The following is a 57,671-nucleotide window of genomic DNA, read 5'->3' as shown; positions in this document are numbered from 1 at the left end:
TTTCCATTATCCGGAATATTATTTCTACCATTTACATCCCAGCGAAAAACAATTGTAAAAATCAACCAGAGAATTTTTCTAACAAACTGATAAGTAAAATTTTTCATAATATCCACCCAATTTATTCAATTATTTTCTTTATCTTATCTATTACTTCTTTGATTGTCAAATTGCTTGTGTCCAGTTCTACTGCATCTTCAGCTTTTCTTAATGGTGAATGTTTTCTGGTGCGGTCAATTTGATCTCGTTTTTTAATACTTCTTTTTACTTCATTATAATCTATATTTTTACCTTTTTCTCTTAATTCATTCCATCTTCTTCTAGCTCTTTCTTCTAAAGACGCAGTAAGAAATATTTTGTATTCAGCATTAGGCAGCACTCTTGTGCCTATATCTCTCCCATCCATTACTACCTGACCAACAGCAGCAATTTCCTGCTGCTTTTTTACCAGAATATCTCTAACTTCTTTAATACCGGCAACTTCAGAAACATGTTCATTTACTTTTTGGCTTCTAAGATAATTACTCAGGTCTTTATTGTCTACATACATTTTATCATTTTCATTAAAATCAAATTTTATATTTTTAGCTGTTTCAATTATTTTTTCAATATTATCTAATTCTACTTTATTTTTCAGTACTTTAAAAGTTACAGCTCTATACATAGCTCCTGTATCTAAATATTTATAATTCAATTCTTCAGCCAAAAGCTTTGAAATAGTACTTTTACCGGCACCTCCAGGTCCATCAATTGCAATGACATTTTTCATAATTTCAACTCCATTTTTATTTATCTGCTAAATCGGGACGAAGATTTCTGGCCTTTCCTAAATACTGATGTCTGACATTCTCCTTATCGATTTTCCCATCCACATGGATTAAAAATCTTATCATTTTCCTGCTGCTTTTTTCTACATTCATTTCCTGCAGACACAGTATTGGTGTATTGGTATATCCAAGATCTCTTACTGCTTTCCCCGGATAGGCCTTATTTAAATCATCAGTAGCTGAGCTTATAATGCTTACTAAATCCACTTCCGAAAGATTGTTTTTTTCTATAATTTTTCTAAAGAGCAGACCTGAAGCTTTTAATATATCATCTTCAGTATTACTATCAACATCCACAGCCCCTCTTATAGCATACAAAATAATTCCTCCTCGTTATAATATATATAATATAGTTAGCCCCTCCAAAAAGTCTTCATATTTGGAGGGACAAAAATTATTATATCTTATTTAATCTGTGTAAAGCAACTTTTGCTGCTTCCTGTTCAGCTTCTTTTTTGCTTGAACCCTGACCTGAACCCAAATTATCTTCATTTAGCATTACTTTAACTACAAATGTTTTATTATGGTCAGGTCCTTTCTCATCAATAACTTCATATTCAGGACGATCATTTCCATCTTTCTGCACAACTTCCTGCAGCATTGTTTTGTAATCCTGAATATGTTTTCCTTCAGCAGCATATTCTATATCTTCTGCAAAAAGTTTAATTATTAACTGGCTTGCAGCTGCAAAACCTTTATCCAGATATAAAGCACCAAAAATTGCTTCCATAGTATCTGCCAAAATTGAATCTCTTTCTCGCCCCCCTGTCATTTCCTCTCCTTTTCCTAAAAATAGATAATCACCAAGATTTAAATTTTGTGCCAGTTCTGCTAAAACTGGTGCACTTACAAGGACGGCTCTCATTTTTGCAAGTTCACCTTCAGGATATTCCGGAAATTCCTTAAAAATATGAGTGCTGATAGCCAGACTCAAAACAGAATCTCCCAAAAACTCCAATCTCTCATTATCCTTTAGAGATTGGCACCTATTTTCATTTGGAAAAGATTTATGGGTTAAAGCCCTCTGGATTAATTTTTTATTATTAAAATTAACATCAATTTTCTTTTCGAATTTCAAAAGTTTATCTTCATTAAATAATTCTGCCATCTCACTCTCACCTTTCCTAGATATAACCTAAAAAGGGATGAAAACTCCGCAAGCGGAGCTCCATCCATATCTATTAAAGAATATCTTCAAGATAATTTACAGCATCCTCTACTGTACGAATTTTCTCCGCATCCTCATCAGGTATTTCAACATCAAACTCTTCTTCAAATGCCATGACTAATTCAACCACATCTAAAGAATCTGCTCCGAGGTCATCTATAAATGAAGAGTTTTCAGTTACTTCATCCCTGTCAACTGCTAATTCTTCAACAACAATATCAATAACTTTATCTAAAACATTACTCATCAAGTTCACCTCCTTTCACTGAGTCTTCATTTTATAACGCAAGGTCGACTCAGCACTAGGGCATCGAGCCCGTCGCACTTGTCTTCATTTTATAACGCAAGGTCGACTCAGCACTAGGGCATCGAGCCCGTCGCACTTGTCTTCATTTTATTACATTAACATACCACCATCTACATTTATAACCTGACCATTTATATAATCAGCCATTGATGAAGCAAGAAATAAAACTACATTTGCTACTTCTTCAGCTTTACCAAAACGTCCAACCGGTATATTATTAAGCATCATATCTTTTATATCATCTTTTAGGTCTTCTGTCATTTCTGTCATTATGTAACCGGGAGCCACAGCATTCACTCTCACACCTTTACCTGCAAGTTCACGTGCATTAGAACGGGTAAAACCAATAATTCCAGCTTTTGCTGCACAGTAATTGGCCTGTCCCGCATTGCCCATTAAAGCTACTACAGAACTTATGTTTATAATTCTGCCAGAATCTGATTTTAATAAATACCTTACTGCATGTTTTGTGCAGTTAAAAACACCTTTTAGATTAATATCAACAACTTTATCCCAGTCTTCTTCTTTCATTCTCAACAAAAGTTTGTCAGTAGTTATTCCAGCATTATTAATAAGTATATCCAGACCATTCATCAATTTATAACTTTCTTCTACCAAAACTTTTGCTTCATCAAAATTAGAAACATCTGCCTGAATAACATGAGCTCTACCACCATTTTTTTTAATTATATTTTTAACATTATCGGCTTTATCTTTAGAATTGGCATAATTAATAACTACTTCTGCTCCAGCTTCTGCTAATTTTTTAACTATTTCTGCACCAATTCCACGGGAGCTTCCTGTGACAAGTGCTTTTTTTTCAGAAATATCTATCATATTTCCTCCTTTAAATTGGACCAACCTTAAAATTCTATTTATATAATCTTATTTATTATAACTTTATATAATTTAGTTAAAAATCAACTCATTTTATTAAATTCAATTTTTCTTCTAAAACTTCTATACAGTTTTCAGTTATTTCATCCAAAATCATTTTAACTGTTTTGATATCTTTTATCATGCCGGCTATCTGCCCTGCCATTACACTACCGTGATCTACATTCCCTTCAATAACTGCTTCCCTTAATTTTCCCGATCCAATTTCTTCTATTTTTTTTGGATCAACACACTTTTTTTCAAGTGCATCAAGTTCTCTAGTAAGACTGTTTTTTAGATTTCTAACAGGATGACCGGTGCTTCTCCCTGTTACAATAGCATCTCTATCTCCAGCCTGTAAAATAGCTTTTTTATACTGCTCTGAAGCAATACACTCTTCAGAGCAGACAAATCTTGTTCCTATTTGTGCCCCTACAGCTCCTAATGAAAATACTGCTGCAAGTCCTCGTCCGTCAGCAACTCCACCTGCCGCAATAACAGGAATATCAACTGCATCAGCAACCTGAGGTACCAGTGTCATTGTTGTAAGTTCTCCAATATGTCCTCCAGCTTCTGTTCCTTCAGCTATAACTGCATCAACATTTAATCTTTCCATTCTTTTTGCCAACGCTACTGAAGGGATAACAGGAATAACTTTACTTCCATTTTCCTGAAACATCTTAACATATTTTCCAGGATTCCCTGCTCCAGTTGTTATTACAGGTACATTTCTTCTTAAAGCAAGTTTTACTATATCTTCTGCAAATGGAGAAAGAAGCATTATATTTAAACCAAAGGGTTTATCTGTTAATTTTTCAACTTTATCAATTTCTTTTTCGATAACATCTGCCGGTGCATTCCCAGCTCCAATAACCCCAAGTCCACCAGCTGCAGATACCGCTGCTGCCAGCTCACCTGTAGCAACCCATGCCATTCCTCCCTGTATAATTGGTATCTCTATATCTAATAACTGGGTTAATTCTGTTTTTAACTGCATCTAAATACAACTCCCTATCTGTTCTCTACTTCTATTTTTATTAATGAAACAATATTTTTTTTTACTGCTTTCCTGGCAACTTTTACGGCATTATAAATAGCTGTGGCATCAGAACTACCGTGGCTTATAACAACTACTCCTTTCAGACCGAGCAGTGGTGCTCCACCATATTGTCTGTAATCTATCTTTTTTAATACAGTTTTTAGATATGGTTTTAACAAAAAAGCTGCACTTTTACTTATAATATTCGTTTTAAAACTTTCTTTCAGTAAATCAAAAAAAAATGAGGCCGCTCCTTCTGCTGTTTTTAAGATTATATTTCCCACAAAACCATCTGTTACAGCTATATCACATTTCTCTGTAAATATATCTCTTCCTTCTATATTACCTATAAAATTTTTTATTCTGTCATCCTGTTCAAATATCTGATAGCTCTCCTTAGTTAAATTATTACCTTTACTTTTTTCCTCACCTATATTTAACAGACCTATTTTGGGGTTTTTAATTCCCATAACATTTTCTGCATAAAGCTGACCCATAAATGCAAACTGCAGCATATACTCTGGCTTACAATCTGTATTTGCACCATTATCCAGTATAAGTGTACTTCCTTCTCTAGCTGGAAAGTTAACAGCAATGGGTGGACGCAAAATTCCTTTTATTCTGCCAATATTTAATAATCCAGCAGCCATAACTGCTCCTGTATTGCCAGGAGATATAAATGCGTCAGCTTCAGAATTTTTAACTAAATTTGTGCCAACATTTATTGTTGAATTTTTCTTTTTTCTTAAAGCTCTTATTGGTGATTCATCCATTTCAATAATTTCATCAGCAGAAACAATTTTTACCCGCTTATTGTCATATTCTAAGTTATCTAATCCTCGATTTATAATATCATATCTGCCGATAAGGGTCAAACTTATATCAGTGTCTTCAGTGCAGGCCCTTACCGCTCCTTTTATTAATTCAGAGGGAGAATTATCTCCGCTCATAACATCAACAACAATTCTGTACAATACTTACGCCTCCTAATCCAATGAAAGCTAAAATTTCAGTACTCCATTTGGAAATTATTATATCTCAACCGGCGGTCAAATGCAAGTTTGAGAAGAGAAAAAAGCAGAGCTCCTTTTTAGGGCTGCTCTGCTTTTTCTCATAAAATCTTAAATTATTTGCTGACCACCTTTTCACCTTTGTAATGTCCACAATCTGGACATACACGATGAGGTAAAACCATAGAATGGCAGTGTGAACATTCAATCAGGGTAGGGCCTGTTAATTTCTTGTGTGTACGTCTCTTACGCTTTCTTGTTTTAGAAGTCCGTTTCTTTGGTACAGCCATACTCTCCCACCTCCTTCAATTACTCAGTATCAAAAAAATCCTTCAATTTTGCAAGACGCGGATCAACCTGTTTAACTTCACAATCACAGTCACCTCTGTTTAGATTTTGCCCACAGTATGGACATATACCTTTACAGTCTGCAAAACAGAGAGTTTTTATTGGAAGTGACAGCAGGATATTATCTCTAATAATATCCGCAAGATGAAGTTCATCAGCATCTTCCATTTCTTCTTTAAGCACTTCTTCTTCAATTTTTAAATTAAGTTCAGAATTGTACTTTTCCAGACAGCGACTGCATTCCAGAATAAGTTCTCCTTTCAAATTGCCGCTTAATTGAAAAGAATCTTTAGTATTAAAAATGTCGACATCAAGATGGAGGGGTTTATTAATTCCAATTTCTCTATCCTGATATTTGAAGTCATTAAACTCGAAATCCAGTACTACATGTTTGCAAGCACCAATGTCTTTTAAATCACTGAGGTTTATATACAATTTAATCACCCCTGTAAATAGCCACAGTTAATTATATAAAATGAAGAGATGACTGTCAAGCAAAAACTTAAAATGATAGGGAATTTATTCTGCAACAATTTCTTTTGTATCTCTGGCAATAACAAGCTCTTCATTTGTTGGTATAACCATAACCTTTACTTTAGAACTTTCGCTGCTAATGATTACTTCTTTACCACGGCAGTTATTGGCATCTTTATCAAATTCTATTCCCAGATATTCAAGTCCGGATATTATTTTCTCTCTTGTTTCAACAGCATTTTCTCCAATACCAGCAGTAAACACTATGACATCAACACCACCCATGGCAGCTGTATAAGCTCCAATATATTTTTTAACACGATAATTAAATAACTTAAGTGCAATTTCAGCTCTGTGATTTCCAGATTTAGCTGCTTCTTCAATATCTCTACAATCACTGCTTACTCCAGAAACTCCATATAGACCACTTTCTTTATTCATTATAGTGTCTATTTCAGAAGCAGATAGATTTTCCTTTTTCATTATAAAGGGTACGATTGCTGGATCTATATCACCACAGCGGGTACCCATAACAAGTCCTTCTAAAGGAGTTAAACCCATACTTGTATCCACTGACTTACCATTTTTTACAGCTGCAATACTTGCTCCATTACCCAAATGACATGTAATAATTTTTAGTTCAGATAGGGGTTTTTCAAGCAATTCAGAAGCACGTTGGGATACATATCTGTGTGATGTGCCGTGAAATCCATATCTTCTTATACCATGTTTTTCATAAAACTCATATGGAAGAGCATAAATATATGCTTTTTCCGGCATTGTCTGATGAAAAGCAGTATCAAATACACCAATTTGAGGTTTGCCCGGGAATAATTCTTGACAGACTTTGATTCCAACAAGATTGGGCGGATTATGTAGAGGAGCTAAATCTGAACATTCTTCCAATTTTTTAATTACTTCATCTGTAATATAAACAGAATCTGCAAATTCTTCTGCACCATGAACTACTCTGTGTCCTACTGCCTCAATTTCATCTACATTTTCCACAACTCCATGTTCATCAGAAAGAAGTGTATCTATTACCATTTTTAATCCTGTTTTATGGTCAGGAATATCCTTTTCAATTTTAATTTCATCCCCAGAAAAGTTTTCATATTCCAGAAAGGAATCTTCAATACCAATTCTCTGAACAAGACCATCTGCAAGTACTTTTTCGTTTTTCATCTGAAAAAGCTTGTACTTAATTGAAGAACTACCACAATTAATAACTAAAATTTTCATTTAATAATTTCCTCCTGTGTTTTATCTTTTTATATTATTTTTGTGCTTGAACTGATGTAATAGCAGCAAGGTTAACTATATCTTCCACCGAACATCCTCTGGAAAGATCATTAATAGGTTTTGCAAGTCCCTGCATAACAGGACCAACTGCCTGTGCACCTGCAAGCCTCTGCACAAGTTTATATCCTATATTGCCTGACTGAAGATCAGGAAAAATTAATACATTGGCTTTTCCTGATACACTGCTGTCAGGGGCTTTTCTTTCTGCAACTGATGGAACAAGTGCTGCATCTGCCTGCATTTCTCCATCAATATCAATATCTGGAGCCTGTTTTTGAGCTAATTCAACAGCCTTCTTAACTTTATCAACGAATTCGTGTTTTGCACTTCCCCGAGTTGAAAAAGAAAGCATTGCAACTTTAGGTTCAAATCCTAATAATTTTTCTGCAGTTTCTGCAGTAGAAACTGCAATTTCAGACAGCTGTTCAGCATCAGGATTTGGATTAACGGCACAATCCGCAAATAAAATTACACCGTCTTCACCATAGCTTTTGTCATTTACCACCATAATAAATACACTGGAAACAACAGATATACCTTCTTTGGTCTTTACAATCTGAAATGCAGGTCTCAGAACATTTCCAGTGGCATTAGCAGCTCCAGCTACCATTCCATCTGCCGCTCCAGTATAAATCATCATGGTTCCAAAATAAAGCGGATCCAGAACTGCATTTTCTGCATCTTTTTTGCTTATACCTTTGTGTTTTCTAATCTCAAAAAATTCATCCGTAAATTTCTCTTTGAGATCTGAATATTTAGGATTAATCACTTCAATTCCGGATAAATCTGAACCTGATTTTTCTGCTGCTGCGGCAACTTCTTCTGCAGTTCCGAGCACAATTGGTACTGCAAAATTTTCTTTTTTAATCTGCTCTGCAGCACTTATTACCCTTTCATCTCCACCTTCAGGCAGTACAATGATTTGAGGATCATCTGCGGCTTTGGCTTTAAAATTTTTAATTAAATCCATATTTATTCCCTCCCCCTGTATTTGACCAGATTTTATAATTTGTGAAAATAATAATCTTCTGGTATTATATATATAATACTATATTAAACAAAAATTTCCTTTAAAAACTTTGAAAATAAAAATAATAAAACTTTTAAAAATTTATTTAAATTTATTTAAAATGATGTGTCCACAAAAAGGGTATTTGCGGAACATTAGGCATTTTTCGTTAATCAATCTTAATGAGTTAGAAAGAGAAATAAGACCTCAACACATGATGTGCTGAACTAATCCTGATGCAGGACGTCTCATTTGATTAGGAAGTCTTTATTTCGCTTGTAAACGAATTTTAGTTTGATCGAAAAATGATTTAGAGACGCAAATAACCTTTTTGTGGGAGAACCTTAAAATACTGGATGGTGATTTAATGTGAAACGATGTGCTTTAATTACTGAATATAATCCTTTCCATAATGGACATTATTATCATCTTCTCAAGGCTAAAGAGATAACCGACAGTGAATCTGCAGTTGCTGTAATGAACGGTAATTTTACGCAAAGAGGAATTCCAGCAATTATTGATAAATGGGCCAGAACTGAACAGGCCTTAAAGTCAGGTGTTGATCTTGTTATAGAACTGCCTCTCCTCTATGGTCTGCGCAGTGCAGAATTTTTTGCCTCTGCAGCTGTTAACCTGATCAAAGAAACCGGACTAATAGACACTATTGTTTTTGGCAGTGAAAACGAAAATATAGATATTCTTAAAGATATAGCCTATGTTTTTAATAATGAAAACAAAACTTACAAAAAAAAGATAAAAGAATATTTAAATCAGGGTTTAAACTATCCGACAGCTAGAAATAAAGCCTTAATTGAATGCCGTAAATTATATAATAATATTAGCAGATATTCAGAAAATGAAATAAAATATGCTGTCTCCAATCCAAACAATATTTTGGGAATAGAATATTTAAAGGCAGTACAGAAAAACAACATAAATATAAATATTAGAAATATAAAAAGAAAAGGACCTGACTACCACAGTTCTCTCATAGAAGGAAAATTCGCAAGTGCCAGCCTGATCCGGAAAATTATACGGGAAAATGACATAAAAAAATCCAGGGAAAAAATCAAAAATTTAGTACCCCCTTCTGCCTTAGATATTCTAAGCAGAGAACTTAATAAGGGTAGATTTATTCCAGATAACCAGCTGCTTATTAGACAGATCATTGAAAAAATAAGGAGATTATCTCCAGAAAAGCTGCTGAAATATCCAGAAATAGCAAATGGACTGGAAAACAGAATATTTACATCAGCTTTAAACACAGGTGAACTGACAGAGTTTTTAAAACAGATACATACTAAAAATTATACAAATACCCGAATCATGCGTTCATTATTATATATATGGCTGAATATTAAAAAGAAAGAACTTAAAACTATAGACAAATACAGTCCTCCATATATTCGCATTCTCGGTCTTAAAAAAGGAAACGAAAATCTTCTCACACAAATTAAACATAATTCTGCATTACCACTTATTATTAATCCTTCAGAAATATTAAGAAGTCCTGATTTTGATACAGATGATCCTGTAAAACTCACTTTAAGCTTCGAAATAATGGCTGATGACCTATACTCTCTACTTCGAAAGTCAGCTTCAGAAAGAAAAGCAAGAGAAGATTATCATAAAAAACTAATTAAAATCTAAATCATTTTCTTATCCTATCTTTAAAATCATATTATAAAAAGCTGCAGAAATCTACTCAAACAATTCAATTTTTTTAGGCTAATTTTATTCATTATTCTCCTTTAAATAATCTAAAACATCATCTATATTATTAACTGAAAGCAGCTGCAGATTTCCCGCATATTTTTCTGCTTCCGAAAAATTCTTTTTTGGAACAATAAATAAATCAACTTCAGCTTTTTGAGCGGCAATGATTTTTTGTTCAACACCATCAATTTGACCAACTGTTCCATCAAGATTTATTGTTCCTGTTCCAGCAATTTTAAGTCCTCCTGTAATATCTTTTTCTGTCAGCTGATTATAGATTTCCAGAGCAAATACACTGCCGGCAGATGGACCGATTATATTATCTGTTTTAAATTCAACTTTTCTCGGTATATCATAATTTAAATTTTTACTTGTAATTAAAACACCTATAGAAGGGTTGCCGGGATTTCCTTCCAATTCCAAAGTCTTCAATTTAAATTTTAATTTTTCATCACCTCGTAATACTGTTAATTTAACATTATCTCCAATTTTTCTATTTCTGATGATATTTACTGCATCAGCTGCCAGTTCCACGGATTTCCCATCTACTTCTATAATAATGTCCCCTTTTTGGAGATTTCCAGCTGCAGTTCCATCTTTCATAACTTCTACAACCTCTACTCCTTCACCACTTACTTCAACATTATATCCGGCTTTTTTGAAAGCAACAGCCTGTGCCTGCAGCTTGCTTTCTTCCATCATCTTTGCCATAAGTTCTATATATTCCTGCATTTCCATTCCTTCGGGGAGCTGTTCTGACATCAGCTCCAGCTCTTTTCCTTTCGGGCTAAATATATTAATATAAAGATAGTCCCATACAGTTGCTTTTTTAGAAGCTACTGCTGTTAATAAAAATTCCCCCTTGTGCTGGTAACCCCCCTCAACATTTATAACTGAAGAAAGTTTCTGGGCTATCCCTGGAGACATAACATAATATGGAGTTGGAATAAAATGAATTAATATGTAAAATATAAATATAATTCCAATTATTCTTGATAATACTTTATTTGTTCGTATTCTGCTGCTCATCTTTAATATCATTACCTTTCCCTATTATTTTTTTTATTTTTTCCAAATTATCTTCAGCTGCTCTTCTGCCTGCTTTGATACAAAAATCAGTTTTGTCCAGATTAAAAGCCGAAAGATTACCCAGCTCAGGCTGAATAAATAAATCTGCATTAAAATCATAATTGACAGTAAAGTTAAGCTGCATTATATCAAAAGTGTTTAACAAAACATCAAAAATATTATTTACAGGTGTATTAATATCTTTAATACTTACATCCACACCGATAACAATATCTGCTCCCATGTCATAACATGTTTTTACTGGAACTGGATCTATTATACCGCCATCAACAAGCTGTCTACCTTGATATTTATAAGGAATATAAACTCCAGGTATCGCAGTGCTGGCCCGAATAGCCTTAGCTGTAGAACCACTATTTAACACAATATGTTCACCCCGTTCAATATCACAGGCCACTGCAGAAAAAGGTATATTAAGTTCACTTATATCTTTCTTTTTGCTCAATATTTCCAAAAAAAACAGCAATTTCTCACCTTTAAGCAGACCTTTTTTGGGAAAAGTTAAATCAGAAAGATGTTCCCAGTCAATCTCTTCTGCAAGTCCTTTAATATATCTAAGCGAAACTCCAGCTGCATAAAGACCCCCAATTAAACTTCCCATACTGCATCCACTAATAAAATCGATTTTGATATTTTCCCTTTCCATAACCTCTAAAAAACCTATATGTGCCAGACCTCTTGCACCACCAGAGCCAAGAGCAAGACCAAGTTTGCAGTTTTTATCATTCATAACACCTTCACCTCTATTTAATCCATTAAATTTATTATATATGTTCAAAGAGTTTAGAGCAAGATTTAATAAAATTAGGAGTTTCCCCAAAATTTATTTTCAAGCTGCAAAAAGGGGGCTTTAGTCATCAACGAAATTTTTAGATTTATCTAAAACTCAATTCGGGTGTGAAATAGGGCACACTAATCAATGAGTCCTCCTGACTCATGATTAGCTCACTCCATCCTGCAGTTCAACCCTATTTCTTCCTTCATTTCGTTAAGATTCATTGACTAAAAATTTCAATATTCCTGTATCTCCCCTTTTTGCAGCAGTATATAAAAAATGGGGAAAGTCCAGTTAATAAAATAGAGTTTCTCCAAAATTATTTTTAAAGCTGAAAAATGGGGAAAGCATTTTTATTAAAAAATGTTTTCTAAAAAAAATTTTATTTTTCCTTGACAAAAATTATTATGTCAGTTATACTTTTATACAAATAAAATACTGTTAAACTTAATAGAAAAATGCCTCATCCAATTCTGGGTGAGGTAGAGGCGCAGAACTGATCAGTAACTCTAAAGATTTAAGAACCTAATTGCTTTAGAGTGAAAGGCTGTTTTGCCGAAGCACAGTTTTTTCGGTTCAAAAAACTGCTGCTGGGTCTGTATATAATATATGCAGGACTGTCATTATAAGTTCTAATCCGGGCTTATAATGTTGCGCTATCTCACATAAAACGGATATTGGAAGAGGTGATTTTTTCTGGTTAATATATTAACCCGGCTAAATCGCCGGGTATTTTTTATTTCTTGAATATTTTTGATAGTGCATTTACAACTAATTTTGGGGGGAGTAAAAATGAACAAGCTTAAACAGATTCGCTGAATATGAAGCCGAGAGTAGATAGTAATTAGAAATCAATTCACACTCACATTAAAAAACCATCAAAAATCTGAAAGGAGTTTTACAATGCACAGAATAAACAGAGCTAATAATTCGATTTTTATTATTTCAATAATAATAATGGTTATGTTCAGTTTCTCAATCTCAGTCCTGGCAGAAGAAAGTGGAAAATATGGAGGAACTTTAAATTATCCTCTTCCTTATCAGCAGAGTATAACGACTCTTGAACCAGGTCAATCAGGTGATGTAACACAGGCGATTATAACAAAAGCTATTTTCTCCAATCTTGTTCGCTATAACGAATCTTCGGGGAAAATAGAACCAGATCTAGCAAAATCATGGGAAATAAGTGAAAATGGATTAGTTTATACATTTTATTTAAGAGAAGGTGTAACTTTTCACAATGGTGAAGCTTTTACAGCCGAGGATGTTCAGTTTACATTTGAAAGAATTCTGGATCCAAAGCAGGCTTCAATCGCTGTGCCTACAGTGCAGGGTATTGCTGGAGCAAAAGAGTATGCAGAAGGGAAAACTGAACACCTATCTGGATTAAAAATTATTGATGATTATACACTCAAAATAACACTTTCTGAACTGGATGTTGGATTTTTAAATTCTATGGCAGATGAACTGGCAGCAATTATGCCAAAAGATTATACTGAAAAGGTTGGAAATGATTTCGGCATGAATCCAGTTGGAACAGGTCCTTTCCAGTTTGTAGAAATGAACCAGGACGAAAATGTAATAGTAGAAGCATTTGAAGATTATTATAATGGCCGTCCATATCTTGATCAGATAAAATTTTTAGTTATGCCTGAAGCATCTACACGCACTGCTTCTTTTAGATCTGGACAGCTGGATGTTGATCTTGTTTCTCCAGCTCAATATAAAGTTTTCAAAAATGATCCTCAGTATGAAGACCAGCTTATTGAAGTTGCTGAAGTATGGATAAGAAATGTGATGTTTAATATGGATAAAGAAAAATTTAAAGATAAAAGAGTTAGACAGGCATTTAACTATGCCATTGACAAACAGCTTATAGTGGATAGGTTATTAAATGGAAAAGCATTTGCTGCAACAGGATGGCTGCCGCCGAGTAGTATAGCTTACAATCCAGAATTAGAAGCATATGAATTCAATCCAGAAAAAGCAAGAAGTTTAATGGAAGAAGCAGGATATACACCGGAAAATCCACTGAAAATTCATATTATAGGCACCACAAATCCTTCCTGGGGTATACCAATTATTGAAGCTGCAAGACCTTATTTAGAGGATGTTGGTTTTAAAATCACTTCTGAAGTAGTAGATGGTGCTACCTGGGCTACCAGAGCAAGACAGGGAGATTTTGAGGCCTTTATTTTCTCGCTGGGAGGGCATTCTTCTCCAGTAAAACAGCTTGCAACAACATTTTGGTCAGAAATACCCAGAAATGCAGGGAATTATGGAAATTACCACAACAAAGAATTTGATAAATATATTGAAAAAGCAATGAATACTGTCGATTTAGAACAGCGTATAGAATATGTACAGATGGCAGAAAAAGTTCTGGTAGAAGATCCTGGAGTCTGGTTTTTTAACTACAACAAGGCTGTAATGATTCATAAGCCCTGGGTTCATGGCATTACAGGAAATGCTTTAGAAATGACGTATCAGCCATTTCATAAAATCTGGATTGATGATTCCAGTCCGCGCAAATAGCAGGAGGTGAATTTCGAGAGTGGGGAGATAATCTTTCTGCTCTCGAAAATAACAATGTTAATATATGTAATAAGACGAATTGCACAATCTGCAGCAGCAATTTTAATTTTACTAACACTATTATTTGTTGTTCTTAATGTTCTTCCAGGAGATGCTGCCTTACTGGCCGGAGATTTAAGAATGGCCAAAAATGAAGAGGTAATTGCAAATATCAGAGCAAAATGGGGACTGGACAAACCACTTCATATTAGATATTTGACTTATATGGGAAATCTCCTAAGATGTGATCTGGGTACCTCTTATAGAACGTCAAATAAAGTTATTGATTTAATTATTCCAAAATTATTCAGCACCATCAAAATTGTTATCACAGCATTTATTGCAGCAGTTATTGTCGGGATTTTTCTTGGATTTATGGCAGCATTATATAGAGGTACTTTGATCGATGTAATTTTAATGATAATTGCTATTTTAGGAATTTCAATGCCCCGATTCTGGCTTGGTTTAATGCTTATGTATTATTTTGCAGTTATACATAATTTTCTTCCAGCATCAGGAACTGGAGATGGTTCTTTTCTATTTATTATTCTGCCCGCTTTAACTTTAAGTATTCCCATGATAGCTCTTATTGCAAGAACTACCAGGTCTGCTGTTCTGGATGAAATTAATCATGACCATGTTAGAACTGCCCGCGCTAAAGGACTTTCAAATTCTGCTGTAAATATTAAACATATTTTTAGAAATTCATTACTATCTATTATAACTATAGTGGGTCTTCAGCTGGGGACAGTTTTTGCCAATACCGTTGTGGTGGAAAAAGTTTTTGCCTGGCCTGGAATTGGAGACCTTGTTGTTAATTCGATTTTCAAGAGAGATATTCCTGCTATACAGGGATGTATCTTGGTCTTTGCACTCTGCTTTATTTTAATTAATTTATTTGTTGATATTTTATATGCATTTTTAGATCCACGTATTTCTTATAGTTAGGGGGCCTATATATGATTAAAAAAATAAAGAAAAATCCACAGCTTACAATTGGTTTATTTATTACAGTTATTGTCATATTTGCTGCAGTTTTTGCCCCGCTTATTGCTCCTTATGATCCTATTGATGATGCCAATTTATTAAACAGCCTGGAATCTCCCGGCAGTGAATTTAAGCTGGGAACCGACCGACAGGGACGCGACATTTTCAGCAGAATAATTTTTGGAGCAAGAATTTCTTTGAGTATCGGCATAATTACTCAAATAATTAACACTTTTATAGGTGTTAGCCTGGGACTTATTGCTGGATATGCTGGTGGAAAAATAGATGATCTTATAATGAATATTACAAATATTATGCTCTCTATTCCTCCACTAATTTTGGCTCTGGCAATTATGGCAGTGCTGGGACCGGGTTTGATTAATATTTTTATTGCTTTAGGATTTACTCTCTGGACTTATACCTGCCGTGTCACAAGAGCACAGACACTTTCTATTAAAAAAAAGGAATATATTTCTGCAGCCAGAGCTATTGGAGCTTCAAACTTCAGAATCATTTTTAAGCATATTCTTCCCAATATTATTGGACCGGTATTAGTTATTGCAACTTTTGGAGTAGCCTCAGCAATTTTAATAGAATCCAGTTTGAGTTTTCTGGGTATAGGAGCTCAACCTCCAACTCCCAGTTGGGGAACTATGTTGAGTAATGGCAGGGATTATATATGGACTGCTCCCTGGATTATGATTTATCCAGGTATTGCTATAGTGATGACAATCTTAGGATTAAACTTAATGGGTGATGGTATTAGAGACTATCTGGATCCACATAAAAAAGGATGATTAAAATGACAAAAAAGCTCTTTTATAATGGTTATATATATACAATGGATGAAAAAAATCCTACTGTAAATAATGTGCTTATAGAAAATGATAAGATAATTGATTTCAATACTAAAATCAAAGATGAATACCAGTTAATTGATCTAAACGGACAAACTCTTCTGCCTGGATTTAATGACAGTCATATGCATGTATTAGCCTATGGTATGACACTGGATATGGTTGATTTAAACAGTGTAAATTCAATTGAAGAAATGATTTCAGCTGTACAAAAATTTATTGAAGAAAAAAAACCGAAAGAAAATGAATGGATTTTTGGCAGAGGCTGGAATCAGGAAAATTTTATTGAAAAAAGAATGCCTACAAGATGTGATCTTGATAAAATTTCAACATCAAGACCAATTGTTTTGACCCGAACCTGTGGACATTTATTAACTGCAAATTCGGCTGCTTTAAAAAAAATTGATATAGATTCTGATACATATATTGATGGTGGAAAAATCTATTTGGATGATAATGAAAATCCTAATGGAATTTTTGCAGAAAAAGCAATGGATTTAATTTATGAAAATATGCCACCTCTATCTGTTGAAGATATAAAAAATTATCTAGTTAAAGCCGGAAAAATGCTGAGAAAAAAAGGTATAACTGCTGTTCAAACAGATGATCTTGATAGTGCAAATGTCGATTTTCAGAAAGTACTGCAGGCCTATTATGAGCTGGCCGATGAAAATAAATTACCTATTAAATTTAATCTACAGCTTAGGCTGAAAACCCCTGAAGAAATTAATGAATTTTTAAAAAATAATCTGATAACTTATTATGATGACTACTTAACTCTTGGACCTCTAAAAGTGCTAGCTGATGGCTCTCTGGGAGCAAGAACTGCTGCTTTACGGGAAAGTTATGCTGATGAAGAAAATCAATTTGGAAAACTTGTCTATGGAAAACAGAAATTATATAATTTATCAGAAATAGCTCTAAAAAATGGAATGCAGATTGCCTGTCATGCAATTGGTGATAGAACTGTTGCTCTCTTTATTGATATTATGGAGAGACTTCAAAAAAGATATGGAAGTGGTTTGAGGAATAGAATAATCCACTGTCAGATTACTGATTATGATTTATTGAACAGAATGGCAGAACTTAATCTGCAGGCTGACATTCAGCCGCCTTTTACTGCCACTGACTGGACTATTGTTTCTAAAAGAATTGGTAAGGAAAGAGAAATTGGAACATACGCCTGGAAGACAATGTTTAATCTTGGTATTAATGCTGCAGGTGGTTCTGACTGTCCTGTAGAATCTCCGAATCCAATCTGGGGTATCTCCTGTGCTGTTACTAGACAGGACAGAGATTATAATCCAGCTGGAGGGTGGCAACCATGGGAAAAATTAACTGTCCAGGAAGCTCTTAAACTTTACACAAAAAATGCTGCATATAATTGTTTTATGGATAATCAAATTGGTCAGATTAAAAAGGATTATAAAGCTGATTTTGTTATATTAGATAATAATCCCTTTTTGACTGCAGAAGAAGAAATTAGAAATATAAAGGTTGCCGCTGTATCTATAAATGGAAAAGTTTACTGGAATTAAAATAACTAGTTTATAAAAGATAACAGGAAGGATGTTTAAATATGGATAATTATGGAATTTTGTCACTGATTCCACCAATGCTGGCAATTCTGCTTGCCTGGTGGAGTAAGGAAGTTATATTATCATTATTTCTTGGAGTTTTTGCTGGTGCAGTTATAATTAACATTAATCCAATTACTGCTTTTATGCATACACTTGATAATTATATACTGGCCTCTCTAGCCGACTCATGGAATGCCGGGATTATATTATTTTTACTGGCTATGGGAGGAATGATAGGAATTATTAATAAAGCTGGAGGGATACTGGCGATTGGTGAATATGTTGCCCGAAAAGCTCAGTCAATTAGAAAAACTCAATTTGCCGCCTGGCTTATGGGGGTACTGATATTCTTTGATGATTATGCCAATACATTAATTGTAGGTAACACAATGCGCCCGATTACAGATAGAATGAAAATTTCTCGAGAAAAGCTTGCCTTTCTGGTTGATTTAACGGCAGCAGCTGTTTCGAGTATTGTTCCTATTTCAACCTGGATAGCCTTTGAAGTAGGTTTGATTAAAGATGGATTTGATGCATTAAATATTGAACTAAATGCATATGCAACTTTTGTACAGACAATTCCCTTTAGATTTTACAGCATTTTAGCTCTTGTTTTTGCACTAATCATTATTTTCAGTGGAAAAGATTTTGGACCGATGCTGGCAGCAGAAAAAAGAGCAAGAAAAACTGGTGAAACATTAAGACCCGGTTCAACACCAATGGTATCACAGGAAATGGAAGAAATTGAACAGCCTGAAGGTCAGAGTTTTTCTTTCTCCAATTCATTTTTACCTATTTTGGGTGTTATAGTGATTACAATTATCGGCCTCTGGTACAATGGTGGAGGAATGACTGAAGGTACTTCTATTCAGGATGCTTTTGGGAATGCTGATGCAAGTATTGTTCTTCTCTGGGCAGCAATAAGCGGCAGCTTAATTGCAGGTATTCTGGCATTAAGTAGAAGAATTTTAAATATCTCGGAAATATTAAACGGCTGGATTGATGGGGCAAAATCTATGTTTATTGCCTGTATGATACTAATTCTTGCCTGGTCAATTGGAAGTATAACAGAAGATTTAGGTACAGCTAATTATATTGTAGGAATTCTGGAAGGAAATATAATGCCAGAAATAGTTCCGATGCTTTTATTTATTATTTCTTCATTTATAGCTTTTACTATTGGAAGTTCCTGGGGAACTGTTGCTATAGTAATGCCACTAGCAATTCCACTGGCAAATTCCATAGGTATCCCTATGCTGCCAACAATAGGTGCAGTTTTAACAGCAGGAGTAATGGGAGATCACTGTTCACCTATATCTGATACAACCATAATGTCCTCAACTGCATCTGCGGTAGACCATATGGATCATGTAAAAACACAAATGCCTTATGCGCTTACTGTAGGTTCAGTAGCAGCTTTATTCGGTTTTCTACCTGCTGGATTTGGCATATCAGCATTTTATTTACTTCCGATTGGAACATTGATACTTTATTTAATCGTAAACTTTGCAGGTTCTAAAGCAGAAAATGAAGATGTATCTTCTGAAGTTCAAAATACAAAAACAGCTTAAAAATATATTTTCTTTTAAAAAAAAGACATTTCTTTTTTAAGATGCTTTAAATCTTTTTCTACAAAGCTGCCTTTTTTTAGCAGCCAGCTCTTGCTGGCTGTTTCTTTTTTCTCAACCATTTCTATAATTCTTTTGTGACAGGTCAATAGAATAATCTGATTTTGTTTGGACAATTTTAAAATTTCATCAACAGCCCTTTCTAAATGTTTAATATCAAAATTGACCAGAGAATCATCAATAATAACAGGAAGTGGTGGTTTTATCTTTCTTATTCTACTCAGTCTTACAGACAAAAACAGCTGTTCTTCTGTACCTCTACTCAGCATATCATGACTGTGATATATTTTATCTTCATTATTTACAATATCCAATTTAGCAGACCAGAGATCATCTCCAGGAACTATCTTATTATAATCATTGTTGCTTAGATATTTAAATATTTCTGAAGCATCTTTTAAATATTCATTTTTGATTTTTTTATAAAAATTTTCCTGAAGTTTATCCAATATTAAGCAAACCAGTTTATTTACCGCATATTTTTCAGCAATTTTTTTTAGGTTTTTTCGAGCTTTATCTATTTTCCTCCTGCTTTCATTTAATTTTGCTTGGGAACTTAATTCTTCTAATTTAGTCTCAATATCCTGAACTTTTAATATAATATTTTCTCTTCTTTTTTTAAGATTATTTAATTCAACTTCTGTATCCTGTCTTTCAGTTTCTACCCTTTTTTTAGAATTATATTGAGAAAAACCCCGCAGAATTTTTTCAAATTCACCTTTAGAATCAAACCCATTTTCATCATTATTTTTTGAATATAGACTGTATGTTATCTTCTCATAGATACTGTTTTTTTCTTCTTTTAAAATCAAAAATTTATTATAATCATTAAAAAATTTTTCCAAATCTTCAATCATTGTTCTATCTTCATATTTACTTGCATTAAAAATTTCATTATATATTAATTTAATAGAATGTATAATTTCTTTATTTTCATTTTTTATTTTCTGTAGTTTTGTATTAGATACCAGTATTTTTTCAAGTAAATCAAACTGCTCTGTATGCTTCCTATAAGCTTTAAATTCACTTATTTTATCAAAGCAATATATATCATCACTAAATTTATTAAGATCTCTATATAGGTTATTTACAGCTCTATATTTAGAAATAATATCATCAGTGATGTCTTTAAATTTTCTTGCATTGCTGAGCCAATTTCTCCAGTCATTTTGCAGATCATATAATTCCTCTATAAAATCAGGTAATAAACTGTAATCTAATGTTTCAGGAAAACAGAAAGTTTTACGATAAATATCTAATCTATTTTTTAGAATTTCTAATTTTTTATTTTTAGCATAAATATTTTTTTCTAGACTATCCTTTTCTATTTTGACTAGTTTTATTTTTTCTTCTATTTCTTCGATATCTTTCTTTTTTTCCTTTTTAATCCTATATTCATTATATATAAAATAACTAAAAATAATTGTTCCAGAAAATATTGATAAAATTCCAGCCAAAAAATTTTTACTAAAAAAAGAAAGTAAGACTCCACTTAAAATTAATAGGAATACTATAGAATAAAAAAACCAATTTTTATCTGAAGTATAATTTTTCAATTCTTCAATTTTTTCTTTTAAATCATCTATTTCTCTTTTTCTGCTATATTTTTCCAGATTCAGCCTCTCCAACTCTATTTTTATACTGTCAATTTTTTCAGCATCCTGCCGTGATCTTTTAATTTCTGAATTCACAACCTTATCAATTTTTGTAGAAACAGTTAAATTCTTTTTCAGCAAACTTTCAAATCTAAATATAATTTCTGTTTTCTCATCTTTTAATTCTGATGCAGATTTGTACCAGTTCCTTATTTTTTCCAGATAAAATGATATATTTCTGGCATTATGTATAATTTTATTCTTATAATTTAAAATATTCTGCTGTTCTTCAATATTCAAAGAAGAAACTTTTCTTGATTCCAGTTTAAGCTCTGATATTTTTTTATTATTATTTTTATATTTTTCTTTTAGTTTTTCAAACTCCTTTATTTTATCTTCATCAATCTGTAAATTGTTAAGATGAGAAAATTTTTTGATTTTATTGTTTAATCTAATATATTTTTCAATTGAATCATAGTTTTTTTCCAGCAGATCCAAAAAATCAAGTTTTTTGTTTTTTTGATCAATTTTTAAAGCGGTTTCTTCTTTTTCCTGAAGCAAACTTTTTCTCTCTTTTTTTAACCTGTAATATTTATCAAAATCATTTCTTGCTTTTTCCTGCAGTTCCAATCCTTCATCTATTTGACTGTAATAGGGTTTAAATTCACCTACATTTGTTCTGCCATATTTCCCACCAATATTTTTAGCTTCTTTTAAATATTTTTCTTTAATTTCTGGAATTTTCTTTATCTGATTAAATCCGGCTCCAAGTAAAACAGATTGAAGTTTGGACAGTTCTTTATTTGTATATCCAACCGGAAATGTGCGGAGATAATCCAGAGAAATTCCAAAAATATTTTGATAGGAAAATTCATCCATATTTCCGTAAAGCTGTTTTGCAGTTTCTTTAACTGAAGCTTTACTCTCACAATTATTTTTGATCTGTACTACAGGATAAGAATATCCATTTAACTGTACACTGTAATCCTTGCTATTATCTATTATTTCAGCTTCTACAACATATTTATTAACTGGATTTGGTATATTCATACTTTTACTAAATCCATAACCCAAGTTCATCATAATTTTATAAAGTGTAGTTTTCCCAGATCTATTTTCTCCTGCTATGATATTTAATCCGTTAATAAGTCCTTTGAGCTCTGAAATGCGAAAAACTCCAAAATCTTTTATATATAAATTTTTTATGTACAAATCAATTACCTCCCCCCAAAGAGAGATTTAAGTATTTCAAATTCCGCCTTATTTAAAAGCCTTTCAATTAAATTTTTGTCTATTTCAAAATAATGGGGGTCTGATGAATCATTTAGCTGCCAGATTTCTCCCATTATTTCAGATATTAAAACCATATCTTCTTTATTTAATAAATCATTTTTTACTGCATCAATTTCTCTAAAAATTTCACTTTCTTTAATTTTATTTTCCATTTCATTATCTAAAAAAATATTTTCTGTCAAATTGACAATTTCTTCTGTCAAAAAAAAGCCATCTTTATCATTTAAATTTCTGTTTAATTTTTTTGTTAAATATTCATTAACCCCTTCTTCATCTTCTAATAAAATTTCTGCAGCATCTCCCCTGCCTTTAATAATCCACCTCAGCAGAACAATTTGAATATGCTGCTTTTTATAATTATTTTTAAAAGAATCAGGAATAAATTTCATTTCTGCAAAAGCTGACTTAAATTTACTGACCATTAAATCCATCATTTCGGTAAGATTTTTTATCTTTTTACCAGTAATATCTACATATAGATCCATATAAATAGTATCAGAAAGAGCAAGAAATTGTACATCTGTCAGCTTTTTATTCTCAAATTCAACCAGCAGGGCACCTCCCTGCAGCTGTTCTCCAAAATCTCTTCCCTGTATGTTGCCCGAGAAAAAAACGGCAGGATTTTTATGATTAATGATTTGAGCCTGATGAATATGTCCTAATGCCCAATAATCAACTTTTTTTACGGCAGTTAATTCATTTCTGGAAACAGGTACATATTTGCTGTTTTTACCCTCAAGCTGTGTATGAAGTAAAGCAATATTCAAAAGTTCATTTTGAGGAAAAATATAATTTTCAAAAATTGGATCCCGTTCCTGATGGCCAGAATATGACTGGCCGATTAAATTCACTCTTTCTCTGCCATTTTTTTTGAATTTTTTTAACTCAGGATTTTTGGCAGAAAAAATATTTAAATTTTTCGGCAGCTCTATTAAATCATCAAAATCTGCTCCACTATCGTGATTTCCTGTAATCATATAAATTTCAATATTTTGTTCACTTAATCTCTTACAGCCATCAATGAATATATCAAGAGCTTTTATAGATCTTTGATCACTGTCAAGAATATCGCCAGCCAGCAGCAAAAAATCTACCTCATTTTTACAGCAGCATTCTATTAAATTATTCCAGGCTCTCTGTAGTGCATTATCAGCCATATTACGAATATTTGTGGAATAATTTCCGGAATAATGAAGTGAACTACCAAGATGAATATCCGCAGCATGGATAAATTTTATATTATTTTTCATATTATCTATTTTTCTCCTTCAGCAGATATGAGATAAACTTATCTTCTTCTAATGGAGGACTAAAATAAAATCCCTGAATAAAATCATTATTATATGAATTCAATTTTTTTAATTCAAACTTATTTTCAACACCTTCAGCTATTGTTTTCATTCCCAAAAGATGGGCCATCTTAATTATAAATTCTACTATACTTTCTGCCTCTTTTCCTTTTCTCATATTTTGGATAAAGCTTAAATCAATTTTTAAAAAATCAACTGGAAATTTTTGAAGGTAACTTAAAGAGGAATATCCAGTTCCAAAATCATCTATAGATATAGAAAATTTATTTTCTTTCATTTTTTTCATAATTTCAAATGTATATTGCACATTTTCCATCACACTTGATTCTGTAATTTCAAAGGTGATTAAATCAGAACTAATATTACTATCAGAAACAATTTCAAATATTGATTCCAGATGTGCAGAATCATTGAGCTGTATAGGTGATAAATTAATAGATAAAGGTACAGAATTTATATTATTATTTTCAATTTTATAAAACATTTCTAATACTTTTTTAACAACAAGCAGCCCAACATCTATTATCATCCCTGACTCTTCCAGTACAGGTATAAATTCTGCTGGAGATATAATTCCTTTGTTAGGATCTCTCCACCTCAGCAGTGCTTCAGCAGCAAAAACTTCTTCAGTCTTCCCATTATAGTAAGGCTGATAATACAGCAAAAATTCATCTTTTTCCAGAGCTCTCTTCATCTCTGCTTCCATTTTGCTGTATTTTTTAATATAAATATTATTTTTTTCATCAAAAAAAGCATATCTGTTTTTAGAAATTGTTATAGTAGCAATTTCTGCCTTAGAGATCAGTTCTTCAGCTGTAGTGTCATCTTCAGGATATAATGATATACCAATTTTCACAGAAAGCATTAAATATTCGTTATTAAAAACAATCGGATTTTTAAAAATTTCTATTATTTTTTCAGCCAGTCCATAAATATCATTACTGCTGTCAAAATCATTTACCAGTAAAGCAAATTCATTTCCTTCCAAATATGAAATAAAATAATTTTCATCAATATTTACCAGCAAACTATCTTCTTCAAGATATTCCATAATCCAATCAGCTGCAGCTCTAATAAAGTTTTTCTCATCATCATTTTTTCGATAAATATCATTAAAATATTTTACATCACTTATACTTATAACAAATACAGCTTTGACTTTTTCCTCTTCAAATTCAATTAATTTTTCTAATTTTGTCTTAAAAGCTCTTTTGTTTGGCAGGCCGGATGAAATATCATAATTAGAGATATATATTAATTTTTTTCTTAATTTTTCATTTTTAGTTATATCTTTTCCCACTGATATAAAATTTAATAGTTCACCATCATCTGACTGAATGGGAGTAATTGTCTGTTCAGAATAGAAAAGTTCTCCGTTCCTTTTTTTATTTATTAAAATATCATTAAAAACATTACCTGATTTGATAGTTTCCCACATATTTTTATAAAAAGATTTTTTGTGTTTTCCTGATTTAAAAATAGATGGATTTTTACCTATAATTTCTTCTTTTTTATATCCTGTCACATCTTCTACTGTAGTGTTAGCATATTCAATATTTCCATCTGGATCTGTTATAACAACCCAATTATCAGTTTCATTTATAGCTTTGATTAGATTTGAAATCTTATTTTCTTTATCTATTTCCTGACTGATATTTTCGCCTATTGAGATTATTTCTTTTATATTTTCTTCTTCTTTGATTACAAAATTTTTCCACCTGCATATAATAAAATTTCCCTTTTTATCTACAGCTTCAGATTTTATTTCATTTGAAACTTTACTGTATAATTTATCCTGAATTTTTTTCCATTTATCACGGTCTTTGTCAACTATTAAAGTTGTTAGAAAATCTCTACCTATAATTTCTTCCTTTTTCCAGCCAAAAAGTTCTTCAGCAGCTCTATTCCAATCAATGATTTTCCCTTCTCTGTTCCAGGAAATAATGGCAGATTGTAAATGAAAACAAATCAAGTCCAATTTTTTTTTATTATACTCATTTTTATCAATTTTATTCTGATCTCTTCTTGATATCAATATTATCACCCTATAAATATAATTATTAAAACTGCCGCTGAAGCGGCAGTTTATCGTAACTTTATCTTAACTTTATTCTAATTTAATATAATATCCTCAAGTTTCCTCTTTGGAACATGATGAAGATCATTATTATCACGCCAGTATTTAATATCATCATCCTCGCATTTTTCCAGAACCACTTCTTCAGCTGGATAACCAAGAGCAACTACATATAAAATATCATACCTTTCATCAAGCTCAATTTTAGTTCGAATTCCTTTTTTATCAATTGCTCCCAAAATGCACCCATTGAATCCTTTTTCTACTGCTCTCAATAAAATTGTCTGCATTGCTATTCCAGGATCAGCCCAGTAATTTGTGGAAATTTCCCTGTCTCCCACAACTACAATATATGCAGCTGGTCTTTCACCTTCTTCAGGTCCATCCCAGTCTTTTAAATATCCTGCCCAGTTTGTATATGGAAAAATTTTATCATTACCTTCACTCTCAAAAATTAAATATTTTAAGGGCTGCAGATTGGATGCCGAGGGTGTTATTCGTGCAAAATCAATAAGTTCTTCAAGAGTTTTTCTGCCAATTTTCTTCTTTTCCTGAAATCGTCTTACACTTCTGTTTTTTAATACCAGATCTTTTAACACATTATCTCCCCTTTTTATAATAATAAAATTTGTATAAAGATCAGCCGAACAGCTTTAATTATTAATTTCTACAAATGCTGTCTAATTCCTTCAAATTACTGCTAAAAATAAATCTAATTACTCTTCAATTAAATTTACAATATTACAAGCTCCCAAAATTACAAGCTTCCAAAATTAATCTGCCTTTTTTATTTCCTCTGTCATAATTCATTTTTTATGTCCTCCAATTGTACTGTGAATTCGATTATAATTTTCTTTTAACACAGTATACAGGCTGTATTAAAAATGAGGTACTTCAAAAGAATCCCAATCTCTAAGGGATGCTTCAATACTGGCATAAAATGATTTTATATCTCATTTACCTTTCCAAAAATAATTCATCTTTTCACTTATCATTTTTTCATCTTTTTTTTCAGGCCAGAGTTCTATTCTTCTTCCAGCCCTCATTGCAGCGGCAGTATTATAAAAAAGCTGTTTATTCCTAAATAAATCAGCAAAACTTTCTTTTATTTCAGCTCTTTTGTTCATTTTATCATAAGGACAATTACTTTCTAAAATATTTATATCCAGTTTTTTGATCTCCCTAATTATTGTATCTTCACGCAGAAAAATCAGTGGACGAATTATATAAACATTATTCTGGCTTAAATAGCGAAAAGGCTGCAGTGAAGATATCTGCCCTGAATAAATAATACTCATCAAAAAAGTTTCCACAGCATCATCATAATGATGACCAAAAGCCAGTTTATTACAATTGTTTTCTTTCATATAGCTGACAAGTGCTCCTTTTCGAAAATGTGCACATTTTGAACATGGATTATCTACATCTTCATTTAAAATATATTGAGCAATTTCAGTTTCAATAATCTCATACTGTATATTTAATTCATCTGCAAAAAAAGATAAATCATCATAAATTTCTTTATCATTAAAGCCAGGGTTAACAGTTGCTGCTTTCAAATTAAATTGAACAGAAAAATATTTTTTTAATACTGCCAGAGCATAAAGCAAAAAACTGCTGTCTTTACCACCGGAAAGTCCAACCAAAACATTATCTCCTTCTTCAATCATTTCAAATTCAGCCATTGCTTTAACAATTCGATGATTTATCCACCTTTCCAACCTCAACTCCATATTAAAAACTCCCTTTTAAATTCATCAGTCAGCTTTTCAGCCAGTCTAATAGTTCTTTAGAACGATTTTCTGCAATTTTATAAGCCGAATTATAAAGTTCTTTTAATTTTTCTTTATCTTTACTAAATCTATCTATAGCCAAATTTTGCGGTCTAAAAACAAAAAAATCTCCTTTTTTTTCTTTCTTTCTGATATAATCTATAGTTCGGTTATAAACTTTATAGCGATTTTTAAGTTGATCAACCAGTTGTGGATAATCTTTAAGAAAAAAATTCAATAAAAAACCCGCTTTTAAAGGTTTTTTCCTGTAATTATTTTCTCGTGTTAAAACGATCAGATTTTTTTTATATCCATCAGCCTCAGCCCTATTAACCGGTATAGGTGCTGTAATTCCACCATCAAAATATACTCTCCCTCCCATTTTAACAGGAGTAGAAATTAAAGGCAGACTGCTTGTAGCTTTAAAAATCTTGTCTATTTTTTTCTGGCTGCCGCAATTTTTAGGTTGTAAAAAAACAGCTTTTCCTGCTGTACAGTCTGTAACACCAACAACCAGTTTGCTGTTTGATTTTAAAAAGTTTTCATAATCAAAAGGAAGTATTTTATGTGGAAGCTCATGAAACAAAAAATCCATACCAAAATAATTGCCTTCTTTAATAAGATTTTTTATACCCATATACCTCTCATCTTCCACTAAATCAACAAATATTTTTTTGTTTCTATCAACCTGTCTGGAAACATAATTAGCTCCATTATTTGCCCCAGCTGAAACTCCAACAACATATTCAAATATAAGATTCTTTTCCAGCAAAAATTTTATAATACCTGCTGTAAAAGCACCTCTCATTCCTCCACCTTCCAGCACAAGTGCACAGTCTTCAATATACAAAAAAACTCACCTCATAAATTTCTTTATTTTATATCTTTACCAAACGGCATTAAAGATAAATAAGCCAATTTTAAACTCTGTTTGGCAAAGGGAATGCCGATAATTGTAACAGCAAATATTAAAGCAGATATTAGATTTGCCACAGCAAGTTCCCAGCCAAAAAATATTATCCAGATTATATTGGCAATAAATCCAATAGTGGAACTTTCTTTTTCTACCACTTTTTTTCCAAAAGGAGCAAGCTGCATTTTAGCAAGTTTAAAACACTGTTTACCCACCGGAATTCCAATTATTGTTGCATACCATAATATCCCAAAAAACCACCAGCCTACAGCTTCTATAAATCCCCCAAAAATAAACCAGATAATATTTCCTAATAAACTCATATTATTTCCTCCTTCGTTAAATTCCGTTACGTCAAATAACATTGTATTTGTTTTATTTACGACAATAAACGCTGACAAATAATAAACTATTACAAAAAGTAGGTACAGTTTTATTTTAACTAAAATTTATATTTAATAATAAAAGCAATTAAGAAAGAAATAATATAGCTGTAATTTATTATAATAAAGTTTTTAATAGACAGTATAAAAGTTTCTTTTTTGTCCTGTTTTTGCAAAAAATAATTTATATTTTTTACTACTGCAGGAATAGTTACAAAAGTTAAAAGAGAATAAAAAGGAACTATCTTAAAAACAGCTGTAATCAGTATAAATAAATAACATAAATAATAAAAAATTTTAAATAATTTTAGAGATTTATCTCTGCCAATATATATTGGCAGAGTATATCTATTGTTTTCTAAATCATCTTCTATATCACAAATATTATTGGCAAGCATAATATTAGCAATACCTGCAGTAAGAGGGAATGTTGCTAAAAATATTTTTAATATCTCTATCCAATTGAATTGAACAGTAAAAAATACTCCTTCTGTAAAAATATTGATTAAACTCATATTATGTATATAAATAGTCAGCATTGGAATTAAAAAACCCATTAAAAACCCAGAAAAAATTTCACCAGCAGGTGTTCTCGAAATTGGAATCGGGCCACAAGTATATAAAATACCTATTAAAAAAGATATCACACCCAAAAGCAGAACAACAATATCAGTATTTAAAAACAGCAAAACGCCAAAAGCTGAAGCAGCAGTCAGTAGTGATCCAATAACAATTTTAACATTTTTTACCGATAAATTATATTTTACAACTGCATTATGTGATTCATAATTATATCCTTTTTTCTGCTGTGCTTTTTTGTAATCCTGATAATTATTAATCGCTGTTGTAGCCATATCTATAGAAAGAAGAGATAAAAACATAAGCAAAAAATTATGTAAATTAAAGCTCCTGTAAAAATAAAAAGCATATATGTTTCCCAGTATAAAGGGAGTAATACTGGCAATTTTGGTTCTTATCTCTACCAGTTTTAAAAAACTGGTTAATGTCATTTGTTAACTCCTCCTGTATGGTATAAAACATATTTTATCCTAAAATTTTGGAATGGCAAATCCTGCATTATGAATACTGCAGACCTGAAGTACTCACAGTTATAATTTTAATTTTTTCCATCTTGATCACTCCGAACAGCAGCCATTTTATTTTTTAATTTTTCTGCTACAAATTCAGGCACCAGATCACTTATATCTCCACCAAAATAAGCGGCTTCTCTGATTACTGTTGAACTTAAAAAAGCATATTTAGAATCTGTCATCAAAAAAATAGTTTCTATTTCTTTATTGAGATATTTATTCATTGATGACATCTGAAATTCACCTTCAAAATCTGAAACAGCTCTGAGCCCTCTCAATATTGCTTCACCACCAACTGATTTAACATATTCTGTTGTAAGACCCGAAAAGGAATCCACACTAACATTTTTAATATGTTTAGTAGATTCTTTAAGCAAATTAACTCTTTCCTCCATGGTAAACACCGGATCTTTATTGGGATTTAAAAAAACAGAAATTATAACCTCATCAAAAATATTCGCTGCCCTTTCAACTATATCTAAATGCCCATAAGTTACTGGATCAAAACTGCCTGGATATACTATTTTATTTATCATAACAACCTCCCTCTATAAACTCAACTTATAAATATATATTTGAGAACCACCGTATTTACGTTCGCGAATCATCTGAAATTTTTTGCCTAAATCTATTTTTTCATCAGAAGCAGTTTCTATAACTATTAATCCCCTGGAGTTTAAAATCCTATTTTCTAATATAATATTTATAGTTTTTTTAACATAACCTTTCTTATAAGGTGGATCCATAAAAATAATATCATACTGAGTTGAAGTTTTCTGCAGAAAATTATAAACATCTTCACAGTATATTTCTCCAAAATTTATGAGATTGGTTTTATTTAAATTTCTTTTTATAATAGAAGCGAATTTTCTATTTTTTTCTACAAAATCAACTTTTTTTGCTCCCCGGCTCAGTGCTTCAATTCCAATACCACCAAAACCGGCATAAAGATCCAAAAAAACAGAATCCAGGATAGACTGGCCCAGCATATTAAAAAGAGCCTCTTTTACTCTATCTAAAGTTGGTCTTACCTGCCTGCTTTTTATAGATTTCAATTTAATACCACCTGCTGAACCTGCTATGATTCTCATAGGTAATAACCCCCAGCTATATCTTTAATTTTATATTTTCTATTTTTTCTTTGAGAAGAGGATATTTTTCTTCCCATCTAATGTCTTTTACCATTTTCAAAGCTTCTTCTCTAGCTTTTTTTAGAATATGTTTATCTTCAATAAGGTTGGCAGCTTTCAAATCATCAATACCATGCTGCCTAGTGCCAAAAAATTCACCTGGTCCCCTCATTTTTAAATCTTCTTCTGCAATTAAAAAACCATCACTGCTGTGGGTCATTATCTCCAGCCTTCTTTCCGCATCTTCTCCAGGAGGATCAGATATCAAAATACAAAATGACTGTGTTTTCCCTCTTCCAACCCTTCCCCGCAGCTGATGCAGCTGTGCCAACCCAAATCGTTCAGCATTTTCTATAACCATTATTGTAGCATTAGAAACATCAACCCCTACTTCAATAACAGTTGTTGCAACAAGTATATCTATTTTCCCATCTCTAAAAGCATCCATAATATCTTTCTTTTCTTCAGCATTTATCTGGCTGTGAATTAAAGCAATTTCAAAATATTTAAAAATACTATCACCCAAAATTTCATAAAGTTCTTCAGCAGAAACAAGCTCCGGCATTTCTTCTGAAGGTTCAATGAGGGGACATACTATATATGCCTGTCTGCCTTCTTTTACTTTGTCTCGAACAAAACTATAAATTTTTGGTCTTCTATTTTTTCTCCTCCAGAAAGTAGCAATTGTTTTTCTACCTGGAGGCATCTCATCTATTATTGAAAGATCCAGATCACCATAAATCAGCATTGCCATAGACCGCGGAATCGGAGTAGCAGTCATTATTAAAAGGTCAGGTCTATCTCCTTTTTCTTTTAATTTATGCCTCTGTTCAACTCCAAAGCGGTGCTGTTCATCTATAACTATTAAACCGATTTTATGATAGTTTATGCTTTCCTGAAAAAGGGCATGGGTACCTATTATTAAATCGATTTCTCCATTTGCTACTGCTTTTTCTAGTGAATCTCTTTTTGAAGATTTTAAACTTCCCACAATAATTTCAATATTATAGTTAAAATCAGCAAATAGTTCTTTGAATTTTAAATAGTGCTGTTCAGCCAAAATTTCTGTTGGAGCCATAAATACACCCTGATAACCATTTGCAATTGTTTCTAATAATGCAAGTGCAGCAATAATTGTTTTACCGGAACCGACATCCCCCTGCAGCAGACGTAACATAGGCTGTTTTCTTTCTAAATCATTTCTTATCTCCTGCCAAACTCTTTTTTGTGCATCTGTAAGATCAAATTTCAGACTATTGATAAAACTATCCATTTTTTCTTTTTTGTAATCATGTTTTATTCCATCTTCAATATTATATTTCTTTTTTTCATTTAAAAAATAAAGCTGAAAAAGAAATAACTCTTCAAAAGCAAGCCTCATATGGGCAGAAATATAATCTTTTTTATTTTTTGGAAAATGTACTGCAGACAGTGATTTTTTTAAAGTAGGAAAATGGTATTTTTTTAAAATATAATCAGGCAGCAGTTCTTTAAGATTATCATTTAAATCAATTAAAGCATTGGATATTATTCTTCTTAGCTTTCGCTGACTAATTCCTTCAGTCAGTGAATATATAGGTACAATTCTGCCCGTATTTAAAATAGGATAATCTACATCCAGTTTTTCGTAAACAGGATTATTAATATCTTTACTTTTATATTTTCTCCAATTCTTTTCACTTATTTTACCTGTTAATAAATAAAATTCCCCCTTTTTAAAATTACTCTGAAGATAATTCTGATTAAACCATATACCATTTACAGCATCAGTATCATCAGAAAAAGTTACTTTTAAAATATCAAAACCTTTTCTGATTTTTTTTAACTCAACCTTAAGCACTCTACCTTTTAGATTTACTTGCTGACCTGGACTGGCATATCTCATTTCAGTAATCTGGCGGCGATCTTCATATTCTCGGGGGAAATAATACAGCAGATCTTTAACTGTTTTGATATTTAATTTTTCAAGAAATTCAGCCCATTTTGGACCAACACCTTTTACATACTGTACTTCTTTTTCTAACTGAATGTTCATTAGTCTAGTAATTCTCCTTTTAACACAACTACACCATAAACAAGTGGTCCAGCATGACAGCCTAACACTGCCCCTATTTTATTAGAAAAAATATTATAATCAAGATTTTCTTTTTCCAACAAACTAGCCTGCAAAAAATTTTTAAATTGATTATAATTATCTGTTTTACGCCCATATACAAAAGAAATATTTACCTGAGAACTATCTGCAATATAATCATTTGTCAGTTCTGTTAATCTTCTATTTGTTCTTTTATAGCCCCTCACCTTTTCTTTAGGCTCCACTTCTCCAGTTAAACCTGATATTTCAAGAACAGGATTGAAGTTCAATATATTTCCAATTAATGACTGAGCTTTACCTATTCTTCCACCTTTTTCTAAATAAGTCAGTTCATTTACTGTAAAAAAAATAGTCAGTTTTTCTCTGGCACTCTCAATTTTTTTGATAATTTCGTTAAATTTAAGACCTTTATTTATTAATTTTGCTGCCATAATAACCAGAAAGCCAAGTCCGGCTGTGGTTGATTTAGAGTCTAAAACCGCAACATCTATTTTTTCGATCTCTGATGAAGCTAATTTGGCAGATTTATAAGTTCCACTTAATGCTGCTGAAAGATGTATTGATATAATTTGATCATAATTTTCAGCCAGCTTTTCATATTTTTCCAAAAACATTCCCACAGACGGTTGAGAAGTAGTTGGAAGTTTTTGAGATTTTTCCATCATGGAAAAAAAATCATCAGTTTTTAAGTCTATTTTATCCTGATAAACTTTTTCCCCAAAATGTACACTTAATGGTACAACCTCTACTTTATATTTATTAAGAATCTTTTCAGATAAATCACATGTGCTGTCTGTTACCAAAGCTATCATAATAAAAACACTCCTTATTCCATTGAAATTATATATGGGTAGAGAGGTTGCCCCCCTGAATATATTTCTATTTCATCAAAATCAAAGTTATCTGTAATTAATTTTTTAATATCTTCTGCATCCTGATTTTCTATATCCTGTCCATAATAAATGGTTATAAGTTCTTCATCTTCAATAGTTTTTTTTATTAATTCTAATATCACATCATTATAATTATTTCCACTGTTTATTATCTTACCATCAGAAATACCTATAATATCATTTTCATTAATTTTCATTCCATTAATTTTGGAATCCTTAACTGCTTTTGTGATTTCCAGAGTTTTTACATACTGTATTTCATTTTCCATCTTTTGTTTCAATTGATTGATATCTATATTGTCATCATCATAAACCATCAGTGCAGATACAGCCTGTGGAATTGTTCGTGTTTCTACTACCACAATATTTTTTTGACTTACCTCTGCTGCCTGATTAGCAGCAGAAATGATGTTTTTATTATTGGGTAGAATTATTATATTATCTGAATCAATCTGCTCCAAAGCCTGTATAAAATCGTTTGTAGATGGATTCATAGACTGCCCACCTTCAATAATATAATCAACACCAAGTTCTTTTAAAATATTTTTTATACCTTCTCCATTACCCACTGATATAATGCCATAATTTTTTTTCATCTTTAATTGTTCCTTCGGAACATTAGTATTTACAGATTCTTCAGCTAAAAAACCTTCATCATCTCTGACATGATCCGGATGGTTCGGAAGAGCAGCAGCTATTTTTTCCGCCTGCATTTTTTCATGCTGTTTTTCCATATTATCAATTTTTATATCAAATATACCACCCTGTTTTAGACCATATTCAAGTACAACACCAGGGTGGTTTGTATGGATATGAACTTTTATAATACCTTCACTGCCTACTACCATTATTGAGTCACCATAACTCTGAAGATCTCTGCGCATCTTTTCTATTCTTCTATTCAATTCACTTTCACTATCTCCATTTCCAATCAACATCTGTGTACAGTAAATAAATTTAATATCTTTCTTTTTTTTAGCTTTATCAGTTCTTTTACTTATTTTATTTTCTCCAGTAATTTTAATTTTTTTATCTTTTAATCCTTTTAAAAGACCTTCAAGCATAGTTAGATATCCCTGTCCTCCAGCATCCACCACTTCTGCTTCTTTTAATGTCTGCAGTAGATCTGGTGTTCTATTTAATGATTTACCTGCTTCTTTTATAATAACAGGTAAAAACCGCATAAAATCAGTGTATTTCTCAGAAGCGATCATAGCTGCCTCTGAAGTTTCTCTAGATACAGTTAATATAGTTCCCTCAACCGGTTTTAAAACACCGTGATATGCCACTTCAGAAGCCTTTTTTAACCCCTCTGCGAAATCACTAGTTCTTATTGTTTTTTTGTTTTTTAAAGATAAAGCAAAACCCCTTATTAACTGTGAAAGAATTACCCCCGAATTACCTCTAGCTCCCATAAGAGCACCTTTAGATAATGCAGAAGCTAACTCTCCCACATTACTGCTTTCCAGCTTCTCAATAGAGCTTACAGCTTCTTTAAAAGTTAAATACATATTTGTGCCTGTATCTCCATCAGGAACCGGGAAAACATTCAGTGAATCAATAAATGACTGCTGCTCTTTTAACCAATATAAAGAAGAGAACATAATTTGCTTAAATTTCACACCATCTATAATTTTAATTTCTTTTTGTATGCTCTCATTATGTGGCATCGCCAACCCTCACTCCCCTTACATTTACATCTATTGTATTAATTTCAATTCCTACTTTTTTTTCGAGGGTGTAACGAACTCTTTCAATAACATTATGTGCAACTTCGTGTATATTAGTACCGTATTCAACAATAATGTTGAGTTCTAAATGTACATCTTCATCCTCAATATTTACAGCAACACCTTTGCTTATATTGTCCCATCCAAGTAAATCTGCCAGTCCATCCTGTACTCCTCTAGATGACATTCCAACAAGCCCATAACATTCCATTACAGCAAGACCTGCTGTTTTTGCTATTACCTCTTCATCAATTATTATTTTACCAAGTTTATTTTCAATTTCTTTTTCCATAAGTTAACACCTCTTTTCATACATAATTATTCTACAATATTATAGTCACCGTTGCAACTTTTAGCCAAAATTCAAATATTCTGTTAGTTATTAATTACTTCAACATCCCATTTCACTTTCCTGCTCATACATTATAAAAGAAGTTTATAAATTATTTTAAATTAATCAAAAATAAATATAAGGAAATTCATTTCAGCACTAAAATTTGCCAACCAGCAGCAATGTATGTTAAAATAAAAGCTGACATAAATTTTTTATATTTTCAAGGAGGTGTTTTCTATGTCCAGAGTCTGTGAAATTTGTGGTAAGGGTGGTAATAAAGCCAATAGCATACAGAGACGTGGTAAAGCTAAGAAAAAAGGTGGTGTTGGTAAAAACATCACGAGTGTTTCCAAAAGAACTCAGCGCCCAAACCTAAAGAAGGTTAAAGCAATAGTTGACGGTTCACCAAAAAGAATTAAAGTATGTACTCAGTGCCTCAAGTCAGGTAAGGTGGAAAGAGCATACTAAATAATTGATATTTACAAAAAGGGAGTTGGCTTGGACTAGTTAACTTCCTTTTCTCAATATATAGATTAATATTCCTATACCAACTTCTACTTTCGCTTCTTTCTCAATAATTTCATTGCTTATCCCCCGGGTTCTGCTTCTAATAAAGCACTGATTTTCAACATTATATTTACAACCGGAAATATAAACTGCATCCACTGAATCAGTCTGAGGAATTAAAGATAACTCATCACCTGAATTATCTTTGAAAATTTTTTTATCTGTTATTATACCTATTTCAAGATTTTCTTCAATAATTCTGCCCTCTATATTAAAATCAGCTATATATTCTAAAAGATTAATATTTCCCAATTCCTGATCAATTCTGCCGCCAAGAGCAGCAAAAATTAAGATTTCTTTAATACCATTTTCTCGACAATAATCTACAGCCAGTTCACTATCTGTTTTATCTTTTTCAACAGGAAATTTAACTACTTTAACTCTGTCATTATCTCTAAAATTATTAAATACCTGTTCTGAAATAGAATCAAGATCTCCAATAATTACATCTGGAACTATACCGGCCTCATATAATATATCTGCTCCACCATCTACAGCAATAATCAATTTATTTTCACAGCTTTCAACAATTGTTAGAATTTTTTTCTGAGAAAAATTAAATATCCCATTTAAAAAAACAAATGCTTTTTGTTTATACATCTGCAGCTATTTCCCTCATTTCTTCTATTGCAGCAGCAGGATTTTCCTTACCAAAAATTGAAGATCCAGAAACTATAATATCCGCTCCTGCACAAATTATTTCAGATAAATTATCTGTATTAATTCCGCCATCAACTTCAATTTTGACATTATAATTATTTTCATCAATTATCTTTCTCAGTTTTTTAATTTTTTTAGTTATCTGTGGTATATAAGTCTGACCCCCAAAACCGGGATTTACAGACATGATTAAAACAAGATCCAGATCAGGTAAAATATACTCTATCTCATCCAAAGGTGTTGCTGGATTAAGAGAACATCCCGCTTTTATATTATAGTCTTTAATCATCTGTATAACTCTATGCACATGCTGAGTAGACTCTGCATGCACTGTTAAAATATCACTACCTGCTCTAACAAATTGATAAATATATTTTTCAGGATTAATTATCATAAGATGGGTATCAAAACTTAAGTTAGTATGTTTTTTAATATCAGCTATTAATTTTGGACCAAAAGTAATATTAGGAACATAAACACCATCCATTACATCAAGATGAAGATAGTCCGCTTTTTGCACTTTTTTTATTTCCTGCTGCAGGATGCTGAAATCTGCAGATAACAACGAAGGTGAAAATTGTGTTCTCATCAGTATTCATTCTCCTTCTCCCTTAATTCTTTATAAATTTGATAGTAACTTTCATATCTTCTTCTGGAAATTTCTCCTTCTTTTACTTTATCCTGTACAGTACAGTTTGGTTCATGTGTATGGGTACATCTATTGAATTTACAGCTTCTGCTGTATTGAGCTATTTCCGGAAAATACCAGAATAGGTCATCTGCTTCAATATTTAAATCTATATTTTCCATGGAAGAAAAACCAGGAGTATCAGCAATCCAACCACGTTCTGAAATAGGAAGCAGTTCTACCATACGAGTAGTATGAACACCTTTTTTCAGTTTTTTACTTACTCCTGCAGTAGGTAAATCTGCCTCTTCAATAACTTTATTTAAAAAAGAAGATTTTCCTACTCCAGATGGACCTGTTAAAACACTTATTTTATCATTAAAGATATCCATAAAACTATCAATATTAATATTTTTTTTAACACTTATAAAATATATTTTATAACCAGCTTTTTTGTAATCTTTAAACTCTTTTTTGTAGTCTAAATCAGTACAGTCAATCTTATTTATTACAATAATTGGCTCAAAACCTGAACTTTCAATAAGCAGCAGAAATCTATCTAAAAGTGATTGTTTAAATTTTGGATTATTTATTGACTGCATTATTAAAACCTGATCAACATTAGCTACTTTTGGTCTTATAAGAAGGTTTTTGCGGGCATATACTTTTTCCAGAGTTAATTTTTCTTCATTTATTTCAACAATATCTCCTGGATATATTTTTTCTCTGATTTTACCTCTAATTCTTGTCTGATATATTTTTTCCTTTTCATCAGCAACAAAGAAAAATCCTCCAATAGATTTAATTAATATACCTTTCATCTAAAAATATCAACCTCCTATTTTTTTAGTCCTTATCAGCCTATTGTCAAAATATATTTTAATTTCAGTTGGGCCGACACTTGTAATATTCCGCATTATACTTTCACCAGGTTGATGGACTGCATTATATACTACATCTTTACCACTATTATCCTTAACTACAATCTTTACTTCTGTTGCTTTTATATTATTAACATTAACTTTGATACTGCTGCTGTATATTTCTGCATTTTCTGGATTGAGGAGTCCTCTGCTGATAACTAAATCAACTGGTGTACCTTCTGGAAGCATATCACCAGGATTATAACTCTGAGATATTATCTGCCCATCAGAAAAACGGGTTGAATTCTCCAGCTTTATTTTCCCAACATTAAGCCCCAATTCCCTGAGCCTTTGAAAAGCTTTTGTTCGATCCATACCAGTTAAATCAGGCATGCTGACTGACATATCTCTTTCTCCTCTGCTGACAAATAGTGTTATAAGTTCATCACTTTTTATTTCTGCACCAGCTGCTGGAATTTGTTCTATAACTCTACCAGCTTTTATTGAGAGTCTAAATACATATTCTATTTCATATTTATTCAGTGATAAATTTTCTAATTCTACTAAAGCTTCTCTCAGTTCCATACCACTCAGATCAGGTAATTTTATTAATTCAGGTCCTTTGCTAATTGTTATATTAATTTTTCGAGTCTGTCTAACTCGTTCTCCTGGAGCTGGAAATTGTGAAATAATATGGTTTTCTGGAACTTCCTCACTAAAAACTTTTTCTTTGTTTTCCTCAAACTTTAATCCAACCTGCCCCAATTCTTTTTCAGCTTCTTCAAAACTCAATCCAACAATATCTGGAACTTCAACTACTGGTACATTTGTGTAAGAATTAAAGAAAAAATAACCTCCAAATACAGCTGCAGAGAAAAATAGAATTATCACTAATATCCAGACTGATGTTCTCTTTAAAAAAAATTTTTCATTTTTTCCTTCTTTATTTTTAAAAAGGCTTTTCTTAACATTATTTTTATCAACTTTTTTTATTCCAGAATCATCATTTGATTCATTATATTTTTTATCATTGTTTTTTCTAAAAAAAATATCTGTTTTTTTCAAAATTTTAGTTTCACCTGGATCGGATTTTTTATTAATGATATTTATATGGTTTTGACTGTTTTTTAAATTTTTAAGAGCCAAAGTTATCGCTTCTCTCATCTGAGAAGCACTCTGAAATCTATCAGATGGATTTTTTTCCATTGCTTTCATAATTAGATTATCCACATCCACAGGAATATCTTTGTTTATTTGAGCAGGCCTTACTGCTTCCTGCTGAAGATGTTTTAATGCAACGGAAATAGGACTTTCTCCATGAAATGGCAGCTCACCTGTAGTCATTTCATAGAGAACAATTCCAAGTGAATATAAATCAGAATATGCCTTTATATCTCCTCCTTTTGCCTGTTCAGGAGAAAAATAATGGGCACTTCCTACAATAGTATCTGTTACTTTCATTGTTGCTGAATTAACAGCTCTGGCAATACCAAAATCTGTTACTTTAACTTCCATATCATCAGTTAAAATAATGTTATGTGGTTTAATATCACAATGAATAATATTATTTTTATGAGCAGCATCTAAAGCTGACGCAATCTGTTTTCCTATTTCAAGTGCTTCTACTAAAGAAAGGTGCCCTCTTTCTTTTATTAAATCTTTTAAATTTTTACCTTTTATTATTTCCATAACTAAAAATATATAATCATCATCAATACCAATATCATATATACTTACAACATTTGGATGAGACAACCTGGCAACCGCTCGTGCTTCCTGCCTAAATTTTTCTTTAAAATCATTATCAGAATAATGTTCCGGACGTAGCATTTTTATAGCTACTTTTCTGTCAAGAAGGGTATCATGGGCAGAATAAACTATAGCCATACCGCCTTTTCCAATTTCTTCTATAATTTTATATCGTTCATTAATAATTTTCCCCTGCATAAATTCACCTCAATCATATATTAAAACAGGAATTTAAGAATTTAAAATTAAAATAAATGTAATATTATCACTGCCTCCATTTTTTAAAGCAGTATTTAATAAATTTTCTGCCAGCAGATCTAAATCTCTGTTAAATACATTAATTAAATCCTCTATTTCTTCTTCTCTTATAAGATCACTTAAACCATCAGTACATAAAAGAATAATATCCCCTGTAGAGATATCCTCTTTGCCAGCATCTATTTCCAGCTCTTTTTCCAGACCCAGCGCCTGAGTCAAAATATGTTTTTGCGGATGATTAAAAGCTTCTTTTTTTTCTAACTTTCCATTTCTTATCAAATCAGCTACTAAAGAATGTTCTTTATTAACCTGTTTTAGCTTTCCTTTACGAAAAATATAAATGCGGCTGTCACCTACATGAGCATAATAAAGCCTTCCTTCTCTGATAAGAGCTGCAGAATAGGTAGTACCCATACCAAGATATTCAGAGTTTCTCTGGCTTTCTTCAATAATTTGTTCATTTACATTATTTATCAGCTTTTTTAAATTCACCAGTATATTATTATTTTTTTTAGGTAAATTGAAATCGCTGCTTTTTTCGACAGCTATTTTACTTGCCACTTCACCAGCAGCATGGCCTCCCATTCCATCAGCTACCAGAAAAAAAGAGCTTTCTTTATCAACAAAATAATTATCTTCATTACTTTTTCTTACCTTCCCTTTGTGCGTAACAGCTTTAAACCGCATTTAATTTCCTCCTAACTGTGTTTTCTTTTGAGCTGGCCACAGGCAGCTTCTATCTCACTACCCATTTCTTTTCTAACAGTAACCTGCAGACCTCTATTGACGAGAATTTCATAAAATTTATCAAGCACTTTTTGGACAGGTTTTTTTATATTTAAAGCTGGAACAGGATTGGCAGGAATTAGATTAATATGGCAGTTAATTCCTCTCAACAAATCAGCAAGCTGAATAGCTAATTCTGGACTATCATTAACTCCATCCATTAAAACATATTCAAAAGTTACCCGTCTGCCTGTTTTTTCTATATAATAATTAACTGCTGACAAAAGCTGGGTTATGCTGTATTTTCTATTGACAGGCATTAATTTGTTTCTCAGTCTATCATTGGGTGCATGAAGAGAAACAGCCAGTCCAATTTGATTATTTTTTTCGGCCAGTTCTTTTATTTCAGGTACAAGCCCAGCAGTAGATATCGTCATTTTCCTCATACCAATATTTAATCCATCATTTTCATTAATAATCTCAGCTGATTTTAATACATTCTTTAGATTTGCCAGTGGTTCTCCCATCCCCATATAAACAATATTACTAATACGAGGACTTCCAAATGTTTCTTTACTTATATCCTGCTGTATTTTTAAAACCTGATCTATTATCTCTCCTGTATTGAGATCTCTCTGCAGACCATCTATTCCTGTGGCACAAAAAGAGCATCCAAGAGCACATCCAACCTGAGAAGAAATACATATACTGTGACGTCCTGATTCTTCAAAGGGAATATAAACACTCTCAATATTTTCTCCATCTTTTAACTTCCACAGATATTTAATTGTACCATCTGCAGCTTTCTTTTTTTCCAGTAGTTCAATATCTGTTATTTTAAAATCAGTCTGCAGATCTTTCCTCATTTTTTTTGGTATATTTGTCATTAGATCATAATCCGAAATACCGTTTCTATAAATCCAATTAAAAACTTGCTCACCTCTATAATTTGGATAGCCCAAATTATTAATAGATTCCATTAATTCATTTCTTGTTAAACTTTTTAAATCCTTCATAATAAAATTAATTCACTCTCCAATTTTTTTAATACGTGCATAAAAGAACCCTTCTGTATTATTTATACCTGGAATTAATTCCAGGTATTTTTCCTCTTTAGAATAAACAGAACCCAATCCTTTTATAGTTTCACTGATATCTTCTAAAATGAAATTATTATTTTCAGTCAATATTTTATTTATTATATTCTGATTTTCTTCGCGGTTGAGTGTACAGGTAGAATATAATAGTTTTCCCCCTACCCTCAATCTATTCAAATTATGACTCAATATACTATACTGTAGATCAGCAAGTTTATTTATGTCTTTTTCCGTTCGCTGCCATTTTATCTCTGGTTTGGAAGAAATCAGCCCCAGTCCACTGCAGGGAAGATCAGCCAGTATTCTATCATATTTTTTTTCATCGTTTAATTTTCTACTGTCAACATTTTCGGTTTCAACATTTTTTATTCCCAGCCTAACAATATTTTCTTGAACCATTTTTAATCTCTCTGAACTTATATCGACAGCTTTTATATAACCTGTATTATTCATTTTTTCTGCTATATGAGCTGTTTTCCCACCAGGCGCAGCTGCAAGATCCAGAATCTGCATCTCCAGATCAACATCAAGCAAAAATGCTGCTAAACCTGCTGCAATACCCTGTATATATGCACCACCTTTTTTAAAAATCTCTGTCTGTACAGGATTAATGCTGCTTTTTACTTTATAAAATCCGGGCAAAAAAATTCTTTCAAATTCAATCTTATCTTTGCACAACAGTTTAATAAAATCACTTTCAGAAAATTTCAGTGAATTATGTCTAAAATACATATTCGGTCGATCATTATTTGCACTTAATATTTTCTCTGTTATTGATATGCCGTACTGTGTAATCCATCTTTTAACAAGCCATTCTGGATGAGAATATTTTATAGATAAATATTTTACCTTATTTTTATTTTTATTAGGAAGTCTAACAGTATCTTTTTTTCTGATAACTTCTCTTAAAATACCATTTACAAATCCAGAAATTTTTTTACCTTTTTTCCCACAGGATTTTTTTACAGCTTCCACAGTTTCAAACACAGCGGCTCTTTCTGGAATTTTATCAAGAAAAAAGAGCTGATATATACCAATCCTCAGCCCCTGCAGAACTTCTTTATCAAGTTTAGAAATGTCAGTTTTAGAAAATTTATCAATAATATAATCCAGATAGATCCTTTTCCTCAATACACCATAAAAAATTTCTGTAAAAAGTCCTCTATCTCTCTTATCTGCTATAGTATGCAAGTGTTTAGCTAATATTTGATCTGAATAATATCCCAGATCTATTTTTATTAATGCTTCAATTAATTTTTCTCTTGCTGTTTTCATTTATTAATTCACCTATTTAAATATGGTATGGATTGTGTTTCAACAAATATTTTAGATGAGCTTCTTAATTGGGAATGTCCTGCCCACCTCACCCCTGTAATTTCTAAGTCTTTTACATCAGTATAAGTAGTTAAGTATTTTTGAAGATATACTCCAAGCCATGGGCCGGCAGCATTAGCAAAAATTAAAGCTATAATTATATTAAAAATACTAAACGTTTTTGTAATAAATAAAAGTATTAAAAATAAAAGAGATGATATTAGGTTGGCAGCTGTTATACTCGTACCACATCTTTTATGGATAGCCAGATCGGCTCTACCAGATTTTAAAGCATTAAGGCCTATTTTTGCAGCTTCTAACACCTGTTCTGGATAACGAGCGCCCATTATATAAAATCCATCTTCTTCTGCATAACCGGCCAAATTTCTGTACCCATACTGTTTTTCCAGAATATTAACTGCTGCATGTTCAATACTGTGATTTTTACGTAATTTTTTATTAGTCGCTATTTTATAAATCTGGCCCGGTATATATATAATATTTATTAATGAATCTAAAGTGAATTTAAATGGCAGTAAAATTAACAGAAACAAAAAGAATATAAAAAATGGAAGCAGAAAAAAAATCATTAATCATCCCCACCCATACCAAAAAGCACTAAAATCCTTAATAGATTTGTTAGAGCAACAAGTGTAGCTGCAACATAAGTAAAAGCTGCTGCTCTGAGAACTTTTTTAGCTCCCTGTATTTCTTTATCATTAAGATAATTTCCTGATTTTAAGATAGAAATTGCCCTGTTGCTAGCATTAAATTCCACCGGCAGAGTAACAAGGTGAAATAAAAAAGCTGCAAAAAACAAAACAAATCCTGTTAAAATTAAAAAATCCACTCTAATAAAAAATCCAAATATAGCCATAGGCAGCCCCATACTGGAACCAATATTAGCAGCTGGAACCAATTTAGCTCTTATATTTAAAGGTTTATATGATTTTGCATCCTGTATTGCATGACCTGCTTCATGTGCAGCTACACCTATAGAGGCAATAGAACTGCTGTTATATACATTTGAGGAAAGGTTTAGCACTTTATCTTTAGGATCATAATGATCACTTAACTTTCCTTTTATCTGATTTACAGACACTCTAGAAATACCACTTTCTTTCATTATTTTAGCAGCTACTTCTGAACCGGTTAGACCGGAATCGCTGTAAACATCACTGTATTTATTAAAAGTGCTTTTAACTTTATACTGAGCATAGGCTGAGAGCAGAAGTGCCGGTATTATCATCAATATAGTTGGATCATAAAAAAATGGAAAATACATATAAAATCACTCCTTTCTTATTTATCCTTCTTATTTATTTTTTGCCTAATTTTTGTACTATTTTTAAATCATGTCCACAGAGAAAATCTTCTGTCTGCATTTTTTTTCGGCCGGGCAGCTGAAGCTTTTTGATATTGATAAGTCCACTACCACACTGTACAATTAAGCCCTCAGACTGATCTGCAGTTACTATGGTTCCTGATTCATATTCCTCTGCTTCTTTTTCTTCATCAATTACTTCTACTTTCCATATTTTTAGCCTATCACCATCAAGATAGGTATATGCGCCCGGCCAGGGATTTACACCTCTAACCAGGTTAAATATCTCTGTTGCATCATCTTCCCAGTTTATTTCGCCAATATCTTTGTCTATCTTATGCACATATGTTGCTTTAGAATCATCCTGTTTTATTCGGGGGGCAGCACCACTTTTAATATCATTTAAAGTTTTAATAATCAGTTTGGCACCTTTAACAGCCAGTTTGTCGTGAACAGTGCCTACTGTATCTGTATTTTTTATTTCCATCTCCTGCTGATATATTATATCTCCATCGTCAAGTCCTTCTCCCATATACATTGTGGTATTACCTGTTTTTTTATCACCATTTATAACAGCCTGATGAATTGGGCTGGCTCCTCTATACTTTGGAAGTAAAGAAGCGTGAAGATTTATACAGCCATATTTAGGTATATTAAGAATGGTTTTGGATAATTTTTGTCCAAAAGCAACTACTACTATAAAATCTAATTTATAGGAATTTAACTTTCTAATAAAACTTTCATTATTTATATTTTCGGACTGAAGAACAGGTATATCAAATTTTTCGGCAGTTCTTTTAACCGGAGAAGGTGTTAATTGCTGTCCTCTCCCTTTTTTTCTGTCAGGCTGTGTAACAACAGCTCTAACATTAATTGTATCATTAAATATTAGTTCTTTCAGACTGGGAACAGCAAAAATAGGTGTCCCCATAAAGATAATATCCATCAAAATCACTCCATAATTTTTACAGTTTTATCAATAAATAGTATTCCTTCTAAATGATCAATTTCGTGTTGAATTGCTCTTGCCTCAAAATTTTCAGCTTCAAATGTTATTTCTTCACCTTCTCTATTTAATGCTTTTACTTTAATTTTTTCTGACCTGATAACCTCTCCTGTTTCATCTGGTACACTCAGACAGCCCTCTTCCATAATAGATTTGCCTGATTCTGAAATGATTTCTGGATTTATTAATTCTATTAAATTTTCGCCAATATCAACTACCGCTATTCTCTGCAGTATACCAACCTGTGGTGCTGCAAGTCCAACTCCATCTTCAGCATACATGGTATCTATCATATTATCAAGCAGTTCATTAGTTTTTTCAGTTATTTTTTCCACTTCTTTTGCTCTACTTCTAAGGACAGGATCTCCCAATTTTCTAATCTGCAAAATTGCCAATGACAAAACCTCCTTCTATAAATAATTATAACATTTTATATGGATCTACATCAATACGAATATTTACATCATCAAACACTTCACTTTTTTTATGAAATTTTTTTTCAATTAACCGCAGAAGATATTCTCTACTGCGAAAGGATCCAAATTTTAAAATGATCTGCCATCTAAATTTATTTCTTATTTTTTTTAAATAAGCTGGAGCCGCTCCAATCTTTTCATCATAACTGCCGTGTATATCAATAAATCTATCTAATTTTTCTGAAGTATGAATAACATTTTTCTCATTATCTCCCTGAATAATTATATTAACCAGCCTGCTGAAAGGTGGATAATTTCTCTTTTTTCTTATATTAATTTCTATATTATAAAAGTCACTGTAATTAAAATCAGCTGCCATTTTAATACTGTAATGATCAGGATTAAATGTCTGTATTACTAATTTTCTTTCATAATTTTGATCTATCAATAAAAGCTGTGTCAAAAGCTGAAAAGTTCTTTCGGCTGATCTGAATTCAGGAATATTCAAAATTGTATCTGCAGAAATTATACCTATTAAACCTACATTGGTATAATACTCACTTTTTACAGCCATTCTGGTCCCAACCAGTATATCAATTTCTTTATTTTTTAATTTTTTTAATATATTATTATATTTATCTTTATCATCAGAAACATCTGCGTCCAGCCTGGCTATCATTTTATCTGGAAATATCTCTCTTATTTCATCAGCAATTTTTTCTGTGCCCATTCCAGATACGCCAATAAATTCACTTCCACATTCCGAACATTTTTCTGGAATCTTGCTTTCTTTTCCACAGTAGTGGCAGATAAGCTTTTTTTCTTCTTTATGATAGGTTAAAGTTATATCACAATTATCACATTTTATAACATGACCACATTTTTTGCAAATTATATAATTTGCAAAACCTCTCCTGTTCATAAAAAGAAATACCTGTTTTTTTTCTGACAAAGTTTTTTTCATATTTTCAATCAGCACAGTGCTGAAATTGCTCAAATTCCCTTTTTCAGATTCCAATTTCATATCAACTATTTCAGCAGAAGGAATACTATTATTAATATATTCATCATCAGGCATAAGTTTTTGATATTTATTAACTGCAGCTAAATATTCTGTTTCAATCGAGGGGGTGGGAGAAGACAAAAAAAGTACAGAATTGTTATCCTGCACACGTCTTGCAGCAACCTGACGGGCATGATAGGTTGGAAATTCATTCTGTTTATAATTTTCATCATGTTCTTGGTCAATTATTATTAAGCTGAGATTTTTAACAGGAGCAAATACTGCAGAACGTGTTCCAACTGCAATAAATGCCTGTCCCGATCTAATTCTGCGCCATTCATCAAACTGCTCACCTGCAGAAAGCTGACTGTGGATTATGGCAATTTTTTCGTTAAAAATATTTTTTAGTTTTTTAACTATTTTAGATGCCATCATAATTTCTGGCACCAGTAAAATTCCACCTTTATTTTCCTCAACCAATTTTTCAATAAGTTTAAAGTATAATATATTTCTTTTTTCTTTCAACACTTCTTTATATAAAAAAGTTTGGTTTTCCTGCTGTATTGATTTTGAAATTTCATTAAATACTTCTGACTGCATTTTATCCAGTTTGAAATCATCTGATAAAAAATCACCTTTAAAAATTTCTGGTTTTCTCCATACTTCTATATTATAATACTCAAGCAGATCTTTTTCTAGTAAACTATATACAGTTTTCGGATATGTTTCAGCCGCCTGTGCCGCTTCTTTTACTGTTATTTTATTCTCCTCATTTTCAAAAAAATATTTTAAAATTAAATACTGTTTTGGAGCTCTTTTTTTAAGTTTTTTGATTTCTTCTGTTTTCTTTTTTGCTTTTGAAGTTAATCTTAAATATCTAACTGTCTTTTTCCTAACTCTTTTATCAAGGACACCCGGAGGCAGTGCTGCCTTAATAACCTGTATCAAATAACTATGGTAGTATTTTGCTGTCCACCTGTAGAGGTTCAGCATTTTTCTATCAAAAAATGATTCATCATATACTTTATTATCAATTTTTTTTAATTTTTTTGGATCTATCTCCACTTTTACATTTATATCTACCACAAAAGCAGAAATTTTTCGTTTACCAAAAGGTACTTTTACCAGGTGACCTATCTTAATTTCCCCTTCTAATTCCTCAGGCAGCAGATAATCAAAAGGTCGATCCAGATCTGCAATTGGAATATCAACTATTACTCTGACAGTACTATTCATTTAATTTCACCACTACTATTGTATTATTTTATATATAATTGAAAACCGAAGGCAGACCTCCACCTCCGGCAAAATGATGTATTTAATTTAATCCTGCTCTTCTGCGCAAATTTTCCACTCTATCAATTTTTTCCCATGGTAGATTTAGATCATCTCTTCCAAAATGACCATAAGCCGCTATCTGCCTATAAATAGGCCTTCTCAGATTCAAATTTTCTATTATTTTGGCCGGTCTTAAATCAAATTCTTCTTTCACAAATTTTTCTAGCTGATAATCATCTATAACACCTGTACCAAAAGTCTCTATCATTACAGAAAGAGGTTTTGCAACCCCAATTGCATATGAAATCTGTACTTCACATCTTCTGGCAAGCTCTGCTGCTACAATATTTTTAGCAATATATCGGGCTGCATAAGAAGCTGACCTGTCAACTTTGGTTGGGTCTTTTCCGGAAAAAGCTCCTCCACCATGTCGTGCTGAACCTCCATATGTATCTACAATAATTTTTCGGCCAGTAAGTCCTGTGTCACCATTAGGTCCTCCAATTACAAATCTTCCGGTTGGATTTACAAAAATTTCTGTGTTTTTATCTATAAATTTTTCAGGTATGATTTTATGTATAACACTTTCTGTTATATCGTTCTTTATCTGCTCCTGTTTCACTTTAGGATGGTGCTGTGAAGAAATAAGGACTTTATCTACCCTAACAGGTCTACCGTCTTCATATTCCACTGTTACCTGTGTTTTTCCATCAGGACGCAGATATTTTAAAGGGCCATTTTTCCTAACATATGCAAGCTGTCTGGCCAGTTTATGAGCAAGCATAATCGGCAGCGGCATCAATTCTTTGGTCTCATCAGAAGCATATCCAAACATCAAACCCTGATCTCCTGCTCCCAATTCAGAAGCTGAGCTGCCTTCTTTTTCTTCTAAAGCATGGTCAACTCCCAGAGCAATATCACTTGACTGCTCATCAATTGCTGTTAAAACAGCACAGGTTTCTGAATCAAAACCAAATTTTGCTCTTGTATAGCCAATTTCTTTAACTGTTTTTCGAGCAATTTCAGTAAGATCAACATAACATGAGGTTGAAATCTCACCAGAAATTAAAATTAGTCCTGTTGTAACAAAACTTTCACAGGCAACCCTAGCCTGTGGATCTTCAGCAATAATTGCATCTAATACAGCATCTGAAATTTGATCTGCAACCTTATCTGGATGCCCTTCAGTTACTGATTCAGATGTAAAAAGATACTTCCTTGTCATATTATCACCTTTCATATATATACCAATAATTTTCTAATTTTTCTTAATAAATATAGTGTAGCATATTAGCTAAAAACTGTCAATTAATTTGGCTGCTCGACAAGCCTTATTAAATACTTATATTTATAGATAAAATAAGATGATAATATAATGATTTTGAGCTACTTTAATAACTGTTTTAGCTATCTGATGAATTTTTAACTATTATAAATAAAGACAGCATTATTAAAAAAACACTTACTATCTGTGCAACCTGCAAATCAGCCAGCATGAGGCTGTCTGTTCTAAAATCTTCTATCACATACCTGGCAGCAGAATAAAACAACAGATAATATGCAAATGTATTACCATCTTTATCAGAAAAATTATAATAGATCATTAAATAGAAAAACAAAATTAAATTAAATAAAGATTCATATAAAAATGTAGGCTCTCTGTAAACCCCTCCTATATACATCTGTTTTTTTATAAAATCAGGAAAATGATTTATATACTCGACCCCAACAATTCTTCCATAAGATTCTCTATTAAAAAAATTCCCCCACCTACCAATACTTTGAGCAAATGCAAATGCTGGAGATATTATATCAAGCAGCTTTAAAAACGGAACATTTCTTTTCCTGCTCAAATAATAGAGTACAGCAACACCAGAAAAAGCAGCCCCATGAATTGCCAGCCCACCTCTCCAGATAGAAAATATTAATGACGGATTTTTAAAATAATAATTATAATTAAATAATACATAATATAATCTGGCACCTAATATTGATACTGGAATTCCATAAATAAGAAAATCTAAAAAAAACTCAATTTCAACAAATCTTTCTTTTTTTAGAAGTTTATTAATAATACACAGAGATATAAAAATAGAAGTTATTATTAAAACTCCATACCATCTTATTTCAATATTTCCTATTTGCAGTAATACCGGGTTCAAAACAGATGGCACCCCTCTCTTTATAAAGATTATATGATTAATCCTTAAAAAATCAAAATAAAGGACAGCATAACTGCTGTCCGATAATTATTATACATTTTTCATTTTAGGATCAAGTGCATCTCTCAAACCATCACCAAGTAAATTAAACCCTAATACACCAAAAATTATTGCCAATCCAGGAAATGTAGCTGCCCATGGTGCTTTTTGAAGAGAACTTCTTGCATCACTTAACATAGCTCCCCACTCTGGAGAAGGTGGTTGAGCTCCAAGGCCAAGAAAACTTAATGCAGCTGCTTCCAGAATTGCTGTAGCAATACTCAAAGTGGTCTGTACAATTAAAGGAGCCATTGCATTTGGTAAGATATGCTTAAATAAAATCCTCATATCACCTGCACCAAGTGCTCTGGCAGCACTAATATATTCACTTTCTTTAATTGAAAGTACCGATGAGCGAATAATCCTCGCAAACCGTGGTATATTTATAATTCCAATAGCCAACATGGCATTTTTTAGTTGTGGTCCTAAAATAGCTACAATTGCTATAGCTAAAAGAATACTGGGAAAAGCAAGCATTATATCCATCAATCTCATTATTATCATATCTACTTTTCCACCATAAAAACCTGCAACAAGTCCAAACCCAACTCCAAAAATCAGGGCCAGAGATACAGAAATTAAACCAACCTGTAGTGAAATTCTGGATCCAAATATAATTCTGCTTAATATATCTCTTCCCATACCATCTGTTCCGAGCAGATGCTCTGATGATGGAGCTTTATATCTAGCCATTATATTTGTTTTTAAAGGATCATATGGTGCCAGTACAGGAGCAAAAACAGCGACAAGTAATAGTAGAAATATTACTGTCAGCCCCGCTACTCCAATTCTGCTTTTTATTAATCTTCTAAAAGCTTCCAGCCATGGATTGGTATTTTTTTGCATTATTTTTTTCTGCTTTATTTTTTTATTATTTTTTCCCGCCATTCTAATTTCCTCCTCTACTCGTACTGAATCCGCGGATCTACAGTTGCATACGACAGGTCAACTATAAGATTAACAAATACAAATACTCCAGCAAAAAACAAAATTCCTCCCTGTACTATTGGAAAATCTCTTGCATATATAGCGTCAACAAGATATTTCCCCAGACCCGGCCAGGAAAAAATAGTTTCTGTCATAACTGCTCCCCCTAAGAGAACACCAAACTGAAGTCCAACAACCGTTATTATTGGTACCAGTGCATTTTTCAAAGCATGTTTAAAAATCACTGCTTTTCTTTTTAATCCTTTTGCATAAGCAGTTCTTATAAAGTCCTGCCTCAAAACCTCAAGCATAGAGGAACGAGTCATTCTGGCGATAATGGCCATAGGAATAGTTCCCAGGGCAACTGCCGGTAAAAATAAATGATGAAGAACATCTATTAAGGCAGTAAAATTTCCATTTAAAATACTGTCAACAACATATAAATTTGTCACCGGATTTAAAACAGTCTCTACACTTATCCTGGAAGAAGGAGGGAACCAGCCAAGTTCAACAGCAAATAACCAGATAAACATAAGTCCAAGCCAAAAAATAGGCATCGAAACACCTATAAGTGCAACCATCATACTTAAATTATCAAACCAAGAATTCTGGTTTATAGCTGCAAAAATACCAGCAGGAACACCAACAAAAACAGAAAAAATCATAGCAAAAAATGAAAGCTCCAGTGTAGCTGGAAACCTTATTTTTAATTCAGATATAACCGGATTATTACTCATAATCGATCTTCCCAGATCACCATGCAATAGATCCTTAACATAGCGCCAGAACTGAATATATAATGGATCATTCAGTCCCATGCTTTCCCTCAGCCGTTCAAGTTGTGCATCAGTAGCCCTCTCACCGAGCATTGTCTGGGCTGGATCTCCAGGTATCAAATGTACAATCAAAAATACTATTACAGCAACACCAATTAAAATTGGGATTAAAGCCAGCAGTCTTTTTATTATATAATTGAGCATTGTTTTTTTAACACCTTCCTATTTAAAGATAATCTGCGGCTGAATTCAGCCGCAGATTAATAAAATGCTTATTAAAGTTAAATAATTTTATTTGTCCAGCCAAACTCTGTGCAGTTTTTCTGTTCCAGTTGGATTAGGAATAAAATTATTAATATTAGATTTTAAAGCAAGAGGTGGTGTTGAATGTACAAGAGGTACCCACGGGGCATCTCTGTGGATTATCTTCTGTGCTTTTCTGTAAAGTTCAATACGTTTTTCCCGGTCCATAGTCTTTTGTGCTTCAATTAAAACCTCATGCAGTTCTTCACTTTCATAAGCATTGTTGCTGTTAGTTTTGTCCAGTAAAACATATAAAAAGTTATCCGGATCACCATTATCGCCTGTCCATCCTAACATATAGGTAGGTGCTTCCTGATGCTCTGTTTTGTCAAGATAAGTACTCCAGTCATAAGTTACTAAATTAGCTTTAACATTTATTTCACTTAAATAACTCTGAATAGCCTGTCCAATAAACTTACCCTGAGGTATATATGGTCTCGGCACAGGTAAATACCATAAATCAAATTCAAAACCATCTTCATATCCAGCTTCATCAAGCAATTTTTTTGCTTTTTCTAAATTATATTCATATGGCTCAATATCGTCATTATACCCCCATATGGAAGGTGGCATAGGATTTTTGGCAGGTTCTCCAAGACCAGAATAAAATGCTCCAATTAAAGCCTCTTTATTAATAGCATGATTAAAAGCACGCCTTACCCTAACATCATCAAATGGTTCAAATTTAAAATTCATGGCAAGGTAACCAACATTCATACTAGGGCGAAGTGTAAGTTTCAATTCAGAAGAATCTTTAACTGCATCAACATCTTCCGGACTTAGGCCATCCATCATATCAATTGTACCTGCCTGAAGTTCCATAAAACGTGCTGCATTATCTGGAATTGATCGAAATACAATTTTATCAAGATAAGCCCTTTCTCTCCAGTAATTCTCATTTGCCTCAACAATAACTCTATCTCCCTGATTCCATTCTACAAACTTATATGCTCCTGTTCCTACTGGGTGTTTAAAATAATCTTCACCCCATTTTTTAACTGCTTCTGGACTTGAAATCCCAAAAGGAACCATAGCAAGGTTGTTTAAAAAAGGAGCCTGTTTTTCTGTGAGTATAAATTCCACAGTATATTCATCTATAACATTAACTTCATCTATAATCCCTGGAAAACCCTGGAACATATAGCCATAATAAGTAAATTCTCCACCTATATGATAGGGATGATCTTCCAAACGCCAGCGGTCAAAATTCCATTTTACTGCTTCTGCATTAAATGGATTTCCATCATGAAATTCCACATTTTCTCTAAGGTGAAAAGTCCATCTCAGTCCATCATCGGAAATATCCCAATCTGTAGCCAGTGCAGGTATAACTTCTGTTGTCCCGGGCTTATAATCAACAAGTGTGTCATAAATCTGCTGTGTTACTTTAAATGATTCTCCATCTGTAACCTGAATTGGATCAAGACCAACAGAATCACCACCACGACCAAATACTAAAGTTCCTCCCTTTTCTACAACTTGGGCCAGAACCGATACTGATAAACTGGCCATAAATACTATTAAAATAACAAAAAATACAAATATTCGTGTTTTTTTCATTCTAAACTTCTACCTCCTCGTTGTTAAAATTATCAAAAATTGCCAAACTGTCCTATTCTGTTTTTTTCACCCCCCAGAAAAGATAATTGAATTTATTTATTATTTAATTATATGCTATAAGGAAATAAAAGTCAATTTTAAAGATTAAATAAGAGTTTCCCCAAAACTATTTTTAAAGTTGCAAAAATGGGGAAAGTCAATTTTTAAAATTAAAAAAAGGCTTACTAACTGGTATAATTTCCTTGACATTAAAAAAATCTTATTAACTTATTTCCTTTCTGCACCAATAATATAATCAAATATTTCATCTGCAAGTTCTTCTTTATCCATAATTGGAAACTCGCTAACACGTTCTACACTTAATATAGTAACCTTATTATCTCTGCTGCCAAATCCTAACTTCTTGTTACTTATATTATTAGCAATTATATAATCCGCATTTTTCTTTTTTAGTTTTTTCCTAGCATTCTTCAACAGAGATTCAGTCTCAGCAGCAAATCCAATCAATATTTGATCTTTTCTTTTCTCTTTACCTAAATTAAATAATATATCATCTGTTCTTTCAAGCTTTAAATTAGAAGTCATTATAGAATCGGATTTTTTTATTTTCTTATTTTTTTTCTCTTTAGGTCTGTAATCAGCTACTGCTGCTGCCATAACAATTATATCCTGTTCAGAAAAATTCTGAAAAACAGCATTTTTCATTTCCTCTGCAGATTCTACATTGATTAAGTCTACCCCCAGAGGCTTTTCTAAAGACACCGGGCCAGATATAAGAGTAACCTCAGCTCCTCTAAAAGCCGCTGCTCTGGCAAGTGCATAACCCATTCTCCCGCTTGAATAATTGGAAATATATCTTACAGGATCAACTGCTTCTCTGGTTGGGCCGGCAGATATCATAACTTTTTTTCCTTTTAAATCTTTCTTGTTTAAAAACATTTTTACAGATTCAACTAAAATTTCAGGTTCTGGAAGTCTGCCCCGGCCCTCATAACCACAGGCTAAATAGCCCGATTCAGGGGTAATGATTTTATAATCCAACTCTTCTTCAAGAAATTTTAAATTTTTCTGTACAATTTTATTTTCATACATATGTACATTCATAGATGGGGCAATTAAAATAGGAGACTGTACAGCAAGTATAACAGTTGTGAGAAGATCATCTGCAATCCCACCAGCTGCTTTGCCAATAAAGTTAGCTGTAGCTGGCGCAATTAAACACAGATCTGCTTTGTCGGCCAGCTCTATATGCTTTACCCCCCCACTATTCCAGCTGCTGAACAAATCCTTTTCAGCTGGCAGATGTGTAATTGAATGAAAGGTTAATGGGCTAACAAATTCAGCTGCAGAATCAGTCATAATTGTGTAAACATTAAAACCTGATTTTGTCAGACTGCTGGCAACATTCAGCAGCTTATAAGCTGCTATTCCTCCCGTTACTCCCAAAATAATATTGGCTGACATTTTTTAATCTCCTTTTTATTTAATAGTATTTTTCGACTTTTTCCTATAAGAAATTTTATCTTTAGCAATTTCTTCTAAACTTTTGGATACAGGTTTATTGCTTTTATAATTAGAAAGCAGATCTCTGCCGCCCATATTTAAATGACGGGCCCTTTTTGCAGCAAGAATTACAACTGTATAAATACTATCCGCTTTATCCTGCAGCTGATCAACAGAAGGTTCAGTAATCATTTTTATCTCTCCTTTTTTTTTCTTCTTCAATAATATATTTTAAATCTTCAACAGCATCTTCTAGATTATCATTTAAGATTTCATAATCGTATTTATGTACTTCCTGCAGTTCTGATTTTGCATTTTTTAGTCTTAAAGTCTTTGCTTCACTATCTTCCGATCCTCTTTTATTCAATCTATTTTCTAACTCTTCTAAAGAGGGAGGAATTAAAAAAATATATACAGCATCAGGATACTTTTCTCGAACCTGAACAGCACCCTGTATATCTATTTCCAGAATAATATCTTCTCCCTTACTTATCTTTCTATCTACAAATTTTTTTGGAGTACCATAGTAATTTCCGTGAACTCTAGCACTTTCAATAAAATCACCATTTTTTTTCATCTTTTTAAATTCTTCTTCTGAAACAAAAAAATAATCTTCCCCGTCGATTTCCCCACTGCGTGGTTTGCGTGTAGTGACTGATACCGAATAGGAAACACCATTATAATCTTCCATTAATTTTTCTAAAACAGTTCCTTTACCAACACCTGAGGGACCCGAAAGCACAAATAATATACCATTCCCCATACTCATCATATTCTCGACCTTATTCTTTACTATCTTCTAATCTGTGAGAAACAGTTTCCGGCTGAATAGCAGATAAAATTACATGGTCACTATCAGTAATAATAACAGCTCTTGTTCTGCGCCCATATGTTGCATCAACCAGCATACCTCTTTCGCGTGCTTCCTGAATTATTCTCTTAATTGGAGCTGATTCTGGACTAACCACTGCGATAACTCTGTTTCCAGCAACAATATTGCCAAAACCTATATTGATTAAATTAACGTTCATTAAAAAACCTCCCAGATTCTTATTTATAATTGATTAGCTTTACCTCGCTTATATTTAATTATAATATCACAGCAATATAAATTTGACAAGGGTGATAAATAAAGAGTTTTTTGCTTTGTACAGTTTTTTCTTAAAAAAGAATAGAAAATCTGCAGTAAATATCTCCAATAATAATTAAAACTTTTCATCTCAGTCACATAAACATTTTTGGCAGTTCTTTTCCATTAATTTACTTCAAA

General features: G+C 32.2%; 56 protein-coding genes and 1 riboswitch (1 of these 57 running past the window's edge). Of the genes, 7 read left to right on the top strand and 49 right to left on the bottom strand.

Annotated elements, in window-relative coordinates:
• The 12 genes from DER71_RS00280 to pta all read right to left on the bottom strand — a co-directional run.
• A protein-coding gene (locus tag DER71_RS00280; RefSeq protein ID WP_114456895.1) for a 1-acyl-sn-glycerol-3-phosphate acyltransferase crosses the window boundary here: on the bottom strand, positions 1–107 show its 5' end (the start). The gene continues 481 nt to the left of window position 1, outside the view; the window shows 107 of its 588 coding nt (coding positions 1–107); the start codon lies at positions 105–107; its stop codon lies off the left edge, out of view.
• A gap of 14 nt (positions 108–121) precedes the next feature.
• Positions 122–769 carry a (d)CMP kinase gene (cmk, locus tag DER71_RS00275; protein ID WP_114456894.1) on the bottom strand — a complete coding sequence of 216 codons (648 nt, stop codon included), beginning with the start codon at positions 767–769 and terminating at the stop codon, positions 122–124.
• 16 nt (positions 770–785) lie between these two features.
• Positions 786–1,145, bottom strand: coding sequence for a chorismate mutase (gene aroH, locus DER71_RS00270; RefSeq protein WP_114456893.1), 360 nt, complete (start codon positions 1,143–1,145; stop codon positions 786–788).
• A gap of 79 nt (positions 1,146–1,224) precedes the next feature.
• Positions 1,225–1,935, bottom strand: a complete 711-nt coding sequence (gene rnc, locus DER71_RS00265) for a ribonuclease III (protein ID WP_114456892.1) — start codon at positions 1,933–1,935, stop codon at positions 1,225–1,227.
• A 73-nt stretch (positions 1,936–2,008) separates the two neighbouring features.
• On the bottom strand, positions 2,009–2,242 hold the full coding sequence (locus DER71_RS00260) for an acyl carrier protein (RefSeq protein ID WP_114474178.1): 234 nt from the start codon (positions 2,240–2,242) through the stop codon (positions 2,009–2,011).
• A gap of 150 nt (positions 2,243–2,392) precedes the next feature.
• The gene (fabG, locus tag DER71_RS00255; protein ID WP_114456890.1) at positions 2,393–3,139 is read right to left on the bottom strand and encodes a 3-oxoacyl-[acyl-carrier-protein] reductase; all 747 of its coding nucleotides are present in this window, start codon (positions 3,137–3,139) and stop codon (positions 2,393–2,395) included.
• Positions 3,140–3,227: 88 nt separating this feature from the next.
• Positions 3,228–4,175: an enoyl-[acyl-carrier-protein] reductase FabK gene (fabK, locus tag DER71_RS00250; protein ID WP_114456889.1), complete on the bottom strand. Its 948-nt coding sequence runs from the start codon at positions 4,173–4,175 to the stop codon at positions 3,228–3,230.
• Positions 4,176–4,189: 14 nt separating this feature from the next.
• Positions 4,190–5,191, bottom strand: coding sequence for a phosphate acyltransferase PlsX (gene plsX, locus DER71_RS00245; RefSeq protein ID WP_114456888.1), 1,002 nt, complete (start codon positions 5,189–5,191; stop codon positions 4,190–4,192).
• A 152-nt stretch (positions 5,192–5,343) separates the two neighbouring features.
• Entirely contained in the window at positions 5,344–5,517 is a 174-nt protein-coding gene (rpmF, locus tag DER71_RS00240) for a 50S ribosomal protein L32 (RefSeq protein ID WP_114456887.1), read from the bottom strand.
• A 19-nt stretch (positions 5,518–5,536) separates the two neighbouring features.
• Positions 5,537–6,019 (bottom strand): DUF177 domain-containing protein, encoded by a 483-nt coding sequence (locus tag DER71_RS00235; RefSeq protein ID WP_233486922.1) that lies wholly within the window; start codon positions 6,017–6,019, stop codon positions 5,537–5,539.
• 75 nt (positions 6,020–6,094) lie between these two features.
• On the bottom strand, positions 6,095–7,291 hold the full coding sequence (locus DER71_RS00230; RefSeq protein WP_114456885.1) for an acetate/propionate family kinase: 1,197 nt from the start codon (positions 7,289–7,291) through the stop codon (positions 6,095–6,097).
• A gap of 34 nt (positions 7,292–7,325) precedes the next feature.
• Positions 7,326–8,321, bottom strand: a complete 996-nt coding sequence (gene pta, locus DER71_RS00225) for a phosphate acetyltransferase (protein WP_114456884.1) — start codon at positions 8,319–8,321, stop codon at positions 7,326–7,328.
• A 408-nt stretch (positions 8,322–8,729) separates the two neighbouring features.
• Between pta and DER71_RS00220 the strand changes: the two genes are divergently transcribed.
• A complete protein-coding gene (locus tag DER71_RS00220; RefSeq protein WP_114474177.1) occupies positions 8,730–10,010 on the top strand; it encodes a nucleotidyltransferase in 1,281 nt (426 codons plus the stop codon).
• A gap of 84 nt (positions 10,011–10,094) precedes the next feature.
• Here the strand turns inward: DER71_RS00220 and DER71_RS00215 are convergent, their stop codons facing one another.
• Positions 10,095–11,117: a PDZ domain-containing protein gene (locus DER71_RS00215; protein WP_233486921.1), complete on the bottom strand. Its 1,023-nt coding sequence runs from the start codon at positions 11,115–11,117 to the stop codon at positions 10,095–10,097.
• Positions 11,080–11,895, bottom strand: coding sequence for a patatin-like phospholipase family protein (locus DER71_RS00210; RefSeq protein ID WP_114456882.1), 816 nt, complete (start codon positions 11,893–11,895; stop codon positions 11,080–11,082). Before DER71_RS00210 ends, DER71_RS00215 begins: the two co-directional genes overlap by 38 nt.
• Positions 11,896–12,415: 520 nt before the next feature.
• Positions 12,416–12,607: riboswitch (Lysine riboswitch) on the top strand.
• Positions 12,608–12,843: 236 nt separating this feature from the next.
• On the opposite strand from DER71_RS00210, the gene DER71_RS00205 reads away from it, so the two are divergent.
• The 5 genes from DER71_RS00205 to DER71_RS00185 are packed head-to-tail and all read left to right on the top strand — an operon-like array spanning position 12,844 to position 19,509.
• Positions 12,844–14,475: an ABC transporter substrate-binding protein gene (locus DER71_RS00205; protein ID WP_114456881.1), complete on the top strand. Its 1,632-nt coding sequence runs from the start codon at positions 12,844–12,846 to the stop codon at positions 14,473–14,475.
• A gap of 6 nt (positions 14,476–14,481) precedes the next feature.
• Positions 14,482–15,462, top strand: coding sequence for an ABC transporter permease (locus DER71_RS00200; protein ID WP_147267740.1), 981 nt, complete (start codon positions 14,482–14,484; stop codon positions 15,460–15,462).
• An 11-nt stretch (positions 15,463–15,473) separates the two neighbouring features.
• The gene (locus tag DER71_RS00195) at positions 15,474–16,298 is read left to right on the top strand and encodes an ABC transporter permease (RefSeq protein WP_114456879.1); all 825 of its coding nucleotides are present in this window, start codon (positions 15,474–15,476) and stop codon (positions 16,296–16,298) included.
• A gap of 5 nt (positions 16,299–16,303) precedes the next feature.
• The gene (locus tag DER71_RS00190) at positions 16,304–17,896 is read left to right on the top strand and encodes an amidohydrolase (RefSeq protein ID WP_114456878.1); all 1,593 of its coding nucleotides are present in this window, start codon (positions 16,304–16,306) and stop codon (positions 17,894–17,896) included.
• A gap of 41 nt (positions 17,897–17,937) precedes the next feature.
• Positions 17,938–19,509, top strand: a complete 1,572-nt coding sequence (locus DER71_RS00185; protein ID WP_114456877.1) for a Na+/H+ antiporter NhaC family protein — start codon at positions 17,938–17,940, stop codon at positions 19,507–19,509.
• A gap of 14 nt (positions 19,510–19,523) precedes the next feature.
• Here DER71_RS00185 and DER71_RS00180 read toward each other — a convergent pair whose 3' ends face one another.
• The 14 genes from DER71_RS00180 to DER71_RS00115 all read right to left on the bottom strand — a co-directional run bounded on the left by DER71_RS00180 (position 19,524) and on the right by DER71_RS00115 (position 36,140).
• Positions 19,524–22,373 (bottom strand): ATP-binding protein, encoded by a 2,850-nt coding sequence (locus tag DER71_RS00180; RefSeq protein ID WP_158531773.1) that lies wholly within the window; start codon positions 22,371–22,373, stop codon positions 19,524–19,526.
• Positions 22,374–22,378: 5 nt separating this feature from the next.
• Positions 22,379–23,704: a DNA repair exonuclease gene (locus DER71_RS00175; RefSeq protein WP_114456875.1), complete on the bottom strand. Its 1,326-nt coding sequence runs from the start codon at positions 23,702–23,704 to the stop codon at positions 22,379–22,381.
• Between the two features lies 1 nt (position 23,705).
• The gene (locus DER71_RS00170) at positions 23,706–25,799 is read right to left on the bottom strand and encodes a bifunctional diguanylate cyclase/phosphodiesterase (protein WP_114456874.1); all 2,094 of its coding nucleotides are present in this window, start codon (positions 25,797–25,799) and stop codon (positions 23,706–23,708) included.
• Positions 25,800–25,876: 77 nt separating this feature from the next.
• Positions 25,877–26,440, bottom strand: a complete 564-nt coding sequence (locus DER71_RS00165; protein ID WP_114456873.1) for a nitroreductase family protein — start codon at positions 26,438–26,440, stop codon at positions 25,877–25,879.
• Between the two features lie 354 nt (positions 26,441–26,794).
• Entirely contained in the window at positions 26,795–27,574 is a 780-nt protein-coding gene (locus DER71_RS00160) for a tRNA 2-thiocytidine biosynthesis TtcA family protein (protein ID WP_114456872.1), read from the bottom strand.
• Positions 27,575–27,602: 28 nt separating this feature from the next.
• Positions 27,603–28,463 carry a patatin family protein gene (locus DER71_RS00155; protein WP_114456871.1) on the bottom strand — a complete coding sequence of 287 codons (861 nt, stop codon included), beginning with the start codon at positions 28,461–28,463 and terminating at the stop codon, positions 27,603–27,605.
• A 23-nt stretch (positions 28,464–28,486) separates the two neighbouring features.
• Entirely contained in the window at positions 28,487–28,849 is a 363-nt protein-coding gene (locus DER71_RS00150) for a YccF domain-containing protein (protein WP_114474175.1), read from the bottom strand.
• A gap of 119 nt (positions 28,850–28,968) precedes the next feature.
• Positions 28,969–29,919: a 1,4-dihydroxy-2-naphthoate polyprenyltransferase gene (locus DER71_RS00145; RefSeq protein WP_114456870.1), complete on the bottom strand. Its 951-nt coding sequence runs from the start codon at positions 29,917–29,919 to the stop codon at positions 28,969–28,971.
• A 107-nt stretch (positions 29,920–30,026) separates the two neighbouring features.
• Positions 30,027–30,536 carry a pantetheine-phosphate adenylyltransferase gene (coaD, locus tag DER71_RS00140; protein ID WP_199505513.1) on the bottom strand — a complete coding sequence of 170 codons (510 nt, stop codon included), beginning with the start codon at positions 30,534–30,536 and terminating at the stop codon, positions 30,027–30,029.
• A gap of 12 nt (positions 30,537–30,548) precedes the next feature.
• Positions 30,549–31,091 (bottom strand): 16S rRNA (guanine(966)-N(2))-methyltransferase RsmD, encoded by a 543-nt coding sequence (gene rsmD, locus DER71_RS00135; protein WP_114474174.1) that lies wholly within the window; start codon positions 31,089–31,091, stop codon positions 30,549–30,551.
• Between the two features lie 16 nt (positions 31,092–31,107).
• On the bottom strand, positions 31,108–33,165 hold the full coding sequence (gene recG, locus DER71_RS00130; protein ID WP_114456868.1) for an ATP-dependent DNA helicase RecG: 2,058 nt from the start codon (positions 33,163–33,165) through the stop codon (positions 31,108–31,110).
• Positions 33,165–34,037: a DegV family protein gene (locus tag DER71_RS00125; protein WP_114456867.1), complete on the bottom strand. Its 873-nt coding sequence runs from the start codon at positions 34,035–34,037 to the stop codon at positions 33,165–33,167. The genes recG and DER71_RS00125 overlap by 1 nt, the downstream gene beginning before the upstream one ends.
• 14 nt (positions 34,038–34,051) lie before the next feature.
• The gene (locus DER71_RS00120) at positions 34,052–35,788 is read right to left on the bottom strand and encodes a DAK2 domain-containing protein (RefSeq protein WP_114456866.1); all 1,737 of its coding nucleotides are present in this window, start codon (positions 35,786–35,788) and stop codon (positions 34,052–34,054) included.
• The gene (locus DER71_RS00115) at positions 35,778–36,140 is read right to left on the bottom strand and encodes an Asp23/Gls24 family envelope stress response protein (RefSeq protein WP_114456865.1); all 363 of its coding nucleotides are present in this window, start codon (positions 36,138–36,140) and stop codon (positions 35,778–35,780) included. Before DER71_RS00115 ends, DER71_RS00120 begins: the two co-directional genes overlap by 11 nt.
• A gap of 279 nt (positions 36,141–36,419) precedes the next feature.
• On the opposite strand from DER71_RS00115, the gene rpmB reads away from it, so the two are divergent.
• Positions 36,420–36,650 (top strand): 50S ribosomal protein L28, encoded by a 231-nt coding sequence (gene rpmB / locus DER71_RS00110; protein ID WP_114456864.1) that lies wholly within the window; start codon positions 36,420–36,422, stop codon positions 36,648–36,650.
• Between the two features lie 39 nt (positions 36,651–36,689).
• Here the strand turns inward: rpmB and DER71_RS00105 are convergent, their stop codons facing one another.
• The 21 genes from DER71_RS00105 to remA form a co-directional block, all read right to left on the bottom strand.
• Positions 36,690–37,349 (bottom strand): thiamine diphosphokinase, encoded by a 660-nt coding sequence (locus DER71_RS00105; protein WP_114456863.1) that lies wholly within the window; start codon positions 37,347–37,349, stop codon positions 36,690–36,692.
• Complete coding sequence (gene rpe, locus DER71_RS00100) at positions 37,342–37,998, bottom strand: ribulose-phosphate 3-epimerase (protein WP_114456862.1); 657 nt, start codon at positions 37,996–37,998, stop codon at positions 37,342–37,344. The genes DER71_RS00105 and rpe overlap by 8 nt, the downstream gene beginning before the upstream one ends.
• Positions 37,998–38,858 carry a ribosome small subunit-dependent GTPase A gene (gene rsgA / locus DER71_RS00095; RefSeq protein WP_114456861.1) on the bottom strand — a complete coding sequence of 287 codons (861 nt, stop codon included), beginning with the start codon at positions 38,856–38,858 and terminating at the stop codon, positions 37,998–38,000. Before rsgA ends, rpe begins: the two co-directional genes overlap by 1 nt.
• Positions 38,859–38,867: 9 nt before the next feature.
• Complete coding sequence (gene pknB / locus DER71_RS00090; protein ID WP_114456860.1) at positions 38,868–40,847, bottom strand: Stk1 family PASTA domain-containing Ser/Thr kinase; 1,980 nt, start codon at positions 40,845–40,847, stop codon at positions 38,868–38,870.
• Between the two features lie 33 nt (positions 40,848–40,880).
• A complete protein-coding gene (locus DER71_RS00085) occupies positions 40,881–41,594 on the bottom strand; it encodes a Stp1/IreP family PP2C-type Ser/Thr phosphatase (RefSeq protein ID WP_114456859.1) in 714 nt (237 codons plus the stop codon).
• A gap of 11 nt (positions 41,595–41,605) precedes the next feature.
• Complete coding sequence (gene rlmN / locus DER71_RS00080; RefSeq protein WP_114456858.1) at positions 41,606–42,649, bottom strand: 23S rRNA (adenine(2503)-C(2))-methyltransferase RlmN; 1,044 nt, start codon at positions 42,647–42,649, stop codon at positions 41,606–41,608.
• 12 nt (positions 42,650–42,661) lie between these two features.
• Complete coding sequence (gene rsmB / locus DER71_RS00075; protein ID WP_114456857.1) at positions 42,662–44,005, bottom strand: 16S rRNA (cytosine(967)-C(5))-methyltransferase RsmB; 1,344 nt, start codon at positions 44,003–44,005, stop codon at positions 42,662–42,664.
• An 8-nt stretch (positions 44,006–44,013) separates the two neighbouring features.
• Positions 44,014–44,634, bottom strand: a complete 621-nt coding sequence (locus DER71_RS00070; protein ID WP_114456856.1) for a DUF6391 domain-containing protein — start codon at positions 44,632–44,634, stop codon at positions 44,014–44,016.
• Positions 44,634–45,329, bottom strand: coding sequence for a zinc metallopeptidase (locus tag DER71_RS00065; RefSeq protein WP_114456855.1), 696 nt, complete (start codon positions 45,327–45,329; stop codon positions 44,634–44,636). The genes DER71_RS00070 and DER71_RS00065 overlap by 1 nt, the downstream gene beginning before the upstream one ends.
• 34 nt (positions 45,330–45,363) lie before the next feature.
• Entirely contained in the window at positions 45,364–46,314 is a 951-nt protein-coding gene (fmt, locus tag DER71_RS00060; protein ID WP_114456854.1) for a methionyl-tRNA formyltransferase, read from the bottom strand.
• Between the two features lie 5 nt (positions 46,315–46,319).
• Positions 46,320–46,769, bottom strand: a complete 450-nt coding sequence (gene def, locus DER71_RS00055; RefSeq protein ID WP_114456853.1) for a peptide deformylase — start codon at positions 46,767–46,769, stop codon at positions 46,320–46,322.
• Between the two features lie 25 nt (positions 46,770–46,794).
• Positions 46,795–49,029: a primosomal protein N' gene (priA, locus tag DER71_RS00050; RefSeq protein WP_114456852.1), complete on the bottom strand. Its 2,235-nt coding sequence runs from the start codon at positions 49,027–49,029 to the stop codon at positions 46,795–46,797.
• An 82-nt stretch (positions 49,030–49,111) separates the two neighbouring features.
• Entirely contained in the window at positions 49,112–50,296 is a 1,185-nt protein-coding gene (gene metK, locus DER71_RS00045; protein WP_114456851.1) for a methionine adenosyltransferase, read from the bottom strand.
• 178 nt (positions 50,297–50,474) lie between these two features.
• Positions 50,475–51,233 (bottom strand): prolipoprotein diacylglyceryl transferase, encoded by a 759-nt coding sequence (gene lgt, locus DER71_RS00040; RefSeq protein ID WP_233486920.1) that lies wholly within the window; start codon positions 51,231–51,233, stop codon positions 50,475–50,477.
• Between the two features lie 90 nt (positions 51,234–51,323).
• Positions 51,324–52,220, bottom strand: coding sequence for a nickel transporter permease (gene nikC / locus DER71_RS00035; protein ID WP_114474173.1), 897 nt, complete (start codon positions 52,218–52,220; stop codon positions 51,324–51,326).
• A gap of 14 nt (positions 52,221–52,234) precedes the next feature.
• On the bottom strand, positions 52,235–53,239 hold the full coding sequence (locus tag DER71_RS00030) for an ABC transporter permease (RefSeq protein WP_114456848.1): 1,005 nt from the start codon (positions 53,237–53,239) through the stop codon (positions 52,235–52,237).
• 87 nt (positions 53,240–53,326) lie between these two features.
• Entirely contained in the window at positions 53,327–54,898 is a 1,572-nt protein-coding gene (locus DER71_RS00025) for an ABC transporter substrate-binding protein (RefSeq protein WP_114456847.1), read from the bottom strand.
• 267 nt (positions 54,899–55,165) lie between these two features.
• Positions 55,166–56,362, bottom strand: coding sequence for a bifunctional phosphopantothenoylcysteine decarboxylase/phosphopantothenate--cysteine ligase CoaBC (gene coaBC, locus DER71_RS00020; RefSeq protein ID WP_114456846.1), 1,197 nt, complete (start codon positions 56,360–56,362; stop codon positions 55,166–55,168).
• Positions 56,363–56,377: 15 nt separating this feature from the next.
• Positions 56,378–56,593: a DNA-directed RNA polymerase subunit omega gene (gene rpoZ, locus DER71_RS00015; protein WP_114456845.1), complete on the bottom strand. Its 216-nt coding sequence runs from the start codon at positions 56,591–56,593 to the stop codon at positions 56,378–56,380.
• A complete protein-coding gene (gene gmk / locus DER71_RS00010) occupies positions 56,583–57,164 on the bottom strand; it encodes a guanylate kinase (RefSeq protein WP_199505630.1) in 582 nt (193 codons plus the stop codon). The genes rpoZ and gmk overlap by 11 nt, the downstream gene beginning before the upstream one ends.
• 19 nt (positions 57,165–57,183) lie before the next feature.
• Complete coding sequence (remA, locus tag DER71_RS00005; RefSeq protein WP_114456843.1) at positions 57,184–57,432, bottom strand: extracellular matrix/biofilm regulator RemA; 249 nt, start codon at positions 57,430–57,432, stop codon at positions 57,184–57,186.
• Positions 57,433–57,671: the final 239 nt, after the last annotated feature.

Origin of the sequence: Halanaerobium sp. DL-01 (assembly GCF_003338615.1) — a bacterium.
In the GTDB taxonomy this organism is placed as follows: Bacteria; Bacillota; Halanaerobiia; order Halanaerobiales; family Halanaerobiaceae; genus QPJE01.
Note: the sequence above shows the minus strand (reverse complement) of the source record. Positions and strands in the feature narration are given on the sequence as shown.

Excerpts from the sequence above, each read along its gene's own strand:
- cmk (WP_114456894.1), bottom strand. The coding sequence starts at position 769 with ATGAAAAATGTCATTGCAATTGATGGACCTGGAGGTGCCGGTAAAAGT.
- rnc (WP_114456892.1), bottom strand. The coding sequence starts at position 1,935 with ATGGCAGAATTATTTAATGAAGATAAACTTTTGAAATTCGAAAAGAAA.
- DER71_RS00260 (WP_114474178.1), bottom strand. The coding sequence starts at position 2,242 with ATGAGTAATGTTTTAGATAAAGTTATTGATATTGTTGTTGAAGAATTA.
- fabG (WP_114456890.1), bottom strand. The coding sequence starts at position 3,139 with ATGATAGATATTTCTGAAAAAAAAGCACTTGTCACAGGAAGCTCCCGT.
- fabK (WP_114456889.1), bottom strand. The coding sequence starts at position 4,175 with ATGCAGTTAAAAACAGAATTAACCCAGTTATTAGATATAGAGATACCA.
- rpmF (WP_114456887.1), bottom strand. The coding sequence starts at position 5,517 with ATGGCTGTACCAAAGAAACGGACTTCTAAAACAAGAAAGCGTAAGAGA.
- DER71_RS00230 (WP_114456885.1), bottom strand. The coding sequence starts at position 7,291 with ATGAAAATTTTAGTTATTAATTGTGGTAGTTCTTCAATTAAGTACAAG.
- pta (WP_114456884.1), bottom strand. The coding sequence starts at position 8,321 with ATGGATTTAATTAAAAATTTTAAAGCCAAAGCCGCAGATGATCCTCAA.
- DER71_RS00215 (WP_233486921.1), bottom strand. The coding sequence starts at position 11,117 with ATGATATTAAAGATGAGCAGCAGAATACGAACAAATAAAGTATTATCA.
- DER71_RS00210 (WP_114456882.1), bottom strand. The coding sequence starts at position 11,895 with ATGAATGATAAAAACTGCAAACTTGGTCTTGCTCTTGGCTCTGGTGGT.
- DER71_RS00205 (WP_114456881.1), top strand. The coding sequence starts at position 12,844 with ATGCACAGAATAAACAGAGCTAATAATTCGATTTTTATTATTTCAATA.
- DER71_RS00195 (WP_114456879.1), top strand. The coding sequence starts at position 15,474 with ATGATTAAAAAAATAAAGAAAAATCCACAGCTTACAATTGGTTTATTT.
- DER71_RS00190 (WP_114456878.1), top strand. The coding sequence starts at position 16,304 with ATGACAAAAAAGCTCTTTTATAATGGTTATATATATACAATGGATGAA.
- DER71_RS00185 (WP_114456877.1), top strand. The coding sequence starts at position 17,938 with ATGGATAATTATGGAATTTTGTCACTGATTCCACCAATGCTGGCAATT.
- DER71_RS00175 (WP_114456875.1), bottom strand. The coding sequence starts at position 23,704 with ATGAAAAATAATATAAAATTTATCCATGCTGCGGATATTCATCTTGGT.
- DER71_RS00160 (WP_114456872.1), bottom strand. The coding sequence starts at position 27,574 with ATGGAGTTGAGGTTGGAAAGGTGGATAAATCATCGAATTGTTAAAGCA.
- DER71_RS00150 (WP_114474175.1), bottom strand. The coding sequence starts at position 28,849 with ATGAGTTTATTAGGAAATATTATCTGGTTTATTTTTGGGGGATTTATA.
- DER71_RS00145 (WP_114456870.1), bottom strand. The coding sequence starts at position 29,919 with ATGACATTAACCAGTTTTTTAAAACTGGTAGAGATAAGAACCAAAATT.
- coaD (WP_199505513.1), bottom strand. The coding sequence starts at position 30,536 with ATGATAAATAAAATAGTATATCCAGGCAGTTTTGATCCAGTAACTTAT.
- rsmD (WP_114474174.1), bottom strand. The coding sequence starts at position 31,091 with ATGAGAATCATAGCAGGTTCAGCAGGTGGTATTAAATTGAAATCTATA.
- recG (WP_114456868.1), bottom strand. The coding sequence starts at position 33,165 with ATGAACATTCAGTTAGAAAAAGAAGTACAGTATGTAAAAGGTGTTGGT.
- DER71_RS00125 (WP_114456867.1), bottom strand. The coding sequence starts at position 34,037 with ATGATAGCTTTGGTAACAGACAGCACATGTGATTTATCTGAAAAGATT.
- DER71_RS00120 (WP_114456866.1), bottom strand. The coding sequence starts at position 35,788 with ATGCCACATAATGAGAGCATACAAAAAGAAATTAAAATTATAGATGGT.
- DER71_RS00115 (WP_114456865.1), bottom strand. The coding sequence starts at position 36,140 with ATGGAAAAAGAAATTGAAAATAAACTTGGTAAAATAATAATTGATGAA.
- rpmB (WP_114456864.1), top strand. The coding sequence starts at position 36,420 with ATGTCCAGAGTCTGTGAAATTTGTGGTAAGGGTGGTAATAAAGCCAAT.
- DER71_RS00105 (WP_114456863.1), bottom strand. The coding sequence starts at position 37,349 with ATGTATAAACAAAAAGCATTTGTTTTTTTAAATGGGATATTTAATTTT.
- rpe (WP_114456862.1), bottom strand. The coding sequence starts at position 37,998 with ATGAGAACACAATTTTCACCTTCGTTGTTATCTGCAGATTTCAGCATC.
- rsgA (WP_114456861.1), bottom strand. The coding sequence starts at position 38,858 with ATGAAAGGTATATTAATTAAATCTATTGGAGGATTTTTCTTTGTTGCT.
- pknB (WP_114456860.1), bottom strand. The coding sequence starts at position 40,847 with ATGCAGGGGAAAATTATTAATGAACGATATAAAATTATAGAAGAAATT.
- DER71_RS00085 (WP_114456859.1), bottom strand. The coding sequence starts at position 41,594 with ATGCGGTTTAAAGCTGTTACGCACAAAGGGAAGGTAAGAAAAAGTAAT.
- rlmN (WP_114456858.1), bottom strand. The coding sequence starts at position 42,649 with ATGAAGGATTTAAAAAGTTTAACAAGAAATGAATTAATGGAATCTATT.
- rsmB (WP_114456857.1), bottom strand. The coding sequence starts at position 44,005 with ATGAAAACAGCAAGAGAAAAATTAATTGAAGCATTAATAAAAATAGAT.
- DER71_RS00070 (WP_114456856.1), bottom strand. The coding sequence starts at position 44,634 with ATGATTTTTTTTCTGCTTCCATTTTTTATATTCTTTTTGTTTCTGTTA.
- DER71_RS00065 (WP_114456855.1), bottom strand. The coding sequence starts at position 45,329 with ATGTATTTTCCATTTTTTTATGATCCAACTATATTGATGATAATACCG.
- fmt (WP_114456854.1), bottom strand. The coding sequence starts at position 46,314 with ATGGATATTATCTTTATGGGGACACCTATTTTTGCTGTTCCCAGTCTG.
- priA (WP_114456852.1), bottom strand. The coding sequence starts at position 49,029 with ATGAATAGTACTGTCAGAGTAATAGTTGATATTCCAATTGCAGATCTG.
- metK (WP_114456851.1), bottom strand. The coding sequence starts at position 50,296 with ATGACAAGGAAGTATCTTTTTACATCTGAATCAGTAACTGAAGGGCAT.
- nikC (WP_114474173.1), bottom strand. The coding sequence starts at position 52,220 with ATGGCGGGAAAAAATAATAAAAAAATAAAGCAGAAAAAAATAATGCAA.
- DER71_RS00030 (WP_114456848.1), bottom strand. The coding sequence starts at position 53,239 with ATGCTCAATTATATAATAAAAAGACTGCTGGCTTTAATCCCAATTTTA.
- DER71_RS00025 (WP_114456847.1), bottom strand. The coding sequence starts at position 54,898 with ATGAAAAAAACACGAATATTTGTATTTTTTGTTATTTTAATAGTATTT.
- coaBC (WP_114456846.1), bottom strand. The coding sequence starts at position 56,362 with ATGTCAGCCAATATTATTTTGGGAGTAACGGGAGGAATAGCAGCTTAT.
- rpoZ (WP_114456845.1), bottom strand. The coding sequence starts at position 56,593 with ATGATTACTGAACCTTCTGTTGATCAGCTGCAGGATAAAGCGGATAGT.
- gmk (WP_199505630.1), bottom strand. The coding sequence starts at position 57,164 with ATGGGGAATGGTATATTATTTGTGCTTTCGGGTCCCTCAGGTGTTGGT.
- remA (WP_114456843.1), bottom strand. The coding sequence starts at position 57,432 with ATGAACGTTAATTTAATCAATATAGGTTTTGGCAATATTGTTGCTGGA.